Origin of the sequence: Pseudomonas karstica, assembly GCF_009707515.1 — a bacterium.
GTDB lineage: Bacteria > Pseudomonadota > Gammaproteobacteria > Pseudomonadales > Pseudomonadaceae > Aquipseudomonas > Aquipseudomonas karstica.
In genome coordinates this window covers 57,313-114,983 of sequence record NZ_WLYI01000001.1, presented here as the reverse complement: position 1 = coordinate 114,983, position 57,671 = coordinate 57,313, and the positions used below count along the sequence as shown (strand labels likewise).

The window sequence follows — 57,671 nt, the reverse complement described above, 5'->3', positions numbered from 1 at the left end:
TGATAACCCTGTAGGAGCGAGCTTGCTCGCGAAAAACGCAAGGTCGCCGCGTTCATCCTGGCTTCCCGCGTTATCGTTAACGACCTTCGCGAGCAAGCTTGCGCCTACAGAAGAATGATGTAACCGCTGGCCCAATGACCGGCGGCTCACTGAAACGAATTGGTAGCACAGGGAGCATCCCATGCAACATGAAACCCATTCCCACGGCATCAACATGTCAGCCCTGGGTCGCGACAAGCAGAGCCTGAGCCTGGCCCAGGAAACTGTGGCGATCGAAGTCCCGGGCCTGAGCCTGTACTACGGTGACAAGCAGGCGCTGTTCGACGTCAGCATGAATATCCCCAAACAGCGTGTGACCGCCTTTATTGGCCCGTCCGGCTGCGGTAAATCCACACTGCTGCGTACCTTCAACCGGATGAATGATCTGGTGGACGGTTGCCGTGTTGAAGGTGCGATCAACCTCTATGGCACCAACATTTACCGCAAGGGCGAAGACGTCGCCGAGTTGCGTCGCCGCGTGGGCATGGTGTTCCAGAAGCCCAACCCGTTCCCCAAGACCATCTACGAAAACGTGGTCTACGGCTTGCGTATCCAGGGTATCAACAAGAAACGCATCCTCGATGAGGCTGTGGAGTGGGCCCTCAAGGGCGCGGCGCTGTGGGATGAAGTCAAGGACCGCCTGCACGAGTCGGCTCTGGGCTTGTCCGGTGGTCAACAGCAACGTCTGGTGATCGCCCGCACCATCGCAGTAGAGCCGGAAGTATTACTGCTCGACGAACCGTGCTCGGCACTCGACCCGATCTCCACCCTGAAAGTCGAAGAGCTGATCTACGAGCTCAAGTCCAAGTTCACCATCGTCATCGTGACTCACAATATGCAACAGGCCGCTCGGGTATCGGACTACACCGCGTTCATGTACATGGGCAAGCTGGTGGAGTTTGGCGACACCGACACGCTGTTCACCAATCCGGCGAAGAAACAGACCGAAGACTACATCACCGGTCGTTATGGCTAGTGGGGCAGCTACAAGCCGCACCTTTCAAGCGGCAAGTAAAAGCAGTTTGATCAACAACACACATCAGCTTGCAGCTTGTAGCTTGCGGCTTACAGCTTTTGCGGAGCAAAACCATGATTTCGAAGGAAGGCTTAACCCACCACATCTCCGCGCAATTCAACGCCGAGCTTGAGGAAGTGCGCAGCCACCTCCTGGCCATGGGCGGGCTGGTGGAGAAGCAAGTCAATGACGCAGTCACCGCGCTGATCGAGGCCGACTCCGGCCTGGCCCAGCAAGTGCGCGAGATTGATGACCAGATCAACCAGATGGAACGCAACATCGACGAAGAGTGCCTGCGCATCCTGGCCCGTCGGCAGCCAGCGGCGTCCGACTTGCGCTTGATCATCAGCATCTCCAAGTCGGTGATCGATCTTGAGCGGATCGGTGACGAATCCACCAAGATTGCCCGCCGTGCGATTCAGCTGTGCGAAGAAGGTGAAGCCCCGCGCGGTTATGTCGAAGTGCGCCATATCGGCGACCAGGTGCGCAACATGGTTCGCGATGCCCTCGACGCCTTTGCCCGCTTCGATGCCGAACTGGCCTTGTCGGTGGCCCAGTACGACAAGATCATCGACCGTGAGTACAAGACCGCCCTGCGCGAGCTCGCCACCTACATGATGGAAGACCCGCGCTCGATCTCGCGGGTGTTGAGCATCATCTGGGTCCTGCGCTCCCTGGAGCGGATCGGCGACCATGCCCGCAATATCTCTGAGCTGGTTATCTACCTGGTGCGCGGTACCGACGTGCGGCACATGGGCCTCAAGCGCATGAAAGCTGAAGTTGAAGGCACCGTTGATCAAATGCCTAATGTTCCGGGCCTTGCTGACGATAAGTAAGATTGCCCGAGAAATAAACGCCCGGCCTCAGGCCGGGCGTTTTCGTTTGTGGCGTGTGATTTCTACGCTGCGGGCGCCAGTAAAGTTCCGGCGTAGCTGTTTTTGTAGGAGCAAGGGGGGCACCTAGTTCCTACAGTGGTGAACAGCATTGCTGTTTTGGCGAAATGCCATCAGTGAGGCGTATGCTTGCCGGGGTTTTTAGAGGATGAGGGGTCAATGAGCAAAGTCAGTGTATTGGTGGTGGATGACGCCTCGTTTATTCGCGATCTGGTGAAGAAGTGCCTGCGCAACTACTTCCCGGGCATCAAGATCGACGATGCGGTGAACGGCAAAAAGGCCCAGGCCATCCTGATGCGCGAAACCTTCGATATGGTCCTGTGCGACTGGGAAATGCCGGAAATGTCCGGCCTGGAATTGTTGACCTGGTGCCGTGGGCAACCTCATCTCAAGGCCATGCCGTTTGTCATGGTTACCAGTCGTGGCGACAAGGAAAACGTGGTCCAGGCGATTCAGGCCGGGGTGTCCGGCTACGTCAGCAAACCCTTCACCAACGAACAGCTGTTGAACAAGGTCAAGCAGGCCCTGCACAAGATCGGTCGCCTGGATGCGCTGATCGCCAGCGCCCCGACCAAGATGAACTCGGCTTTCGGTAATGACTCCCTGAGCGCCCTCACCGGCGGCAAGCCGGAAGCGGTCAAGGCTGCCCCCGTCGCGGCCTCCAGCAAAGGCCTGCTTAACAGCCCGCCCGTGCAGGCGACGGTATCGCCGGCCAGCGGTCGTGGGCAGGGCCAACTGCGCCTGTCCAGCGGCACCCAGCAATGCGTGATCAAGGCGCTGAGCATCAAGGAAGCGCTGCTGGTGGTACGTCGGGGCGAAGTCCTGCCTCAGGTGCTGGAAAGTGCCGTACTCGACCTGGAGCAGGGTGAGCACGCCGAAACCGCTCGGCTCAATGGCTACCTGCACGCCATCGTCGCTTATGAACCCAAGCCCGATAGCGACTGGTTGCAACTGACTTTTCGTTTTATCGACCAGGATGCGCAGAAGCTCGACTACATCTCCCGGCTGATTGCCCGAGGGACGGCGCAGAAGCATTTTGTGCCGGGGGCGTGAGCGCCTGAATATCGCACGGGTGTCATTCCCTACGAGCTCAATCAGCCCGTAGGGGCGTTGCCCAACCTTGCATTGGGCAACTAACGCATCAGTCGAGCATCATCACCTTGGCCAGCACGATCTTCGGCCCTTTCATCTTCTTGATGATTATTCGCAGGCCTTCAACCTCCAGCACTTCTTCCTCTTCCGGTACCCGCTTCAGGGTGTCGTAGACCAGGCCGGCCAGGGTTTCGGCTTCAATGTGGTCCAGGTCGATGCCCAGCAGGCGTTCCACTTTGAACAACGGTGTATCACCGCGCACCAGCAGCTTGCCGGGCTGGTAGGCGAGGATGCCGCGCTCGGCCTTGCGGTGTTCGTCCTGGATATCGCCCACCAGCACTTCCAGCACGTCTTCCATGGTGAGGTAACCGATGATCTTGCCGTCGGCTTCCTCTACCAGGGCAAAGTGCGCGCCGCCCTTGCGAAATTGTTCCAGCAATTGCGACAGCGGCATGTGCCGGGACACGCGCTCCAGTGGACGGGTCAGTTCGGCCAGGTTGAATGACTCGGGGAGGTGGTCCAGGTCCGCCAGTTCCAGCAGCAGGTCCTTGATGTGCAGCAGGCCGACAAACTCGTTACGCACGGCGTCATACACCGGATAACGGCTGAATTTATGGCGCCGGAACAGCGCGAGGATTTCCTTGAGTGGGGCGTTGAAGTCCAGGGTGACCAGGTCTTCCCGGGAATTGGCCCAGTCCACCACTTCCAACTCGCCCATTTCCACCGCCGAGGCCAGCACGCGCATGCCCTGGTCGCTGGGGTCCTGGCCGCGGCTGGAATGCAGGATCAGTTTCAGTTCTTCACGGCTGTAATGGTGTTCATGATGCGGGCCAGGCTCGCCTTGGCCGGCAATACGCAAAATCGCGTTGGCGCTGGCGTTGAGCAGGTAGATCGCCGGGTACATCGCCCAATAGAACAGGTACAGCGGCACGGCGGTCCACAGCGACAGCAACTCGGGCTTGCGAATGGCCCAGGACTTGGGTGCCAGTTCACCGATCACGATGTGCAAATAGGAAATCACGAAGAAGGCGGCAAAGAACGACACGCCCTTGATCACTTCAGGCGATTCGACGCCGATGGCACCCAGCAACGGTTCCAGAATGTGTGCGAAGGCTGGCTCGCCGACCCAGCCCAGGCCCAGGGAGGCGAGGGTGATACCCAACTGGCAGGCCGATAGGTAGGCGTCGAGCTGGTTGTGCACGGTGCGCAGGATTTGCCCGCGCCAGCCGTTTTTGTGGGCGATGGACTCGACCCGGGTGGCGCGCAGCTTGACCATGGCGAATTCCGCCGCAACGAAAAAACCGTTGAGCAGTACCAGGATCAGTGCAAAAAGAATCATGCCGAAATCGGCGAAGAGTGTCGCGAGGGTGATGCCAGGGGAAGGGTCCATGATGGGGTTTTGCGGGTTCCGTGTATTCAAAAAGGAGTGACAGGTGGGCCTGGAAGACAGGCACAGGTCGGTCAATGTAGCGGCTGACGGGGTACTTGCCTAGTGCCTGCTGCCGGGCGGGGCAGGAAATGTACTCCCCGCAAGCCAACTCCCACATGGATCGTGGTTGTTTTCAGTTATTCACCGGTGTCGATTGCCCGCGAGCGTGTCACCTGTGCTGGCGGAAAATGGCAGGTAAAGGTGCTGCCATGGCCCAGCACACTGCTGATTTCCAAGCGTGCACGATGGCGCAGCAACACATGCTTGACGATTGCCAGGCCCAGGCCGGTGCCACCGGTGTTGGAGTTGCGGCTGGAGTCGACCCTGTAGAAACGTTCGGTCAGTCTTGGCAAGTGTTTGCTGTCGATACCGATTCCTGAGTCCTGGACGCTCAGATGCGCGCCCTGGTCGTCCGCCCACCAGCGGATGCGGACCGTGCCTTTGTCCTGGGTGTACTTAACGGCATTGAACACCAGGTTGGAAAAGGCACTGCGTAACTCGCCCTCGCTGCCCTTGAGCTGGATCGATGGGTCAGCCTCCAGGGAAATGCTCTGCTCACGTTGACCGGACAGCGCCTGGGCATCGCTCTTGATAGTCTGCAACAGGCCTTGCACCGGTACCGGATGGTTGTCCGAGGGGTAGTCGGTGGCTTCCAGCTTGGCCAGTAACAACAGGTCATTGAGCAGGGTTTGCATGCGTTCGCCTTGCTGCTGCATTTGCTGCAGAGCACGGCTCCAGCGTGGGTTCACCTCTTCGACGTTGTCCAGCAGCGTCTCCAGGTAGCCACAAATCACAGTCAACGGCGTGCGCAGTTCGTGGGAAACGTTGGCGACGAAATCCTTGCGCATCTGCTCCAACTGATGGAGGCGGGTGACATCACGCACCAACATCAAATGCTCGTTGTTGCCGTAGCGCGTCAGGTACAACTGAATGCGTACGCGATCATTGGTCGGTGACGGGATTTCCAGGGCTTCTTCATAGTTGTCCTGCTCGAAGTACTCCTTGAAACGCGGATGACGCACCAGGTTGGTCACCGGCTGGCCGCTGTCCTGGGGCGTCTTGAGGCCCAGCAGGGTTTCGGCGGCGCGGTTCCACCATTCCAGGTTGCCGTCGCTGTCGAGCATGATCACCGCGTCTTTGAGCGCGGCAGTGGACTCCTGGACCCGATCGATCACCGCTTGCAAGCGCCCTCGCACCCGTTGGTCGCGACGTTGCAGGTGGTAGATGCTGTCGAACACCTCGCCCCACAGGCCGTAGCCGTCGGGTGGAGCTTCGTCGGGTTTGTGCTGGCGCAGCCATTCATGCAGGCGCAGCAGTTGCTTGAGGGTCCAGCCCAGGTAGACGCCCAGGCCGATGGCCAGGCTCCAGCCGTAGTAACCGCTTATCAGGCCTATCAGCAGACAGCCGGTGATCAGCAAGAGCATGTGGCGGATCAGGGTGCCATGCCAGTTTTGGTTCACGAATGCGTCCTTCGGAGCAGTTGCAGGGCTGCAGTTGCAAGTTTCAAGCGGCGAGCGGTGAGCTGCAAGTCAGAGCTGATCGGCTTTTACTTGAAGCTTGTAGCTGACCGCTTGCAACTGGTTTTCAACCCTTGGTTGAAAACCGGTATCCAGTGCCGCGCACGGTTTGTACCAGATTCTCGTAGACATCGCCCAAGGCTTTGCGCAGGCGACGGATATGAACGTCAACGGTGCGCTCTTCGACGTACACGTTGCCGCCCCAGACCTGGTCGAGCAACTGGCCACGGGTGTAGGCCCGCTCCTGGTGGGTCATGAAAAATTGCAGCAGGCGGTATTCGGTGGGGCCCATCTCGGCAGGCTTGCCGTCGATGGTTACACGGTGGCTGATAGGGTCCAGCAGCAGGCCGCCGACTTCGATAGGCGCCTCGCCATCAGTGGGGCCGGCACGGCGCAGCACGGCTTTCAGGCGGGCTACCAGCTCCCGTGGGGAAAATGGCTTGGTGATGTAGTCATCGGCGCCAACTTCCAGGCCCTGGATCTTGTTGTCCTCTTCGCCCTTGGCGGTGAGCATGATGATCGGGATGTCTCCGGTCAGCTCATCGCGCTTGAGACGGCGGGCCAGTTCGATGCCGGAGGTGCCGGGCAGCATCCAGTCCAGCAGGATCAGGTCTGGCTTGCGGTCGACGATAATGGCATGGGCCTGTTGCGAGTTTTCTGCCTCCAGGCAGTCATAGCCGGCCATTTCCAATGCAACGGCGATCATTTCGCGAATAGGCGCTTCATCGTCAACGATCAGAATGCTCCTGCCAACCATGCTAAGTCCTCTTGTCATTTAACTGTCTTGCGCCGCATTAGATAACGGAATTATTGCAGTCGTGTGACAGTAATTTAGTCGCTTAGGCAATAGGTGTCGTCCTGAACTACGCTTTGGGTCCGAATCCTGACAACCACAAAAGGAAGGTTCCGATGACTTACAGTACTTTTTCCTGGAAAGCCTTGCTGGTAACGGCGGCGTTATCACTGCCGACGCTGGCATTCGCGGCGGATCCGGCGATGACTAAAGACGGGGTATTGGTGGACCACAACGGCATGACCCTCTACACCTTTGCCAAGGATGCTGGTGACAAGTCCATGTGCAACGACAAGTGTGCAGCCAACTGGCCACCGCTGATGGCGGCATCCACCGACAAATCCATGGGCAAGTGGACCGTGATCACCCGTGACGACCAAAAGGGTCAATGGGCCTACGACGGCAAGCCTCTCTATACCTTCGTCATGGACAAAAAGGCCGGCGATATGACCGGTGACGGCAAAATGGACGGGGCCTGGAAGGTCGCCAAGCCCTGATTCAGCAGGACAGTGGTGAGGGGAATCAGCCCCTCACCGAAACCCATAATCCGCCACGATCCCGACAAAAATCGCCAACCCTGCCCAGTGGTTGTGCAAAAACGCCTTGAAGCATTTAAGGCGGTCTTTGTCCCGGGTGTACCAGAACTCCCAGGCGAAGCACCCGGCTGCTGCCAGCAGCCCCAAGTGGAACCAGCCGCCCAGCTCAAACTGCGCGCCTGCCAGCAGCAGGCAAACCAGCGCCAGCCCCTGCAGGGTCAGAATGATTACCCGGTCGGCGTCACCAAACAGAATCGCGGTGGATTTCACCCCGATTTTCAGGTCGTCGTCACGATCGGTCATCGCATAGTAGGTGTCGTAGCCCACGGTCCACAGCATGTTGGCGATGTACAGCAGCCAGGCAGCGGCAGGCAGGCTGCCGGTCTCGGCGGTGAATGCCATGGGAATGCCCCAGGAAAATGCTGCTCCCAATACCACCTGCGGGTAGTAGGTGTAGCGCTTCATGAACGGGTAGCTGACCGCCAATGCCAGACCGCCCAGAGACAGCCAGATGGTCATGGAGTTGGTCAGCAGTACCAGCAGGAAGCTGATCAACATCAGTACTGCAAAGAACACCAGGGCCTCTTTTGAGCGGATCTTGCCGCTTGCCAAGGGACGTTGCGCGGTGCGCTTCACATACCCGTCGACCTTGCGGTCAGCCCAGTCATTAATGACGCAGCCGGCGGCACGGGTCAGGGTTACGCCCAAGACAAAAATCACGATGTTAGCCAGGGACGGCGAGCCTTTGCCAGCGATCCACAGCGCCCAAAGGGTCGGCCACAGCAGCAGGTAGATGCCGATGGGCTTGTCTATGCGGGTGAGTTGGATGAAGTCCCAGGCTCGGGGATTCAGATGATTCAGGGATTTGAGCAGGCGCTGATACATCAGCCATTCTCCGAATATTCGTGCACGGCCTGCCACAGGCTTGGCAGGAAAGCTTCGGCCACCAGTACGCTCAGCGGCCCACGATCAAAGCGTGAGCGGCGCGCCCACAGCTCATTGGCTTGATCAGCCGTTGGCAGCCACTCGCGAGGGTAACGGCAAACCTCGATGGCCCGGCGGGTAAATGCCTGGTCGCAGAACAGCAACTCTCCCAGCGAACGGCTGCCCAACTCATCCATGTGCAAGCCGTCACCCTGCAAGGCGCTGCGGGCCGCCACGCTACGGGCGAACACCCACGCCTGGCCGTGGCCCCGCAAATACACCTCGCGAACCCAGCCAATGCTGGCGGCGGGCAAATCCAGGGCGGCGCACTCATCGTTGCGCAGTGGCTGCCAACCCTCCATCAGCGGCGTCACGCTGAAGCCGCCGTTGGACAGGCGTGTCAGGCGTCGCGTCAGCGAACCTTCATCGAACAGCCAGTCGAGGGTCCGCGGCGCGGGCAGGGGGCTCAGAAGGCTCTGGGTCAGCCATCGACAAGCAACGGGAGAGGTGTTTGAGTGCGGCACAGTGGGTCATTATTGGCAGCAAAAGAGGCGGCGAGCTTAGCATGGCGACCTGCACTTTTGCCTGGGCGTGCCTGCTCCATGTGTCGATCATGCTTGCATCTGCGGGCCCCGATCAGTACAAAACGCCCTGAGCCGGACGGCAACGCTGGATTTATCGACTGTCGGCCAGTAAAGCCTGGACCCTGAGGAAACAAGTAATGAAGAAGTGGCAATGTGTAGTCTGCGGCCTGATCTATGACGAGAAAGACGGTTGGCCGGATGACGGAATCGCCCCAGGCACTTTGTGGCAGGACGTCCCCGAAGACTGGCTGTGCCCGGACTGCGGTGTTGGCAAAATGGATTTCGAGATGATCGAAATCGGTTAATTTTCGATTTTAAGACCTGTACTACAAGGAGAAAGGAATGAACGCACCTGTCGTGATCGTCGGCACCGGGTTGGCCGGTTACAACCTGGCTCGGGAGTTTCGCAAGCTCGATAGCGAAACCCCACTGTTGCTGATCACCGCAGATGATGGGCGCTCCTACTCCAAGCCCATGCTCTCCACCGGTTTTGGCAAGAACAAGCAAGCCGATGGCCTGAGCATGGCTGAGCCCGGCGCCATGGCCGAGCAGCTTAAGGCCGAAGTGCGTACCCACACGCGTATCAGCGGCATCGACCCTGGCCACAAGCGCCTGTGGATTGGCGAGGAAGCGGTGACCTATCGCGACCTGATCCTGGCCTGGGGTGCGGAAACCGTGCGTGTACCTGTGCAAGGTGACGCTGCTGAACTGATTTTCCCGATCAACGACCTTGAGGATTACGCGCGTTTTCGCGCGGCAGCGGTCGGCAAGCGCCGGGTCTTGCTGCTGGGCGCCGGCCTGATCGGCTGTGAATTTGCCAACGACCTGATCCTGGGCGGCTACGAAATTGACCTTGTAGCCCCTTGCGAGCAAGTCATGCCGACCCTGCTGCACCCGGCAGCGGCCGCAGCGGTCCAGACCGGGCTGGAAAGCCTCGGTGCGCGTTTCCACCTGGGGCCGGTGCTCAACCGCCTGCAACGCACTGCTGACGGCCTGGAAGCCCATCTGTCTGATGGCGAAGTGATCGAGTGTGATCTGGTGGTCTCGGCCATCGGCTTGCGCCCTCGTGTGGACCTGGCTGCCGCGGCTGGCTTGCAGACCAACCGCGGCATTATGGTTGATCGTCACCTCAAGACCTCCCACGCCAATATCTACGCCCTGGGCGACTGCGCCGAGGTCGATGGCCTGAGTTTGCTATACGTCATGCCCTTGATGAGTTGCGCCCGTGCCCTGGCCCAGACCCTGGCGGGCAACGCCACTGCGGTCAACTACGGGCCGATGCCAGTCACGGTGAAGACTCCGGTCTGCCCGCTGGTGGTTTCACCACCGCCACGGGGTGCCGAAGGGGTGTGGAGCGTCGAAGGGCAGGGCGCCGACATCAAGGCATTGTGCCGTGACGCCAGCGGGAGCCTGCTGGGTTATGCCCTGACCGGCACTGCCGTCATGGAAAAGCTGGCCCTGAACAAAGAGCTTCCGCCATTGCTGGCGTAAATACGGGCCGTTCTGTCGTAATAGCCACCGTATTGAGCGTAGAAAGGTCGCCGCCAGACTGGCGTAGCGTCCGAGGGCATGCCATCCTCAATCCCGTCTGCCGCAGAGTAGAGCCTGCGGCGCCTTGGGCGTTGCTCCAACGATGAGCAGCACGGACATAACAACAAAAAACCGTCAAAGAGGCTTCATTTTATGCGTAAACCAGAACTCGCAGCCGCCATCGCTGAAAAAGCAGACCTGACCAAAGAACAGGCTAACCGCGTACTCAATGCTGTTCTCGAAGAAATCACCGGCGCGCTGCACCGCAAGGACAGCGTCACCCTGGTTGGCTTCGGCACCTTCCTGCAACGCCACCGCGGCGCCCGCACCGGCAAAAACCCGCAAACCGGTGAGCCGGTGAAAATCAAGGCCAGCAACACCGTTGCGTTCAAGCCGGGCAAGTCGCTCAAAGACAGCGTCAACCCGTAAGTCATGTAGAACGCGCTTACGCACATGCAAGTGTGAGCGCGGGATGAAAAATGGGCACGCCGACTGGGTCGGGTGCCCATTTTTATGGGGAAATACAATTGAATGTCCGTTCTTACAGCAAGCATCCTGAGGGTCAGACCACCCTTTGCCTGACCCTATTTGTTCGTTATTCAGAAGCGGCAGGGGAGCTAGAGGCAAAACTCTTTGGTTTATTTCTTGCTGTTCATCACCGGATCCGCGAGGTTTTCATCACCATCATTCATTCGCTGCAAAAGCCTAACCGCACGCGAAAAGCCTTGAGCGGCAGAGCGTTCCAACCACTGCCTGGCTTGTTCAAAATCTTGCTCGACTATCCACCCATCAACGTACATTTTCGCCAAGTCAAATTGGCCGTGGGCATCACCGGATTCGGCTCTGGGGAAGTGAAACTCTACCGTTTTGGACGTTGTATCTAACTCCCAATAATCGCGTTTGTTTGCCAGGAACAGTCGAACGGTTTGATCGTTCACCCATTCAACAGCTCCTAGTAGTGACTCAAAAAGGCCCAGCGCGATGCCAATTCGCGTCGCTGTGAAAAATACTTCAGGAGTGCTTTTGGATCCCTGCACTAGAACGCCGATATTGATGTATTGATCGGTACGCCAGGCAGCCGTCGCTGTGAGCGTTTTGGACGGATTTTTTAGTGAGCGACCCGCGGTGCCTGAAAACTGATAGTTCCGTTTGATGATCTCGGCGTGGAGCTTATGTATCGGATCGGTATCCCAGCCTTTGAGCGCCGCCAGCGACAACAGGGCTTCATTAATGTCCTCAATTAACGCCTGGCGAATGGCGCCGTCCGGCGCGTCCGCAGCTAGGTTGTCGAGGTGCTTGAACGGATGAGAGTAGGTGTAGACATCGGTGAATGTTTGCTCTGCTTCGACTGGCGTTTGCTGAAGTATTATTTTGGCAATTCCGTCAGCAGGCAGCTTGCACTTGGTAGCAAGGAGATAAACATAGAGTACGGCCGCCTCTCGAATACTGTGAGCCTGGAGGCGCTCCGTAGGGGCGGCAATTTCGAGTGTCGATAAATATTTGCTCATCAGAATTTCTATCTCGTCGCGTTTGGCAGTGAGTTGCCCACTGGATTAATCCCAACTTTAGGAAACGAAGGCGTTTGACCAGCTCTCTGAGCGGCTACCGAGTAGCCATTGACTCTACCTTGTTCAACTTTCAGAGCCTTGGACCTTGTTACATTTTTCCTGATTATGGCGGACTCGTATTTATCAGAGCCTTTCCTATTGAGTGCGCGCACCTGAGATTGAGCTCGATAAGACTTGCCAGTTTTGGAAATTTTCCCACCGCTGATACCGTATTTGTGCACTTGGCCGGTCGTTTTGTTACGGATGACATAGACGTGATTCGGCTTGTTATTTTGTCTGGAGTTCCCGTTTGCAGCGCCGCAGGTTTTCCATCCCCATGGATCTACCCATGCAATCGGGTTAGGTGCGTATTGATAAAGATTGAGCTCTCCATCTAACCCGATCGGATCAGGTGTCGTAAATCGCCCCACATCCGGATCATAAAACCTGAACGTATTGAAATGCAGCCCCGTTTCCCGATCCAGATACTGTCCCTGAAACCGTAGGTTCTGCTCTTCAATGTAATACGGCTCGCGCACCTCTTCCTGCGTGTTGCCCCACACCTGATAAGTCGCACGCCAGACATTCTGCCCGTCTACTTCGGTGAGTTGTTCCGGTAGCCCGTTGAGGTCGTTATGGTAGTAGCGAATTTTTTGCAGTTGCCCAGTGCCGTCGATGCGGGCCAGGGGTTCGTAGCCTTCGCCTTCATACAGATAGAGACTGGTCTGGCTATGACGATGTTCCTGAAGCAGACGCAGACCATCCCAGACGAAACGGGTTTCTCCCAGTGCATAGCCGTTGCTGTCGTGTTCGGTCTTTTCGATACGCCGGCCCAGCGGGTCATAAGCCATTCTCACAATCGTTTCCCGCTCGCCTTTCTGGCTGCGTACTTCGATCAGACGATGTTCCGCATCGTAGGCAAAACGCTGAAAGCCACGCGCAGCGCTGCGCTTTTCAATCATTCGACCAAAAGCGTCGTATCGATAGCGTTTGTCTTGATAGGTTAGCAATCTGTTATGCCGCACCAGACCGCCTTGTGTTGGGCTGTCGAGCAGGTTGGCAGCGGCATCGTAGGCATAGGTCTCGCTCTGGCCCACCTGATGGCCGACGAGGATGCGTCCGGTAGCGTCGTAACCCAGATGCTCTTGACGGTCGTGCTGGCGGTCGATGCGACGACGTCCGATCAGGTTGTCGCTGGGGTCGTAGCTGTAGTCGGTCTCGACCAGTGGTGGCAACTGCCACGGTTGGTCGATGCTGCGACGCTGTCGTGAGCGGACCCTTCCACTTCGATCGTACGCGGTACTCGTCTTGAGTTGGCCCTGAGTACGCTGCACTTCGCGATGCACCCGGTCGCGCTCGAAGTCGCTGATGACCTGTCCGTCGAGGTTCAACTGATGGAGGTGACCGCTACCGTAGTAGAGCCTGTTCAACCATCGACCATCGGGCAAGCCGGTTTGGATCAGGTTTCCCAACTCGTCGTAACGATGCTGCACAGACCCCGCCGAGCTTTGCTCTTCAAGCAGTTGCCCCAGCGCGTCATAGCTGAAAGCCAGTGCTTGCTGGCGACCATCAAGGGCAGTGAAAGTGACACCGACCAGTTGGTCACTCAGATCATGCTCATAAACCGTAGTACCATCCGCTGTGACTTTACTGGCCAGGCGCCCGAGCGGGTCCCGTTGGAATTGGTGTGTCAGTGGAGCTACCGGTTCGCCTTCGGTACCCGGCAGAAAGTCCATGGCGACAATGTCATCCAATGAATCATAGGTATAGCGGCGCCGACTTTGGTCCAGGTCCTGCTGTTGCAACAGGCGGTCGGCGGCATCCCACTCAAAGCGATAGCTTTCGCCGTTCTCATTGGTCAGCTTGCGCAGTCGCCCATAGGCGTCGTGGTCAAACATAACAGTGCGGTTGTGCGCATCCCAGCGCTGCTTGACCAGACCACGCCCGTCATAGGCATAGCGGGAAGTGTTCCCGGCGGGGTCGACATAACCCGTCAGATAACCACTGGTGTTGCGTTGGAACTGCTCCAGGCGGCCATCCGGGAGTTGGCATTCCAGTAGCAGGCCCTCAGGGCTGTACTGATAACGCACCGATTCACCTTCAGCATTGGTCTGCACCACCAGATTGCCAAACGCGTCGTACTGATAACGGGTCGGGTAACCCGAGCAATCAACTTCCTCGACCAGTTGGCTCCATTCGTTCCAATGCAATTTCCGGGTTTTGTCTGTGGCATCGATGACCTGCACCGGCTGGCCGAAACCGTCATAGACATAGGCGGTGCGGTTTCCCAGTGGGTCGATCTCTTCAATGCAGTTGCCATGCTGGTCATAGCGGTAGTGCCAACTGTTCCCGGCCGCATCGGTTTCCACCTCGGGCAATGCCCAATGCGCCAGCCACTGTGTACCGCTGGTTCTGGCCAGTGGATCGGTCACCGCACTCAGGTTGCCGGATTCGTCATAACTGAATCGCCACTGGCCATTTTGTGGATCGATCGCCCCAAGCAACTGGCGATCTTCGTCCCATTCGAACTGCCAGGTATGGCCCACGTTATCGACGTAGCGAGTGATCTGGTACTGCGGGTTCCAATGGCGTGTGCTGACCCGCATCAGGCCATCGGTGACGCGCGTAATGCCAGCCTCCAGGTCATAGTCGAAGCTGTATTCATCACCGGCATCCGTCCAGTGACGGGCTACGCGCCATTCTTCGCCGTGAGGGCCCTGCACTGCGCTCCATTGGTAGAAGCAGCGCAAGCCACTCGGCAGTTGGTGTTCGACCATGCGCCGAGCACTGTCGTAGGCAAAGCGTCGTAGGGTTGTGCCTTGTGAGTCCACGACTTCAGCCAGGTCGCCGTTGGCGTCGTAGCGATAGCTGGCCAGCAGGTCGCTGCGTCCATCAAAATGTTCCTGGCGCAGGTAACGGCGCTCGATATGGCTCACGCGCCGTGGATGCTCGGCGGTATAACTCAGGTCGACATGCATCAGCTCATGGCTGTCGCGCAGGCGGCACAAACGTCCCTGGATGTCGTAATCCAAAAAGATCCGCCCTTCGTTACGGTCACCCAGCAGGTGCAGGCGCAGCCGCGAGTGGTTCAGAGGGTCGGGTTCGAAGAGCCGATACAGGCCGTCGATACTCTCGATCAGTATCACGCCATCGGCGCTACGCCTTACCGCAAGGCCATCGCCAGGGCTGAAGGCTCCGCCAGACAATGCTATGTAACCGATCTCTATGCGGCGGCCCTGCTCATCGATATAAGTCAGGTTTTCGTCTTGGTCTATTTCGACCGCTACCTCATAGGCAACGCTCCAGCCAGCACCGAAGAGGCTATCCTGGCGTGTGTCGAGGCTGCTGTAGAAACGCTGCCATTCGATGGGGAGCAGGCCCGACAGTACGAAGTCCAGCTCTTCGTCATCGCCGAGGATTTTGGCGCCGGTCGGGCTGTGGACTGGATTGGGCGAGCCGTTGATAGCTCCCTTGAGTGCCGAGGTGATCTTGCTGGTTCCATAAGCTACGGCTCCTCCCACCAGCGCACCACCGATCAGGCACGGCAGTTTGCTCCAGAAACATTTTACATTGCCCCGCAGCATCATCAGGACGGCGATCCCAAGGCCTACTCCCGGAGTCTTTCCGCTGCGAATCTCGCGCACCACGATGGTCTCGCCACCGATGCGTACATCCGGCGAGATCAGGCCCGGGGCTGTACCAATCTTGGCGTCGCACGTACTGCGATCGCCACTGCGCGCCGCAGGCTGGCCGTTGATGAACACCGAGCTGGAACCCTCCGCAATGAATTGCAGGGGCATGGGCGGGTGCTTGTTGCACGCCACGGTATCCAGCGGGCAAGGCTCGGTGCCTGGCGCGGGCGAGGCGACGGTCGGGCGCCACATTTGTGAGAAAAATTCCCCGGCCATGTCCAGGAAGCTGGGAGCCGGTGGCTCGCTGGGTGCTACCGGCACCGCCGTCATCTTTCCAGCCGCTCGAGCAGCCTTTTTTCCATTGACGAAAACGTTTTCCGAGCCGCTGGTGATAAAGGCGTCGATCACCGGCGGGAACACCCAGTTGGCGGCTGACTCGCACCAACTGGATATTTTCAGATCAGCCCCTGTGAGCCCCGCGGTAATGCCTACGACTGCACCCACGACCAACACCAGGGCAACGCCGCCGGTAGCGATAGTCGCACCGGTTGTTATGGCAACAGCCGCCGCCACCGCCAGGCAGCCCACAGTGGTGATCGCCGCATAGGCCGCCACTTCCAGCACACCGCCGAGAATATCGGCCATCACCGAGGTGTGCAGCAGCGCATCGCCTTCGCGGGCCGCCCAAAGATCTTCACTCATTGCTCAGACTCGGTTCAGGGCGTGGCGAAGAAGTTGAGCGTATCTTTAAGCGTTGCCCAGTGCGCCGCTTCAGCCGGCCCAAGGGGCTGGGTCTTGACGTAACTCAAGGCGATCAGGCGGCGTGTGCCCGGTATCTGCATTGCTAACTGGTATTGGTAAATGTTGTCGCTGCCTTTGTTGAAACGGTTCTGCACCTCAAAGGCGTCGATGTCCTGCGCCGGCCCCACCTTGACGGCTTGCGCCGGCGAATAACGAAGGTCCTTGACCTGCTGTTCGAGTTTTTTCAGTTGGCCTTCGAAGTTGCTCTGCAAGGTTTCACCGTCCGCCAGTGGGCTGCGGCTGACCACCAGCGTGGTGCCCAGCTTGGCGAACTTGAGAATATTAATCGAAGCGTCCTGCAGCCCCTCGTCGGGCAAGGTGAATTGGGCTTCGTTGATCAGATAATTCATTGCGGGAAATCTCGTTATTGATCGGCGTTGGGTTTGCCGGAAAATTTCGACTCGACGGCAGACTTGATCTTTTCTTGCACGCCCTGGGTACCAGGCGACGTGCCCTCGTCACTGCCCAGGTTGATATCCAACTTGCCCTTTGTCTGGATCTTGCTGCTGCCCGTGGAGAACAAATTGAACGAGCCGCAGGTGAGGTTCACCTCACCTCCGGCGAGGAGTTCAATCACGCTAGCGCCGCACACCAGGCGAATTTTCTCGCCAGCTTCAATGGTGTAGTGCGTGGCGGCACTGTCGGATTTCGCCCCGCCGACGAGCACGGTATCGTTGTCGCGAACCACCCGCAGACGATTGGCACCAATAGTCACCGTCTCGTTATGCCCAATACTTTTGTTACGGTCATGCCCCACCGAATGACTTTCATCCACCTCAACCACGATGTCCTGATTACGCTCGGCATGGATGTATAACTGCTCCAACCCCTTCTTGTCCTCCATGCGGATTTCATTGAAGTTGGCCGGCGTGCCGCCTTTGCTGGAGCGGCTTTTCATCCCGCTTTGGGTCGCGTTTTCCGGCAGGTCGTAAGGCACGGTCTGTTCGGCGTTGTACACCCTCCCGGTGATGATCGGGCGGTCGGGATCACCCTCGAGGAAGCTGACAATCACTTCCTGGCCGATCCGTGGAATCTGCATCGAGCCCCAGTTTTTCCCCGCCCAGGATTGCGACACACGAATCCAGCACGAGCTGTTTTCGTTGGACTGGTCGTGACGGTCCCAATAGAAATGCACCTTCACCCGGCCGTACTGGTCAGTCCAGATTTCCTCGCCCTTGGGGCCCACCACCAACGCAGTTTGGGGGCCTTTGACCACTGGCCGGTGGGTGTTGGCCAAGGTGCGGAAACTCTGTTGCGCCGGGATGCAGGTCAGGCTGCTTTCGAATTGTGCGGACGCCACACTGCCGCCACTTTCCAGGCTTTCCTGAGCGATGTAGTACCGCGCGCCGATGATCAGGTATTCGCGGTTCTGGTCCTGGCGGCTGAAGCCGGTGAGGCTGAACAGGTTGCCGGCGCCCAGGCCCCGTGCGTTGCCGCTGAACTCTACTTGTTCGTGCAGGGTTTGCAGGGCTTCGATGCGGGTGCGGGCATAGTGTTCACCGTCTTCGCTTTGTACGTAAGTGCCGGGGTAGTCGTACAGCGGATAGTCGCCGGCGGTGTGCGGGCGTGGCATCGCCGAGCGTACGTCGATGCTGGCGCTGGGGCGCTGGAAGTCGTAATCGTTGAGTTCCAGGGAGCCTGGCTGCACTTCCTGGGCGAGGTGCCAGTTGTGCATATGGTCCCGCTCACGTTGCTGCTCATCCTTGGGGTAGTAGGGCACGGAGCCGTAGCCGACCACACCGGCATGGGCGCCATAAGCATCGGCCAACACCAGTACATGGCGGTCCTGCTCATGGCGGAAGAAGTAGTAGATGCCTTCCTGCTCCATCAACCGGCTGACGAAATCAAAGCTGGTCTCGCGGTACTGCACGCAGTATTCCCACTCGCGGTATGGCCGGCTCAAGGCGTCTTCAAAATCGGAAAAACCCAGGTCGCGAAATACCTGCTTGATGATCTGTGGGATGCTCAGGTTCTGGAAAATTCGGCAATCAGAGGTGCGACTGAGCAGCCACAGCCATGGACGCAGCGTGACCTGGTAACTGGCGAACTGGCCTTGGTCGATGTTCTGGCTGCAACGGGCGACGATCCCGTGGAAATAACGCTCGCCACCATCCGCCAGTTGCAGGTTCAGGCACATCCGGCCCCAGGGGGCTGGTGATCTTGGCCAGGCGTGACGATTGGTTGAATAGCATTGTTTACGCCGCGTCGCTGAAGTCGTAGTGTAATTCGTTATCCCGCGTGCTGATTCGCACCCCGGCCAGCGCCTTGCCTTCCATCATCCGGGTGAGGAACTCGCGGCTCATGTCCGGCAGCAGGCTGTTGGTCAGGATGGTGTCGATCATCCGCCCGCCACTTTCGGTTTCGGTGCAGCGGGACACGATCAGGTCGACCACGTCGTCGTCGTAGTTGAAGTCGACCTTGTGGGTGTTCTCCACGCGCTTCTTGATGCGGTTGAGTTGCAGGCGAGTGATCGCCTTGAGCATCTCGTCGCTCAGCGGGTAGTAAGGAATTGTCACCAGGCGCCCAAGCAATGCCGGCGGGAAAATTTCCAGCAGCGGTTGACGCAGGGCCTTGGCGATTTCCTCGGGTTCCGGGATGTTCGCCGGGTCTTTGCAGACCCGGGAAATCAGCTCGGTACCGGCGTTGGTGGTCAGCAGGATCAAGGTGTTCTTGAAGTCGATCACCCGGCCTTCGCCGTCCTCCATCACGCCCTTGTCGAAGACCTGGAAGAAAATTTCGTGTACATCCGGATGGGCTTTTTCCACCTCGTCCAACAGCACCACGCTGTAGGGCTTGCGCCGCACCGCCTCGGTCAGTACGCCGCCTTCGCCGTAGCCGATATAACCCGGTGGCGCGCCCTTGAGGGTCGACACCGTGTGGGCTTCCTGGAACTCGCTCATGTTGATGGTGATGACGTTCTGCTCGCCGCCGTACATGGCTTCGGCCAGGGCCAGGGCGGTTTCGGTCTTGCCCACGCCGGAGGTGCCGGCCAGCATGAACACGCCGATGGGCTTGCTCGGGTTGTCGAGGCCGGCGCGGGACGTCTGGATGCGCTTGGCGATCATCTGCAAGGCGTGGTCCTGGCCGATGATGCGTTTCTTCAGGTGCTGGTCGAGGTTGAGCACCGTCTCCAGTTCGTTACGCGCCATGCGGCCCACCGGGATACCGGTCCAGTCGGCGACCACGGAGGCCACGGCCTGGTAATCCACGGTCGGCAGGATCAGCGGGGTTTCGCCTTGCAGGGCCGTCAGGCGCTGTTGCAGGTCAACCAGTTTTTCCCGCAGTGCATGGCTCTCGTCGGTACCTGCGTCGCTGTCCACCACGCCGGCTTTTTCCCGCAGTGTGGCGCGGGTTGCGAGCAGTTCGTCCACCAGGGTTTTTTCGTCGCGCCAACGGCTTTCCAGGGTCGCCAGGCGTTCACGCTCGGCAGTCAGCAACGCTTCGCTGTTGCTCTGGCGGGCGCCGATGGTGATACCGATGGCATGCTCGCGGGCGATGATTTGCAGCTCGGTTTCCAGCGCTTCGATACGGCGGCGACTGTCGTCCACTTCCGCGGGGACCGCGTGCAGGCTGATGGCGACGCGGGCGCAGGCGGTGTCCAGCAGGCTCACGGATTTGTCCGGCAACTGGCGCGCCGGGATGTAGCGGTGGGACAGCTTCACCGAGGCTTCCAGGGCTTCGTCGAGGATCTGCACCTGGTGGTGTTTTTCCATGGTCGAGGCCACGCCGCGCATCATCAGCAGCGCCTTGTCTTCCGACGGCTCGGCGACTTGCACCACCTGGAAGCGGCGGGTCAGGGCCGGGTCTTTTTCGATGTGCTTCTTGTACTCGGCCCAGGTGGTGGCGGCTACGGTACGCAAGGTGCCACGGGCCAGGGCCGGCTTGAGCAGGTTGGCCGCGTCACCGGTGCCGGCCGCACCGCCGGCACCCACCAGGGTGTGGGCTTCGTCGATAAACAAGATGATCGGCTTGGGTGAGGCCTGAACGTCTTCGATGACCTGGCGCAGGCGCTGTTCGAACTCGCCTTTCATGCTGGCGCCGGCTTGCAACAGGCCAACATCAAGGCTGCGCAGCTCCACATCTTTCAATGCCGGCGGCACGTCGCCGGCGACGATGCGCAGGGCAAAACCTTCGACCACAGCGGTTTTGCCGACGCCGGCTTCACCGGTGAGGATCGGGTTGTTCTGGCGGCGACGCATGAGGATGTCCACCAATTGGCGGATCTCTTCGTCACGGCCGACGATGGGGTCAAGCTTGCCGCTGCGGGCCTGTTCGGTCAGGTCGACGGTAAAACGCTTGAGGGCTTCCTGCTTGCCCATGGCACTCGGGGCCATGGCGCCGCTGGCTTCACCCGGCACGGCACCCGCATTGAAGCCGTCGCTGGCGGTGAGGGCGTTTTCTGGCGAGTCGCCGACGTACTCATCAAAGCGCTCGCTCAAGGCCTCGGGCTTGATTTTGTCGAACTCCGACGACAAGCCCAGCAGCGCATGGCGCAGGCTAGGGGTTTTGAGAATTCCCAGTACCAGGTAACCGGTGCGCACCTGGCTTTCGCCAAACATCAGGCTGCCGTAAACCCAGCCGCGCTCCACGGCTTCTTCCACATGGGACGACAGGTCAGTGATTGATGTCGAGCCACGGGGCAGGCGGTCGAGGGCTTCGGTCAGATCGCGGGCCAGGCGCGCCGGCTCAATGTTGAACTGACGGATGAGGCGGTGCAGGTCCGAGTCCTGCAGCTGCAACAATTGGTGAAACCAGTGGGCCAGTTCCACGTACGGATTGCCCCGCAGCTTGCAGAACACGGTGGCGGCTTCGATAGCCTTGTAGGCCACGCTGTTGAGTTTGCCGAACAGTGCGGCGCGACTGATTTCACCCATGCTCTGGATTCCTTGAGGTGTTGGCGAGCTCGGCGTAATGCCGGGCCAGGATTAGGTCGTTGGCGTCGTGCGCGGGTTGGCCGAGCCAGGTATTGAAGCCCAGGCGGAACTGGCCATTGAGCTGCAGCACCGGTACTTCAGGTTGTTGCAGAACCAGGTTGAGGTCCCAGTCCAATTCGTGGCCCAGGTACTCGGCCACCCAGGCCACCAGTTCGTTGAACGGCTGACTGCCAGGCAGCATGCCCATATAGTCATCGAGCTTGAGTGGGCCCAGGCGGATACGGAACTTATGCTGGCGGTCCCACACATGGCTGCCCAGGCAAAAGTCGACGCCGAGCTGGTTGGCGCTGACACTGACGCGGCTGCGTTCCGGCAGTTCCAGCCATTGGCCGACGTACTCTTCGATCTCCACCGGCAGGCCGAAGTACTCGCTGAGAATGGCCTTTAAGCCGTCCGGGTAGCGGGTCTGTGCCGACAGATGACCGCTGTAGTGCAGTTTCGCTGTGTCGGGAATCAGCCCTTGTTCCAGCAGGCTTGGCATGCCTCGGCCGCTCAATGCCGCCAGCCGCGCCGACCAGTAATCATCGTCCGGGCGATCATGGCTGACCGTTGGCCGCGCCTCGGCCCAAGCCCGGTAGAACAGGCTCAGCAGGCGATGGTGGAACACATCCAGGAAGCGCTTGCTGGTGCTGTCGGCATTGTTGCGCTGGCGCTCACGCACGTATTCGGTGATGTGCAGCGGCAGCGGGCCGTTGGGGCCGCCAAGGCCGAAAAAAAACTGTTCCAGCCGCGCAGGCTTGCCTTCGAAACCAGGGTCTACCGAGGCCAGGGTGGCCGGGGCGAAAGTGCAGTCGGCCTGTTGCCCGAGACGCAGCGGATCATCCGCCAGGCGCAGGGAGTGGCCCAGGCGCGGCAGGTCCGGCGATTCACACTCGATACGGCGCAGCGCCTGGAAGAAGTCATATTCCCAGGGCTCCTGATGCATCGCCGACAGCGTGTTCACAGGGTCGGACGGCGTCCGGGCTTGGCTTTCCATCGCATGATCTCGCCGCGTTCGGTGGTACAGATCACCGTCTCGGTAAAACTGTTGATCGACACATAACGTGCCAAGAAGCGTTCGAATACCGCGCCGAGCAGAAACACGCCGGTGCCGCGGAACGCGTTTTCGTCAAATTCCAGGGTAATTTCCAGGCCCCGTCCAAACACGATCGGGCCGGGCATCGGCAGGCGGCGGGTCACGGCCTTGCTGCTGACTTCCCGCAGGCCTTCGATCTGCAATTGCAGGGCTGCGTCGTTGCTGTCGCCATATAGGCGCAGCAATTCGCGCAGCGCGGCGGCGCCCTGGCCTTGTTCGCTGAGGGACAGGTAGTTGAGCGACAACTGGCTGATCAAGCGCCAGGCCTTGGCATCATGGGCGTGGCTGGCGCGCGGACGGCTGGGCCCGGCGACGCAGCGTACCGCCAGCACCGGGGCGCTATCGGCCAGGGTGAAATCGGTCTTGCCATTGCCCACGCTCATGAACAGCGGCAGGTCACGGTTGGTACACAGCGCCGTCACACCCAGTTGGCGCAGGTCGTGGCGGTAGGGCGCCTGCTGACTGTCCACCAGGCTGACAAAGGTTTCGCTGCCCACATAGGTAGAGCGTGGGCCATTACGACGTTGGTCGCTGGACAACACCCGAGGCTCACGACGCACAGTGTAGTAAGCCTGGTCACGGCCATAGCGCGACGGGTCGCGCACGGCATAGAACGGCAAGAACGGCTGCTCCGGCCCGGTGCCATGACCGGTAATACCGCTCAGGGAGTGAATCTCGAAATCCATTGGCCGGGTACGGTCGGCGATCACATGGTGTTCGTTGACCCGTTCGGACAAGTGAATGCGGTCTACCCGCTTGGGAAACAGGTTGATCGCCGGGGTACAGAACGGCACGAACTGCGCGGCGCCGACACTGCCTTCCAGGCTCGGGTCATGACGGTCGAACAGCACGATCAATTCCAGCTCCTGGCCATCGCAGCGTTTCACCGCACGGCTCAACTGCGCGAACTCAACGAACAAGAAACGATGGGGCAGGGCGAAGTATTCCTGCAGCAGCCGATAGCCCTGGAAGGCTCGAGGCACCACCGGCATCGCCGCATCGGCGTCGTCAAAACCCCGGGAGCGCAAGGCATCCTGTGGCAGGCGCTCGACCCAATCGCCACCCGGCTTGCGGGCGAACACCGCGCAGGCATTGCCCAGCAGTTGTTCGTAAAGGCGGAACGGTTGTTCATCGGCGCCACTGAGGTACAGCGGCAGGTTGTCCAGGGCCAGGCTGTTGAACGGCAGCTCGGCACCGGTGCGCAGGGTCAGGCGCAAACCGGCCTTGGCTTTGGGTTCACTGGCGGCCAGGCGTCCGAGCACGGCAGACGGGTTACCGAAGTACTCGGCGTGGCTGACTTGCAGCGGCCACAGCGTCACCGGGTGCGCGGTGCGGTACTCGCAGCAGGTCTGGGTTTCACGGCCCAGGGCTGAGCGCAAGACGGTGTCCCGCGGCAGTGGAAAACCGCTGGCCAGAGAACCTTCATCGGGGTCAGCCTGCAACTGCACCACGGTCATCGACGGCGTCGGTGCCAGGTAGTGCGGGTAGGCGATTTCCAGCAAGTTATGGGTGAAGGTCGGGTATTCGGCGTCGAGCTTGAGCTGCACTCGCGCGGTGAGGTAGGCGAAGCCTTCGAGCAAACGTTCTACATACGGGTCGGCGCAGTCCATGCCGGACAGGGTCAGCCGACTGGCAATCTTCGGGTATTCCTTGGCGAACTCCGCGGCGCTTTCGCGCACGTGGTGCAGTTCCTGGTTGTACAGTTCCAGCAGGCGCGGATTCATGGGCGTCTCCGCTGGTCGGCATTGACCACGCGCACATGGCCGGATTCCAGGTCCAGGTCGGTTTGCAGCAGCAGGCGCAACGGCACCGGCTGGGCCCACAAATCGCCCTCGATCTCGAAACTCAAGGCGTTGTGGTTCATCTCGCCGTGGGCCACACGCGCTTTGACCCGCAGGGTGTGACGCAGGATGCGCGGCTCAAAGGTGGCAATGGCCTGGTAGATCAAGGCTTCCAGGGCACTGATATCGACGCTGGACGCACTGTTGCCCGCCAATGCCGGGAGGCCGTAATTGACCACCGAGGTACCGGCCGGGGTATGCAACGTGGCATCGGCACTGAGCAAAGAGGTGGTGTTGAGCAGCCACGCCAGGTCACGCAGCACCGAGGCTTTCAGTTGGGTCAGGGACAGCACGCGTTTGTCGGCGCTTTCCTTGGGATTACTCGGGTCGTCGTCGGTCAACCGGTCCAGCAGGGACGGCTGCAAACGATCGCGGGTGGCGATTTCGGTTACCACCGAAAGAAGCCCGTGTACATTTTCTGATCCCACTGACCAGGGCCGCAGGAGGCGAACTGGTTCACATCCGAGACTTCCAGCGTTTCCTTGACCTGGCGTACCGCCTGGAGTTTGGTCAGGCAATCGCGGCTGGGTGCCGGCATATGTTCGCTGCGTTCAACCATAAAAATCGGGACTTGGTTAAAGGTCTCAACACGCAATTGCCGGTCCTGGCCAAGGCTGAACTGGCAAGGCCATTCCATGTCGAGCCTCAGGTGGCTCTTGTCGGGTTTTACGAGAGTGCAGCGACCTTGATCGTTGATCAGGTTCAAGGGTTGCCCGACAAAAACCGCTTGGGTTGGGGCTGTTGGCGTGGGTACTTCTTCTCCCGCGCACGCACTCAGACTGATAAGGCTTGCTGCCAGCGCCGTAAAAAGAAAAGGTCTGCGCATTACAAAAGCTCCCAGAACCAGATGGCCTGGGATCTTGAGAATAGATCACCGCTTCTGGTCAGGCCTCGGTTCCACAGGTCGATATGGTCGCCAGTGGGCGCGCCAGCCGTGTCGCTACTTTGCTGGTAGCAGTTCCTGAAAAAAATGATGCCCGTCTTGCTCATCAATACAGTGCGGTCGGCCACGCTATTGGTGTAAACCTTTGGTGGACCGAGCTGCTTTTTCTTCCACAGCCAGTTCGCCAGCGATTCCGCGCCTCGGGCGTGTCCGTGAGCGCATCGCGGGTCGAGAGTATAAGTCGACGAGTTGACCGGTAGCGTTCGTTCGCCGCACAGAGCGATGCTCATGCGAATGGCGCACTGGTTGACCCAGGGACCGTCGCAGGCGGGCACGGCAGACGGGTAGGGTGGATAGCTGTTCCACAAATTGATAAACGAAGGTTTGGCCATGACTCAGATACCGAAGAGAAAGAGGTCGAATTCGAGCAAGCACCAAACCCCCGGCGCGTGACGCCAGGGGTGTGTTGTATCAACGCTTGGTGTTGGAGCGGATATTCCAGCCAAACTTGATCGGGCCGCCGTCTTTGGTGCCGTCGGATTTCTGTGGCTGGTAGTCCACCAGCACCTGGGCGAAGTTCAGGGTGACGTTTTCAGTCAGGCGATCATCGCTGCCCGAGCCGCCGGTGCTCAGGGACGTGACCAGTACTTCTTCCAGGTTGATGATCATGTACTCGACCTGGCTTTCACCGCCGGCCTTGCGCACGGTCAGGGTGACCTTGTCGATGTGCTTGCCGCTGGCGCAGTGCATCATCAGGTTGGGCGGGGCCTTGTCGACGTACTTGGTCAGCGACAGGTCCTGGATATTCACTTTGCCCGCGCCGCCGCCGCCGCCGACGTGCATGTTGCCGGGCTGGGCCATGCCCCAGCTCCAGTTCAATACGTCGACTTCGTCTTTGTGGGACTTGTCCATGGACTCGCCCTTGATGTCGCCGATCTTGATGAAAATATCAACAGCCATGTTTTCTCCCAGTGTGGTCTCTGCCACAGAATTTGTTGGCGTCGCCGACCTTTGTAGGAGCGAGCTTGCTCGCGAAGGTCGTCAACGATGACGCTGGCATCCTGAATGAACGCGGCGCCTTCAAGTTTTTCGCGAGCAAGCTCGCTCCTACAGAGAGCGAGCCGGTCCCGACTTTTACGCGCTCTTCGCCGAAGGCAGTTTCGATACCAGGCGCAACGACACGGTCAGCCCTTCAAGCTGGTAGTGCGGGCGCAGGTAGAACTTGGAGTTGTAGTACCCAGGATTGCCTTCTACGTCTTCCACGATCACTTCGGCAGCCGCCAGTGGGTGCTGGGCCTTGGTGGTTTCGGTGGAGTGTGCCGGGTCGCCGTCGACATAGTTGAGGATCCAGTCCTGCAACCAGCGCTGCATTTCGTCCTTCTCTTTGAAGGAGCCGATCTTGTCGCGCACGATGCACTTCAAGTAGTGGGCGAAGCGGCAGGTGGCGAACAGGTACGGCAGGCGCGCGGCCAGGTTGGCGTTGGCGGTGGCGTCCGGGTCATCGTATTCAGCGGGCTTCTGCAGCGACTGGGCGCCGATGAACGCGGCGAAGTCGGTGTTTTTCTTGTGCAGCAGCGGCATGAAACCGTTCTTCGCCAGTTCCGCTTCGCGGCGGTCGCTGATGGCGATTTCGGTCGGGCACTTCATGTCCACACCGCCATCGTCGGTGGGGAAGGTGTGGGCAGGCAGGTTTTCCACTTCGCCGCCGGACTCCACGCCGCGGATGCGCGAGCACCAGCCATAGTGTTTGAACGAACGATTGATATTCACGGCCATCGCGTACGCGGCGTTGGCCCAGGTGTACTTGGAGCTGTCGGCACCGTCGGTGTTTTCTTCGAAGGCAAAAGCTTCCACCGGGTCGGTCTTGGCGCCATACGGCAGGCGTGCCAGAAAGCGTGGCATGGTCAGGCCGATGTAGCGCGCGTCTTCCGATTCACGCAATGAGCGCCAGCCGGCGTATTCCGGGGTGGTGAAGATCTTGGTCAAGTCGCGCGGGTTCGACAGTTCCTGCCACGAGCCCATGCCCATCACTGTCGGAGAGGCGGCGGCGATGAACGGCGAATGCATGGCCGCGCAGACTTTCGACAGCTCGCCCAGCAGCTCGACGTCAGGCGGCGACTGATCGAAGTAATAATCGCCTACCAGGCAACCGTAAGGTTCGCCGCCGAACTGGCCGTATTCTTCTTCGTACATCTTCTTGAAGATCGGGCTCTGGTCCCACGCGGTACCTTTGAATTTCTTCAGGGTCTTGTGCAGGTCGGGCTTGGAGATGTTGAGCACGCGAATCTTCAGTTGCTCATCGCTCTCAGTGTTGCTGACCAGGTAGTGCAAGCCACGCCAGGCGCTTTCCAGTTGCTGGAAATCGGGGTGGTGGATGACCTGGTTGACCTGGGCGGTGAGCTTGGCATCGATGGCGGCGATGATCGATTCGATCGACTTGATGGCGTCGTTGGACACCAGGTCGGTCTGCGCCAGGGCCTGCTCGGCCAGGGTGCGCACGGCAGTTTCCACCGCTTCGCGGGCACGCTCGGTCTTGGGTTTGAATTCTTGCAGCAGCAGCGATGCGAACTCGCTGGTTTCTTCGGTGGCGCCGAGGTTCTGGGCGCCTTCGCGGACTGTATCGGTCATGATTATTGGTCCTGTGCTGGCTTCGGCGCGCTTGCGAGGGCCTGCAGCAATGCCGGGTCCTTGATCGCCTTCATGATGATTTCCTCAGCGCCCGTCTTGCCGTCCATGTAGGTCAGCAGGTTGGCTAGCTGGGTGCGGGCTTCGAGCAGTTTGTTCAGCGAGTCGACCTTGCGGGCCACAGCAGCGGGGCTGAAGTCGTCCATGCTTTCAAAGGTGATGTCCAGGCTCAGGTTGCCTTCGCCGGTCAGTTCATTGGGCACATGGAACGCGACACGTGGCTGCATGGCCTTGAGGCGGGAGTCGAAATTGTCCACATCCACTTCAAGGAACTTGCGTTCGGCCACAGGCGCCAGCGGCTCGGCGGGCTTGCCGGCGAGATCGGCCATGACACCCATGACGAAGGGCAGTTGGACCTTTTTCTCGGCGCCGTAGAGCTCGACGTCGTACTCGATCTGCACGCGAGGCGCTCGGTTGCGCGCGATGAATTTCTGAGAACTTTGCTTCGCCACGTTGCTGCTCCTGGTCGCTTGAGCGACGGTGTTGTTACTGCGAGGTCCAGATGCTTAATCGCCGTCCGGTCCACGCAGGTTTTCAAATTGAGTCATGCCGTCGGGTATCAGGTTGCGCACGATGGCCGCGAAGTCGGCGTGCACCAGATTTTTCGCTCGATTCAACAGCACCGGCAGTGGGCTGGAAGGTTCAAAGCGAGTGTAGTACGCGAGGATTCGGTCCAGGCTGCGCAGCACTTCATCGCGGCTGGCGATTTCGCCGTTGTTGCGCGGCACGGCGGGGGCAGTAGCGTATTCAACCGGGGTGGCGCTGTCGTCACTGACGGCGTCGGGATCGCTGCTGTCTTCGCTGTGGGGTGCCAATTGTGCAAGGATCTGCAAGGCTTGCTTGAGGGGCTGCTTCAACGGGCCAAGGTCCACGCCCTGGGCGGAACCGACTTGGCTGCTGACCTGTTGCTCGATAGCTTCGCAGGCCGCGCGAGCTTCGTTCAGGGCGGCACGGGTGGCGTCCAACTGCTCGGCATCACTGTCGAGGAAGGCACCGGCCAACTGTTCGGCGCCGAGATTTTCACCGGGGAAACTTTGCAGGCCGCTGGCGTTGAGGGCTGCACGCAGACTGACAGGGCCGAAGGTTCGTGAGCGAGTAAGGATACTTTCACGCAGCAGACGAATGGTGGTATCGGACGTCAGGCCGGCGAGGGCATTGAGGCGCACGGTGGGATCGTTGTCATCATCGGCATCCAGGTGTGGATGCAACTCGGCCCAATACTGCCTGAGCAACTGGTTGATCAACGTCAGGACCGTGGTCAGTCCGACAACGCCTTGCATGGCGAGGGAACTTTGCAGGAGAAAATGGGTGATGCGCAGGTCTTTGCTGCGTTGCAGCAGGTCGAGGCTTTGCTGCTGGATGCTGCGCCATTGTGGCGGCTCGGCGGGCAGGATCGAATCGCCCATGCTGCGCTCGGGCTGGCCTTGAGCATCACGCTCAAGTTGCAGGTAAATCGCGTCATATTCCAAGTCTTCGCCACAGGGCGAAGTTGCGGAAACGGCGGCGAGCAGCAAAGGCACATCCACTGAATTCGATCTCCATATCGGCCCGCTTACGTGGCGGACAGTTCATGCATTATTAGTTGCGCGAGAGGCGACTCACGGTTATAGGCATGTTTTCTTGCTCATCCAAGCAGGCTCATATTGAACTGTAATATCAATGAGCCATTACTTGCGTTTAAGAAGTTCTGCATTTTTGGTGTAGTACTTATGCCTTGTCAAGGTAAGCTATTCACCCTGTGTGACAGATGTGCGGTGCTTAACAACCCGTACGTTCGCAAGGCCAGCGCAGGTGCGGGCACAGGATTTTTGCCACAAGAACCGGGTAAAGTCAGCGATCATGCTGATAAAACAGGCTTTTAGAGGTTGTTTGCGCAATCAGTCGGAAAACCCGAGGGATCCTTTTTCTCTTGAGTTGGCCGCGTGCGAAGTAGTTAGCAAGGAGGCGCGATGTCGCTGTGTTTGACTATCACTAGTTATCACAAGATTACCCCTGGCCAATGCCCTGAAAAGTCCATGGATCAGGGCGTGATGGCAATTGGCCGCAACCCTGAAAATGACTGGGTATTGCCTGATCCTGAGCGGCTGGTTTCCGCGCAACATTGCCTTATTCAATACAAAGAGGGTCGTTATTACTTGACCGATAACAGCACCAATGGTGTGGAGTTGGTCAAGGCGGGCATTCGTTTGCGCCGGGGTAATAGCGAACCGCTGCAAGATGGCGAACTGATCCGAATCGGTGATTACGAAATCCAGGCGCGCATCGATTTCAATATGCACGTCGCCGAAAGCCAACCCTTTGCCGGTGATTCGTCCAACAGTTTCGAAGCCCTGATGGGGCGTCAGGGTGGCGGTGTGGTTAGCCCGACACCCGTCCCGCTGACCACCCCGGTGATCGCGCCGCAATTTCAGGGTGCGTCTTCGATGGACACCTTGCCGGACCTGTTCGATTTCCTTGCCCCCACCACGGTTCCCCCCGCCACCCAGCCCGACCATGTTCCGGCTGAGCAACATGACTTTCGCCCGCCAACGCCACTGCCGGTGGTAGAGCCGCCTGCAACTGTCGTCCCGGATTCGGTGATTCCCGAGGACTGGGACCTGTTTGGCGATGCACCTGCCCCGGTGATCAGCACACCTGCCCCGGTATCGCCCCCGCCGGTCATTGAGCCGCCCGTGGCCGAGCGCCCGCTGGCGGTGGCCGACAGTCTCCAGCCCGACCTGCTGCAAGCCTTCCTGCGCGGTGCAGGCATTGATCAACTGCGCTTGGACAAGGCTCAGGCCGAGGCGCAGATGGAAAGTATCGGGCGCAGCTACCGGCTGATGGTCGAGGGCCTGATCGATGTGTTGCGTGCCCGCAGCAGCCTCAAGGGCGAGTTCCGCATGCAGCAGACGACGATTCAACCGGTCGAAAACAATCCGTTGAAATTCGCCCCCGATGCCAATGAAGCGTTACTGCTGTTGCTACGTCATGGCAACCAAGCGTTTATGGCGCCGGACCTGGCGGTGCGCGACAGTTTCGATGACTTGCGCGCCCACCAATTGGCGGTGATGGCGGGTGTCGAAGCAGCCATCAAGCACTTGCTCACGCGTTTTGAACCGGCGCAGTTGGAAGAACGCATGGGCAAGCCCGGCGGGCTGTCGAGTATTTTCAACGGTTCGCGCCAAGCGCAGTACTGGCAACAGTTCACCGAGCTCTACAGCAATATTTCCCGTGAGGCCCAGGAGGATTTCCAGGACCTGTTCGGACGTGAATTCAGCCGTGCCTACGAAGAGCACAGCGCACGACAGCGTCGCCCTTGAGCGACGCTATCGAATAACAAGAAATGGAACAACGGACAGCTAAACAGTCATTGAGGACGCAGGATGATTTCCAGGTTTTTACTCGCCGCCACCACCGCGCTGCTGCTGACAGCATGTGCCAAGGATGCCGCCAAACCCGACGCTGCCGAGGCAGGGGCGGATACCGCGGCCATCGAGTTGCATTTTCATGCAATTGCCGGTCTCAATCCCGGCGCCAACGGCCAGCCGGCCCCGGTGCGGGTGCGGTTTTTCGAGCTGAAAAACGCCGCCACCTTCAGCCGCTCCGATTACTTCGCCCTGGCTGACCGTGCCCAGTCGACCCTCGGCCTGGACCTGCTCGACCAGGATGAAATAATGGTTCAGCCCGGACAACAACTGACTATCCAGCGTGACCTGGATCCGGCCACACGCCAGGTCGGTCTGCTGGTGGGTTATCGCGAACTGGATCGCGCCCAATGGCGCGCGGTGCTCAGTGTCGCACCACGCCAATACACCGAATACCAGATCAGCCTTGATGTTCGTGCCGTGAGCGCTGACGTCGTGGCTCCCTCATCCAGCCCTGCCCAATAAGCAATCGGAGCCCCCATGTCCTGGAACAATCGAGTGGTCTGGTCGGAAGGCATGTTCATCGGAACGCAGCACTTCCAGCAGCATGACCGTTACCTGGAAAATCTGATTGACGCCCGCAGCCGCCCGTTATCTGCCGGTGCCTGGGGTTTTTCCGAGCTACTGATCGACCAGGGCCTGCTGGCTCAGGGCAAGCTGGCCATTGTTTCGGCACGTGGCCTGTTGCCGGATGGCACACCGTTCAATATCCCCCAGGACGACCTGGCACCGAGCCCGCTGAACATCGATGACAGTCTGCGTGATGGCCTGATTTACCTGGCATTGCCCCTCAAGCGCGCCGGAGCCCGCGACACTGTCGATGAAGACGAAGCCCTTGGTGCGGCACGTTACGTCAGCCAGGTGCGGGAAGTGCGGGACGACAACGCACCCTTCGAAAACCGTGCGCCCGTAGCCGTGGGCTCCCGTGCCTTGCGTTTGCTGACGGCCCAGGACGGCGTCAGCGACTATGCCGCCATCGGCCTGGTACGCATCAAGGAAAAGCGCGCCGACCGCGCCTTGGTACTCGACGACAGCTACATCCCGCCAGTATTGGATGTGGGCGCCAGCAAGCCGCTGACAGCGTTTCGCAGTGAACTGCTGGGCCTGCTGCACCAGCGTGGCGAAGCCCTCTGCGGGCGGGTAGTGGCCTCGGGTGCCGGCGGGGCTTCGGAGATTGCCGATTTCATGCTGCTGCAATTGGTCAACCGCGCCCAGCCGCTGATCCAGCACCTGAGTCAACTGAGCCCGCTGCACCCCGAGCGCTTTTTCAGCGAACTGGTGAGCCTGGCCGGGGAGTTCTCTACGTTCTCCAATTCCGGGCGCCGTCCCCAGGAATACCCGCAGTACCAGCACGACGACCTGGCCGCCAGCTTCGCCCCGGTGATGCTGGCCTTGCGTGAAGCCCTGTCGATGCTGATCGACAGCAAGGCCACGCCGATCCCGATTGTCGAGAAAGCCTACGGCGTGCACGTGGCGATGCTGGCCGACAAGACCCTGATCGACACCGCCAGTTTCATCCTGGTGGTACGCGCCGATGTGCCGGGAGAGACCCTGCGCGGACGTTTCGCCCAACAGAGCAAAGTCGGGTCAGTGGAACACATCCGCGACCTGGTCAATCTGCAATTGCCAGGTATCGGCCTGCTGCCGCTGCCGGTGGCGCCACGACAGATTCCGTATCACGCAGGCTCCACTTATTACGAACTGGACCGGGGCAGCGAGCACTGGCAGCAGTTGAGCAATTCCGGTGGTTTTGCCTTTCACATTGCCGGTCAGTTCCCGGGGTTGAACCTGGCGTTCTGGGCTATCCGAGGATAATCCGCGATGCATCCCAATGATGATGACCGCACCCAGTTTATGCCGCGCCCAGGGGGCCGTGCGTCAGAGCCGAACCGCGTGGAGCCCGTGGCAGCACCTCTTTCGATGCCCACCACGCCGGTCCTGACGGGCAAGGCTTGCGGCTTGAACCCATTGGAGAGCGCCGCCGGCCCGCTGTTGGCGCTGCTGACCCGCCTGCGCAACACCATTGCCCATCCCGCGCCGTCGACCTTGCGGGCGCAACTTCTGGCCTATCTGCGCCAGTTCGAAGAACGCGCCGAGGCTGCCGGCATCGTCCGCAACGAAGTGCTGCTGGCCCGTTACGCGCTGTGTACGGCCCTCGATGAGGCGGTGCTGAGTACGCCATGGGGCAGCGCCAGTGACTGGGGCAAGCAAAGCCTGTTGATTACTGTGCACAACGAAGCCTGGGGTGGCGAGAAGGTCTTCCAGTTGCTGGATCACTGTCTGCAAAGCCCACGGGAGCGCCTGTACCTGCTGGAGCTGCTGTACCTGTGCATGTGCCTGGGTTTCGAAGGCCGTTACCGGGTAATGAACGACGGTCGCAGCCAGTTGGAAGCGTTGCGCGAGCGCACTGCCGCAGCGATCCGCAGTGCGCGTGGCGAACACGAGCGCGAATTGTCGCCCCACTGGCGCGGCGTCACCGTGATGCGTGACCGCCTGGCGCAATTCATGCCGCCATGGATTGCCGTGGCCATCGGCGTGGCGCTGTTGTTGGCGTTGCTGCTGGGCTTGCGGATGAAGCTGGCGTCGGATGCCGAACCGGTATTCAAGAATATTCATGCCTTGGGTGAGATCCCGGTGCAGGCCATCGACCGGCCGGTGGTGCAGCCGAAGATCATTGAGCGGCCACGCCTGGCGGGCTTCCTGGTGGAAGACATCAAGGCCGGACGGGTGGCGGTGGAAGATGCCGTCGACCGTTCGGTGGTGACCATCCGTGGCGATGAGCTGTTCGCCTCGGCCAGCTCCAGCATCGTCGACGATTTCCAGCCGCTGATGCTGCGTATTGCCGATGCCATCCGCAAGGTCAAGGGCCAGGTTCGGGTGACTGGGCACAGCGACAACCGCCCGATTGCCACTTTGCGTTTCCCGTCCAACTGGGCGTTGTCCGAAGCGCGGGCCAAGTCAGTGTTGCAGATTCTCGCAGCCAAGACTGGCCAGTCGGACCGCTTCAGTGCCGAGGGCCGCAGCGACACCGAGCCGGTGGCGACCAACGCTACAGCCGAAGGCCGTGCCCGCAATCGCCGGGTTGAAATCACCGTATTGGCGGAGGGCGTCGAGTGAAGGCGTTTTTCAGTTTCATGATTCGCTGGGTGATCCCGGTACTGGGCCTGATCGCCCTGAGCCTGATCATCTGGTTTGTCGGGCCGTTGCTCGAATGGCTGGTGCCGGAAGGTCGGCGCTGGGCATTGATCATTCTGGTATTTGCGGTGTGGATCGTTTATCGGGTGCTGCGGATTATCCAGGCTCGCCGCCAGGCCGACGAAGTCATGCGCAGCCTGGCGGCGCAAACCCCGCCGGATCCGGCCAGTGTCGCCACTGCCGAAGAACTGGCGGCCTTGCGCCAACGTATGGACGAAGCCCTGGCCTTGCTGAAAAAGGCCAAGCTGGGTGGTGACGAGCGTCGCAACCTTTATGAGCTGCCGTGGTACGTGATCATCGGTCCGCCGGGTTCGGGCAAAACCACCGCGCTAGTCAATTCCGGGCTACATTTTCCGTTGGCTGCGCAGCTCGGTGCCGGTGCCGTTCGCGGTGTGGGCGGGACGCGTAACTGCGATTGGTGGTTTACCGATCAAGCAGTGTTGCTCGACACGGCGGGTCGCTATACGACCCAGGACAGCAACTCCACGGTAGATAAAGCCGCCTGGTTGGGTTTTCTCGACCTGCTGAAAAAACAGCGCTCCCGTCGCCCGATTGACGGCGCGTTCATCGCTATCAGCCTTTCGGACCTGTTGCTGGGCAGCGACGCGGAACGCGATGCCCACGCGGCTGCCATTCGCCTGCGCATCCAGGAGCTGTACACCCAGTTGGGCGTGCGTTTCCCGATCTACCTGATGCTGACCAAGCTCGACCTGGTGCCGGGGTTCATGGAGTTTTTCGACAACCTGAGCAAGGAAGATCGGGCCCAGGTGTGGGGCATGACCTTTGCCCTGGACGAGGGCAAAAGCAACGACAACCCGTTGGCCCACCTGCAAAGCGAATTTGCCGGCCTGGAGCAGCGCTTGAACGAGCGCCTGGTGGAACGGCTGCAACAGGAGCGCGACCCTGCACGACGCGACTTGATCTACGGTTTCCCGCAACAGTTCGGCGCCTTGAAGGATTGCCTGCAAAGCTTCCTTGAGGGCGTGTTCAAGCCCAATGCCTTTGAAGAACGCGTATTGCTACGCGGCGTGTATTTTACCAGTGGTACCCAGGAAGGTAGCCCGATTGACCGCCTGATCGGCGCCATGGCCCAGAGCATGAACCTGGACCGCCAGCACCTGGCGCGCCAGAGCGGCACCGGGCGCAGTTATTTCATCGAAAAACTGTTCACCGCCGTGGCCTTCGCCGAGCGTGGCCTGGTGGGGGTCAATCCGAAGGTCGAACGTCGGCGCAAGTGGGTCGCACGCGGTGTATTGGCCGCGACCGTGGTGCTGGTACTGGTGGTGAGCAGCTTGTGGTGGGTGAGTTATCGCGCCAATCAAGCCTACATCGCCCAGGTGGATCAGAAGGTCGCGCCCCTGGGCCAGACGGTACAAAGCCTTAGCCCGGCGCAACGGGATGTACTTGCCGTGTTGCCGCTGCTCAACGCCGTGAAAAACCTCGCCGGCGAGTCCCCGGGTTGGGCCGAAGGCCTGGGTCTCTACCAGGGCGACATGCTCGAAGCCGAGTCCGGCAGCGTCTACCGCAAGCTGCTGATCGCAGTGTTCGCGCCACGGCTGGTGACACGCATCGAGGAACAGCTGCGTGGCGGCGGTAATTCCGACTTTCTCTACGAGGGTTTGAAGGGCTACCTGATGCTCGCCGATAACGAGCATTACGACCCGGACTTCATCAAGGCCTGGATTACCCTGGACTGGGACCACAACTTGCCTCGCGACTTGTCGTCCGACCAGCGCCAAGCATTGATCGGGCACTTGCAGGCTCTGTTCGAACGCCATCCACCGAGTGCACGCCTTGATCCGCGGCTGATCGACGACCTGCGTCGGCAATTGCAACAATTGCCGGTGGCCCAACGAGTGTACGACCGGGTCAAACGCCAGAAGCTGCCCGACGGTATCCCGGACTTCCGTATCAACGAGGCTGCTGGCCGCGACGCCGCACTGGTGTTCAGCCGCAAGAGTGGCAAGCCGCTGGGTGAGCCGTTGAGCGGGTTCTTTACTGCCAAGGGCTATCGCCAGGCCTTCCTGCTCAGCAGCCTGAACCAGACCGGCACCCTGGCCGAAGAGCAATGGGTGCTGGGCCATGAGCAGGCCGATCAACAGAACGTCGTGAGCCTCGCCGCCGACGTGCGTCGCCTGTACTTCCAGGACTATCAGCGCCAGTGGGATGCCCTGTTGGCGGATATAGACTTTGTGCCGATCACCAGCGTGGCCCAGGCGGCCGATGTGCTGCGGGTGATCTCCGGACCCTCGTCGCCGTTGAAAAAGCTGCTGGTAGCAGTGGCCAGGGAAACCGACCTGCAACAGGAAGAACGCCTGCTGGCCGCCAAGGGCGAGCCGGTGGAGGGCGGCGTCGACAAGCTCAAGGAGCGCCTGGGCAACCTGCTCGGCCAGGAGCCACAACCCAGCTCCAGTGCGCCGGCTGCCAGCGATGATCCGGTGACCGAGCATTTTGCCGAACTCAACAGCATCATTGCCAAGAACGAAGGTGAGCCAGCGGCCATCGATGGGCTGCTGGCGGACATGAATGCGCTGTATGTACAGGTCAGCGCCATGGTGGGTGCCAGTGGCGACGCCTTGCTGGGTGAAGCCAAGAACCAGGCGGCTGCTGCGGCAACCCGTGTCAGCTTGAATGCCGAGCGCCAGCCACCGCTGGTGCAGGGTTTGGTCAAGTCGGTGGTCAACTCCACCACCAACAGCATGATGGGTGGAGTGCGCAATCAACTGAACGCGGCCTGGGTCAGTGAAGTGGTGAACGTCTACCGCCAGTCTCTGGCTGGGCGTTACCCCATGTCTCCCGGCAGTGCACGGGACGCGACCCTGGATGACTTCGGTCAGTTCTTCGGCGTGGGCGGGGTGATGGACAACTACTTCCGCAAATACCTGCAGCCTTACGTCGACACCTCGGCGCAAACCTGGCGCTGGCAGCCGGGGGCGGCACAGAAGCTGGGTATTGCCCCGGGCGTGCTGAATACCTTCCAGCGCGCGGCGACCATTCGTGATGCGTTTTTCCGCGCCGGGGGTACCCAACCAGTGGTGCGCTTTGAACTCAAGCCGGTGGCGATGGATACGACCATCACTCAGTTCCTGCTGGATCTGGACGGCCAGCAACTGAGCTACGACCACGGCCCGAGTCGCCCAGTGGCGATGCAGTGGCCCAACCCAGGCAGCATCGGTGTGGTGCGGATGTCCATCATGCCGCCAGCGGCCAGCGGGCGCTCTGGCGTGACCCTGGACGGGCCATGGGCCTGGTTCCGCCTGCTGGCGCAGTCGGACTTGACGGCCGGCAACTCGCCGGACCGCTTCAACCTGCGACTGCGGGTCGATGGCGCGAGCATCTCCTATGAGCTGCGAGCCAATAGCGCTTTCAACCCGTTCAAGAGCCGTGTGCTCAGCGGTTTCAGCCTGCCGGAGCGGTTATGACGACGCCTGGGTTCTACGGCAAGTTGGCCGATCGCGGGGACTTTGTCAGTCGCGGTCTGCCGCAAAGTTTTATCGGGCCTTGGGACAGTTGGCTGGCGTCGGGCTTGCTTGCCAGTCAAAGCAGCCTCGGTGCCGAGTGGTTGAACGTGTATCTGGTCAGTCCGCTATGGCGCTTTGTGCTGGCACCGGGCGTGTGCGGGCCGGATGCCGTGGCAGGTGTGGTGATGCCGAGTATCGATCGGGTCGGGCGTTATTTCCCGCTGACCGTCGCCGCGCTGCTGGATCACGACACCGATCCGGCCTCGGTCATCGGCGGTCCGGACGCCTGGTTTGAACAGGTGGAAGAATTGCTGTTGGGCACCCTGGATGCCGGCGCCAGCTTCGAAGGTTTTGGCGACGGTCTCCAAGCCCTTGGCGTACCAGAAGGCCAGCCACGGACTCTGGGCAGTCGTTTCGACAGCTTGCAATGCTTTACCGCCATCGATCCGAAAGCGCGCATGAAAGTGCTGGCGGAACAGGCCTGCGAAGGCGCAAGCCTGTGGTGGGGCCGCGGTTCGCAACGGATTTCTCCTGGTTTATTGCGGTGTCAGGGCCTGCCTGCCGCCGGCGATTTTGCGCAATTTTTGCTCGGACAAGAAGGTGTTGTGTAGATGCGTTTCACCCAAGGCGTCACCTTTAAATCCGCAAGCAAGAGCCATGTCGGCATGGTCCGCCAGGTCAACGAAGACGCCTGCCTGGAGCTGCCGGAAAACGGCCTGTGGGCAGTGGCCGACGGCATGGGCGGGCATGCGGCGGGCGACTACGTCAGCAGCCTGATCGTCGACAGCCTGCGTAACCTTCCCGTGGGTCGCTCCCTGGATGAATACAGCGCGGCCCTGCGCTCTGACCTGATCCGGGTCAACGGCGCGGTACGCGAAGAGACCGCCAACCGTGGCGTGACCATGATGGGCAGCACGGTGGTCCTGTTGGCCGCCCGTGGCCTGCGCGGCGTGTGCTTATGGGCGGGGGACAGTCGCCTGTATCGTCTGCGCGATGGTTTGTTGGAAAGCATTTCCCGCGACCACAGCTACGTACAGGACCTGCAAGACAGCGGCCTGCTCAGCGAAGCCGATGCGCGTGTGCATCCACGGGCCAATATCGTCACCCGCGCCATTGGTGTGGAAGCGCAGCTGGAATTGTCGATGGTCGACCTGCTGATCGCCCCCGGCGACAGCTACCTGCTGTGCAGCGATGGCCTGAACAAGACCGTCGAGGACCATGAGATCCACGAAGTGCTCAGTCATGACGAGCCTGATGAAATCGTCCGCAGCCTGGTACACCTGGGGCTTAATCGCGGTGCGCCGGACAACATCACAGCCATCGTCGTGAAGGTGTCGCCATGACCCATGCTTCCCTGATAGTCATTCCCGGTTATGACATCGAGGGTGAGATCGGCGAAGGTGCCATGGCCAACGTTTACCTGGCGACCCAGCGTTCCCTGGAGCGCAAGGTGGCTTTGAAAGTCATGGCCGCGGCGCTGGCCGCTGACCCCAGTTTCTGTGAGCGCTTCCTGCGCGAGGGCAAGACCCTGGCGCGGCTGTCTCATCCGCACACTGTGACCATCCATGACATCGGTAACGTCGGTGAGCTGTATTACATGGCCATGGAGTACCTGCCTAACGGCACCCTCAAGGAGCGCATCGCCGCTGGCCTGACACCGGAGCAGGGGGTGGTCTACATTCGCCAGATCGCCTCGGCGCTGGGCTATGCCCATGCCCTGGGGCTGGTGCACCGTGACGTCAAACCGGCCAACATCCTTTTTCGCGCCGACGGCACCGCGGTGTTATCGGACTTCGGCATCGCCAAGTCCCTGGACGACCGCACCCAGTTCACCCAGGCCGGCTTTGCCGTGGGCACACCGAGCTACATGAGCCCGGAACAAGCGCGGGGCCAGGAAATCGATGGCCGTGCCGACCTCTACGCGTTGGGCGTAGTGCTTTACGAAATACTGGTCGGCAAGCTGCCGTACAGCGGGACTGACGCGCTTTCCACCGCGTTGGCGCACCTTACTGAACCGTTGCCGGAACTGCCGCTGCACCATGGCCGCTACCAGGAGGTGTTGCGCAAGTTGTTGGCCAAGGACCCGGCGGAACGTTTCCCGGATGCGGCGGCACTGCTGCAAGCGTTGGATCACCTGCCGGCGAATTCGCTGGAAGCCACATTGATTCGGCCGTTGCCGTTGCCGATTCCGGTCAGCGTTGATTTGGCCGGATTGACACCGGTCTCCATCGACATACCGACGGACAAGCCCCAGCCGCAACCGCTGCGTCAGCCGGTGGTGACACAGACGCAACATCATGGCGGCTCCGAGCAACGCCGTGGGCCGGTGCTGGCGCTGGCGGCCGTTGCCGTGGCGGTCGCCTTGGTCATCGGCGGTGCGAGTTATTGGTGGTTGAGCGGCGACGCACCTGCCACACCGCTCGCCGCGTCAGCACCCAAGGTGCCTCCCGTCAACACGCCGCCTGCCGTGGCCCAGCCAGTGGTTGCCGACGTGGATGGCGGCCAGCGTCCGTTGCTGATGGCGGGCAAGAAGACTTTGTTCCAGCGGATCCTCAGCAAGCCCGGCGCCAAGCTTTACAACGAAGCCGGTGGTACGGCGGGTGAGGCCTTGCCCGCGTTTTCCGTGCTCTACGTTTACCAACGCAAGAACGTCGACGGCAGCCCGTGGCTACGAATTGGTGCCGCCACCGACGGGCGCAGCGACGGCTGGTTGCCTGCCTCACAGGTCAGCGACTGGAAGCAGAGCCTGGTGCTCAAGTTCACCGAGCGCTCGGGCCGGGCGCCGGTGATGTTCCTGCGCGAGTCCGGTGAAGTGGAAAGGCTCTTGGCTGACCCCGCCGCCGCGAAAAGTCTGTTGCTCAACGTGCAGAAAAACAGCGAAGACAATCAGCAAGTGCTGGCCCTGGAACCTGCCGCCAGCGCCGTGCCGCAAAACCAGTTCTACCTGTTGCCGATCTTCGATTCCCAAGAAAGCTTTGACGAAAACGGCCAGCCGGTGCAGTTGCTCAACGTTGCTTCCATCGACCCTGGCACCACGCCGTACACCGTCGCCCAGGCGACGACGCCAGTGATCAGCGCCAACGCCGATGCCTTCCGCACCGCCGTGGTATTGGTGGTGGACACCACAGTGTCGATGCAGCCGTACATCGACCAGGTGCGCGACGTGGTGCACGAGTTGCAAACCCGCATCGCCGAGCGGGGCGAGTTGGACAGCGTGAGTTTCGGCCTGGTGGGCTTTCGCAGCAGTATCAAGAAAACCCCGGGCCTGGAATACGTGGCCAAAACCCTGATCACCCTCGACCAGGGGCGCGAGCCGCAACGCTTCCTCGACATGGCGCGGCAGGTCAAGGCCTCCACGGTCTCCAGTCACTCGTTCAACGAAGATGCGTTTGCCGGAGTGATGCAGGCGGTTGAAGGCATGGATTGGTCCGGCTACGGCGGACGCCTGATTCTGCTGGTGACCGACGCCGGCGCCCTGCGCAAGAACGACCCGTTCGCCAGCACCCAGATGAATGAAGCTGAAGTGCGCCAGGCGGCACTGGGCAAGCAGATCAAGATCTATGCCCTGCACTTGCGCACCGACGCCGGCAAAAAAACCCACGCCGGTGCCGAAAGCCAGTACCGCGTGTTGACCGCCGACGCCAACCCGCAGATCGGCGATCTTTATACGCCGGTGCCAGGTGGCGATGTGCGCAAGTTGGGCGAGCGGGTCGACGAAATCGGTAGCGTGTTCGCCAACCTCGTGCATCAGGTGCGCAGCAACACGCCACAGCCAGTGCCGCTGCTGGGGGCCGCTCCAAGCCTGGCAGACAAATCGGCGGCCGTCGGCTACGCCATGCACATGGATTTCCTCGGCCACAAAACCGCGAGCCAGGCACCGCAATTGGTCAGCGCCTGGACCGCCGACCGCGACCTGACCAACCCGGCGCTGCCCGCGTTCCAGGTGTGTGTGATGCTGACCAAGTTGCAGCTCAACGATTTGCAACAATCGCTGAAATTGATCGTCGATGCTGCGCGCAAGACCCAGACTTCACCGAAGGATTTCTTCCAGGAAATCGCCAGCGCCTCGGCTTATATGAGCCGCGACCCATCGGCCTTGCGTAAGGGCGGCAACCTGGCCGACGGTGGCATTCTCGGCGAATACCTGGAAGGCCTGCCGTATCGCAGTAAATCGCTGAACATGACCTCGGATTTGTGGTTGTCCTTGAGCGTGGCTGAACAGGAAGACTTTATCGACGAGTTGGATTCGAAAATCCGCCTCTATGAAACTTTCCACAACGATGTGGCCAACTGGGTCCGTTTCGGCGATGCCGAACCGGGCGATGCGCTGTACCGCGTGCCGCTGTCGACGTTACCGTAATGCTGAACCTGAGCGCGGTGCACAAGAGCCGGGGCGTCGGTGGCCAGCGCTATAGCCTGGTGATTCCGGCGTTGCGCCTCCAGGTCGGTGAGCAACTGGCGATTGTGGGTCCCAGTGGCTGTGGCAAAAGCACATTGCTCGATCTACTGGCGCTGGTCTTGGCGCCGGATCAGGTGGAGCTGTTCGACTTCAACAACGTCGACATCGCTGGCCTGTGGCGTACCGACCAACAGAGTGCCCTGGCGGATTTGCGCAGCCGATACTTGGGCTATGTGCTGCAAACCGGCGGGTTGCTGGGTTTTCTGGATGTGCGCAGCAACATTGCCTTGTCTCGGCAATTGCTGGGTATGAAGGATGACGGCAGCGTGGCGCGCTTGGCTGAGCAGTTGGAGATCGTCGATCAATTGGCCAAGAAACCAGTAACTTTGTCCGTCGGCCAACGCCAGCGGGTGAGCTGCGCGCGGGCGTTGGCCCATGGGCCGCAGCTGTTGTTGGCCGATGAGCCCACCGCTGCCCTCGATCCGTTGAGTGCCGGGCGGGTGATGCAAGCGTTATTGACCCAGGCCCGGGAAAACGCGGCCTGTTGCGTGATCGCCACCCATGACGAACCGTTGGCCCGGGCCAGCGGTTTGTCGGTGCGGCGCATCAGTTGCCGACGTGACGCCGACGGCGGCGTCACAGCCACCCTTGGGGAGGTTTGCTGATGCGCGGCGCGCTGGTGGCTTCCCTGGCCTGGCAGGATTATCGTAACGATGCCTGGCTGTCGGCCTGTTCGGTGCTGGCGTTGGTGGCCGTGATCGCGCCGTTGCTGGTGTTATTTGGTTTGAAATTTGGACTGGTTAGCAGCTTGACCGAACGTTTAGAAAGCGATCCAGCTACTCGGGAAATTATCCCGCTGGGCGGTGGTCGATTCAGCCATGCATTTATCGAGCAGCTCGCTCAGCGTAGTGATGTGGCGTTTGCCTTGCCGCGCACACGGCAGATCGCTGCGACAGCGCAGTTGGGCGCGGTGACGCTGGAGATGCTGCCGACCGCGGCCAACGATCCGCTGCTGGCGGATCTGCCCGTGCCCCAGGGGTTGGATCAGATTGTCTTGAGCCATACCGCTGCCGAGAAGCTGGGAGCGAAGGCGGGGGACTGGCTGGAGGCGAGTTTCGGCCGCCAGGTGGCGGGGCGGGTCGAGGCTCGGCGCACTCGGGTTCAGGTGCTGGCGATACTGCCGATGGAAGCCTTCGCCCGCGATGGTCTGTTCGCCACCTTGGGGTTGCTGGAAGCGGCGGAAGATTACCGCGATGGCCGGGCTGTGCCGGCATTGGGTTGGGACGGTGATGCGGTTGGCGCCAGCGAACAACGGGTGTACCCGGCGTTTCGCCTGTATGCCCGACGTCTCACGGATGTGGAGCCACTACGAGCGTATTTCGCCGGGCAGCAGCACCTGTTGGTGTCGACCCAGGCGCAGACCATTGCCCAGGTGCAGTCGTTGAGTCGCAACCTGTCGATCGTGTTCTGGATTATCGTCGGGTTGGCCCTGGCGGGCGCGTTTGCCGCGACCTTCGCGGGGGCGTTGGCGGCAGTGGCACGCAAGCGTCGGGAATTGTCGGTGCTGCGGTTGTTGGGTTTTTCCACCGTCGGGTTATTGCTGTTTGTCATGTTGCAGGCACTTTACAGCGCCGGTTTTGCGACCGTGATCAGCATGGCGCTGTACGGCCTGGCCGAGTCGAGCCTGAACCACTTATTCGTGCAGGTACCGGGCGAATACGCCAGCCACCTGCTGGCGCGTCATTACGGCCTGGCCCTGGCGGCTGTCCTTGGCGTCAGCGCTGTGGCGGCTGCCTGTGGCGGTTGGCGAGTAGCGCGTATCCAGGCTTCTGAAGGAATCCGAGATGTTTAAGTTATTGAGCGCCGCCGTGGCGCTGAGCCTGGCCTCGGTAGCCTGGGCAGACGACGCCAGCGACAAACTGGACAATCCAAAACCGTTGGCGGATGACGTCAGCCTGCCACTGCCTTGCGAAGGCAGCATGGTGTTTCGTTACGTCTACATCCTGGCCCAGGGCACCCTGGATGACCGTGAGATCAGCCTTGGCTACCCGTTCAGCGAAGGCGAGGCGGGCTATCAGCAATCGTTCATTTCCGGCTATCGCCGTGACTTTATCAATGGCCAGTTTACCGTCAAGGACCTGCCCAAGGAGTGGAACAAGGTCATCGCACCGCTGATGCCCAAGACCGATGCCAAGACCCCGCTCAAGCCGATGCTGTACTTCATCGGCAAATACGAAGTTACCGCCCGCCAATACGCCCAGGTTATGTCCCAGGCGCAATCCCTGGCCAGCGGCGAACCGCCCCCGGGCTGCGATGCACCCAGCGGCATGGCTGGGCGTTTGCCCAAGGTCAAGTTGTCGCGTTTTGAGGCCGAGCGTTTCTCGGCGGTGTACAGCGCCTGGCTGATGAAGTATCACCGCGATCTGCTGCCGGTCAGCGGCCGTGGTGCATCGGCGGACGACGGCGGCCTGGGCTTTGTGCGTTTGCCGACCGAAGTAGAGTGGGAGTTCGCGGCTCGCGGCGGTCAAGCGGTCAGTCGTCAGGACCTTGAAGGTCGGTTGTTCCCCAGGCGTGTCGAAAGCAGTGAAAGCGACGGCCCGCTGGCAGGCTGGGCGGTGTTCAATCAGGTCGCCGGCGGTACCGGCCAGGCGGCGCGGCTGATGCCCATTGGCACCAAGTTGCCCAACCCGATTGGTTTGTTCGATGTGATCGGCAACGCCGCCGAGATGGTTCAGGAGTCTTTCCAGCTGGTCCACGCCGGACGTCGTCAGGGTACCTACGGCGGCTTTGTGGTCAAGGGCGGCAACTACCTGGAAGGTGAGGGTACGTTGTTCACCGGCATGCGCCGCGAGTATCCGTTGTTCGCCGCCGATGGTACCGAGCAAAGCAACGAGACTACCGGTTTTCGTGTGGCAATTGGCGCGCTGTCGGCGCCCCGTTCGCGTTACAAGGAGCTGTTTGCCCAGTGGCAGAAAGAAGGTCGGCTAGCTTCGCTGACCGATGCCATCGATGACTCCCAGGATCCGACCAAACGCCTGGACAGCATCATCGCTGCCAGCGTCGACCCGCGCCTGCAGGCCGAACTGGGCCTGGTCAACGAAGAGCTTAAGCGCAACGTCTCGCTGATCGCCCAGCAACGCGAGGAAGCCGCCGGCAACTTGATTCAGTCCTCGGCCCTGGTGGCCGAGACCATCAACAACTACAACATCCGCCTGACCAACCTGCAGACGAGTCGCCAGCAAGCTGTGGACGCCAAGGACGAAGCCAGCGCGCAGCTGTTTGCCACGGCCATCCGGAATGGGCGCAGTGCACTGGACGGCGCAGTGGCGATCTATATCGACAACCTGGCCACCGGCACGCGCTACACCGATGCAGTGATTCAGGCGCAGTTTCAGCGGATCAAGGAGGAGTTGGATCGCAAGCCAGTGCTGGGTAAGAGCTTGGTGAGGCGTGCAACATTATTCGTTCGTCATGTCGGTCATTATCGCAAACAACAGCGTGCCGACCCGGCGGCGATATTGAAGGAATTGCTCGCAGCGAGCGGTCAGCGGTCTTGACCGTTGGTTGTACAGCGAGCTTGGAAGGGACTCAGGCGGCGATGGGCCGTGCTGGGCTGGTCAAACTTAAAAGAGTACACAACTATGCTTTTCTCTCGTAAAGCTTCTGCTTCGGTTTCCAAGCGTCACCTGCTGCTGATCGCTGCTGGCTTCAGCACTGTGCTGACTGGATGTGCCACTTCCCCGGCCTCCAAGGTCGCCTCGACCACCAAGGTCGAGTACTACCCCAACTGCTACGAGCCGGTGCAGCACTTGCGCGCCACCGATTCGAACATGACCAAGTCAGTTGTGACCGGTGCGGCCCTTGGCGCTGCGGGTGGCGCACTGTTGGGCGCCTTGACCGGCGATTCCGATAACCGTGGCCGCAACGCTGCTATCGGTGCCGCGGGCGGCGCCCTGGCTGGCGGTGCAGCGGGTTACTACACCGAGCGCCAGAAGCAGATCAGCGATGACAACCAGCGCATTGCCTCCTACGCCACCGATTTCAACAAAAGTGCCTCGGATATCGACCGCAGCACTGCGTACGCCAAGGCGTCCCAGCAGTGCTACCAGAGTGCGTTCACCAAGCTGGTGGCTGACCGCAAGGCCAAGACCGTCAACGACACCGAAGGCCGCAAGCGCCTGGCGGAAATCGTTTCCGGCCTGAAAGAGTCCAACGACCTGATTGTCGCGGTCAACGGCAAGGCCAGTGAAGACCTGAACAACTACACCCAGGCTTACGAGCAGGACCTGCAACAAGTAGGTGTGCAACGCGCTGACGTGGTCACCGTGGCCACCGCCGCAACGCCATCCAAAGGCAAAAAAGCGGTCAAGCCGGCGAAAAAGGCCGCGCTGCCTAGCGTGCCGAAAGAGGCGGTGAGCACCGAGAAAACCATCCAGACTGCCCAGGCCAAGCAAGCTGAAAGCAAGCAGGTTGCCAGCGCCGGTACCACGCAGGTCAACAGCATGTGCAAAAACCCTGACTTGGGCGACTGGGCACCGGTTCCTTGCCCTAACGTCTAAGAAAGTTGTTGCTATAAGCGGTAAACGCCAGCCGATCTTCTGCTAATGCGCAAGATCGGTGGCGTTCTGTTTGCAAATCGTTAAACTGCCACGGCCACTCAATAATTACACCGAGGCCGCTGCATGAAATTTCGTCTTCTCCTCTGGGTACTTGGCCTGATGATGGGCAAAGCCAGCCGCACCAACCCTGCGTTCCAGCAACAGCTGGGTGACAAGGACCTGGCGTTCCAGCTGCAGACCCTCGACGGTAAGATTGCTCGTCACTTCATCGTCAAAGACCAGCGTATTACCAGCCGCTCGGGTGAACATCCGGCGCCTGCGTTTGCCATCGCTTTTAAAGACGCCGCCTACGGTTTCGCCACGATGCAGGCGAAGAACAAGCAACTGGCGTTCATGACGGGAATTCAGGACAAATCGATCCAGATCAAGGGCAACCCGGCACTGGTGATGTGGTTCCAGGGGTTGACCAAGTATTTGAAACCGAAGAAAAGACCAAAGACTTGACGCGGTCTCTGTAGCCGCTGGCTGCGCCAGCGGCTACAAGGTCAAGTCTGGCTGAACTGCGCCGCCAATTCCCGCAGCAACACTTCGGCATCCAATACCTTGCTGACCACATCCTCGGCTTTGTCCCGCGTCAGGCCCAGGCGTTCCAGCAGTTCGTCCGGGATCTCTGTATCAGGCCCGGAGCCGATGCCACGGCTGCGCAACAAGCGCACGGCCAGGCACACCAGGTTCGGGTATTCGGCGTATTCGCCGTCGTAGTCCGGGTCGTGCTGGAAACGCAGGGCGGTGGACAGTTCTTCCGGCATGTCCCAATAGCGCATCAACCAGGCACCGATCTGCTCGCGGCTGATGCCCAGCAGGTGCTGCTCGATATAGCTGTGACACAGGTGCGGGTTGACCTCCAGGTGCCGACAGATCAACGAGAAATGCGGCGGGAAGACGTGGGCCAGCAACAGGTAGCCGAAGTTGTGCAGCAGGCCGGCCAGGTAGGTCAAGCCGGCTTCCGGGCGCTGGGCCCGAGGCATGGCGCGGGTCAGGCCTTCGATCACCGCAGCGCTGTAGATTGACTGTTGCCAGTACGGCGTGGCCTGTTGCGGGCGGTCTTTGGGCAGGCTCAAGGTTTTGCCCAGGGCCAGGCCCAGCGCCAGGTTGATTACCAAATCAAAGCCCAGTACACGAACAATGGCATCTTCCACCGAGCGGATCTTGCCGGGCGAGGCGTAATAAGGCGAGGCTGCCCAGCTCACCACTTGTGCGGCCAGGGCGGGGTCGGTTTCCACCACGCTGGTGATGTCGTCAATCGTGGCGTTGGGGTCGACCCGCAGTTTAATGATCTTCTGTGCGGTGTCGGCCAGGGGTGGAATCTCGATGGTTGCTTCCAGGCGCTGCTGGATGCGCCGGGCGGTAAACGCCTGCACCGCCTGGGTAATTTCCTTGCGGTCATCATTGGGGCGATCGAAGTTGGGCTGGATGCTGCTCAGGGCTTCGCCGAAGTTGGCGGCGCTGGCCTTGGCCAGCATGCTTTTGAAGTCTTCTCTGGCAATCTCCAACAGCACCTCTGCTTCGCCCGAGTGGAGCAACAGGGTCGGCTCGTGCAGCAGGCTTTGTTCATACAGGCAAGGTGCACTGGCCAGTGCTGGCAGGCCGGGCAACAGGCTCAGGCAGTGTTTGCCGAGCATGCGCTCCAGGCGTTCTGGAGACACGGCCTTGAGTTGGCGACCGGTAAGCTCGGTGAGGCGATTGAGGTCCAGCAACTGGCTCTGGGGAAACAGCACCATGAGCGCGCCCGCCGTGTCGTCCAGCAGCACCGCTTGCACCTTCCGCGCAGCGTTCAGCCCAGGCCGCTCGGCGACTTCCGTGTAACTGATGGCAAGCTTTTCGAGCAGTACCCGAATGACCGAAGGAGCGGTCAGGGGGGCCGTGGCGAGAGCAACTTCTGTCATGGCTGGATCCAATTTCCTACATTCATTGGAGTATAACCAGCTTGATAAAGTTGAGGGTCGACTAAGTGCGGTGGGTGATGCCCCAGGCTGTCAGGGGCCCCTGTAGGAGCGAGCTTGCTCGCGAAAAACCCCAAGACACCTCGTTTAGCCAAGTACCCCGCGTCATCGTTGACACCCATCGCGAGCAAGCCCGCTCCTACAGGGCGTCAGCCGTCACACTTGGCCGTATTGCTGCCCATGGCGCAGCCAGCGATCGAGCAACGGGCTGACGTGGTCCGGCCAGCGTTCGAGCAGGGCTTGCGCCGCATCGCGCACGGCTGGCAGCAAGTCGGCGTCGCGCATCAGGTCAGCGACCTTGAATTGCAGCAGGCCAGTCTGGCGAGTGCCGAGCATCTCGCCAGGACCACGCAGTTCGAGGTCTTTTTCGGCGATCACGAAACCATCGTTGGTTTCACGCATGATCCCCAGGCGCTGGCGACCGATCTGCGATAACGGCGGGTGATACAGCAACACACAATGACTGGCGGCGCTGCCCCGGCCGACACGACCACGCAATTGGTGCAACTGTGCCAGGCCCAGGCGTTCGGGGTTCTCGATGATCATCAAGCTGGCGTTGGGCACGTCGACGCCGACCTCGATCACGGTGGTGGCGACCAACAGTTGCAAGTTGCCAGCCTTGAATTCGGCCATCACTGCGGCTTTTTCAGCGGACTTCATGCGGCCGTGGATCAGCCCGACCTTGAGTTCTCCCAATGCACTGGTGAGGTCTTCATAGGTGGTTTCGGCGGCTTGGCAGGTCAGTTCTTCCGACTCCTCGATCAGCGTGCACACCCAATAGGCTTGGCGCCCCTCGGCGCAGGCTCCGCGCACTCTTTCGATCACCTCGACACGTCGGGTGTCGGTGACCAGTACGGTGTTGACCGGGGTTCGGCCGGGTGGCAGTTCGTCGAGAATCGAGGTGTCGAGGTCGGCATAGGCGCTCATGGCCAAAGTGCGCGGGATCGGCGTGGCGGTCATGATCAACTGGTGTGGGTTCATCCGTCCGCCCACGCCTTTTTGGCGCAGGGCCAGGCGTTGTTGCACACCGAAGCGGTGTTGCTCGTCAATGATCACCAGCGCGAGGTTCTTGAACTGCACTTCGTCCTGGAACAGTGCGTGGGTGCCCACCACCATCGGGGCGCCGCCAGCAATCTGTTCCAGGGCTGCCGCGCGGTTCTTGCCCTTGAGCTTGCCGGCCAGCCATGCCACTTCCAGGCCCAACGGTTCGAGCCAGCGCTTGAAGGTGATGAAGTGTTGCTCGGCGAGAATCTCGGTGGGCGCCATCAGCGCCACTTGGTAACCGGCCTCCAGGGCCTGCAAGGCGGCGAGGGCGGCGACCACGGTTTTACCCGCGCCGACGTCACCCTGGATCAGCCGCAGCATCGGCTCTTTCTGACTGAGGTCGTAGGCGATTTCATTGCCGACCCGTTGCTGGGCGCCTGTAGGCGCAAAGCCCAGGTTGGCCAGGTATTGCGCGGGCAGGCGCTTGGCCTTGGGCATCGCGGGGGCACGCAGGGAGCGCATGCTTTCCCGCAGGCGCTGTTGCGACAACTGGTGGGTCAGCAGTTCTTCAAAGGCCAGGCGATGTTGGGCCCAGTGGTGACCGAGGGCCAACTCATCCACGTCGGCGTCGGCCGGAGGGTGGTGCAGGTAGCGAATCGCATCGTCCAAGGGTGCCAATTGATAGTCCCGGGCCAGCTCCTGGGGTAGCCAGTCAGGCAGGCTTTTCGGGCCGAGCAGCGTCAGGGTTTGTTGGCATAGTTGGCGCAGACGTTGTTGGGTCAGACCTTCGGTCAGCGGGTAGATCGGCGTAAGCGTTGTGTCCACCGGGGGCGGTTCATCGCCGCTAATGGCGCGGTATTCCGGGTGGTAGATTTCCAGCCCTGATGCGCCGGGACGGGCTTCGCCGTAGCAGCGCACGCGGGTGCCGCGCTTGAGGCCTTCCTTTTGTGCGTTGCTGAAATGGTAGAAGCGCAGGCTCAGGCCGCCGGTGCCGTCCTGCAGGCGAACCACCAGGCTGCGGCGTTTGCCCATGACCACGTCGGCACCGCTGACGGTGCCTTCGACCACTGCATCCTGCCCAGGGTGCAATTGGCCAATGGGCACTACGCGGGTGCGATCCTGATAGCGCAGGGGCAGGTGGAACAGCACATCCTGGAGATTCTCCAGGCCGACCTTGGCCAATTTCTCGGCCATGGCTTCTCCCACACCCTTGAGTACCGTCACCGACACTTGCGACAACTCGGTCATTCGGTTACTTAGCTCGCAGTAGACGGTTTGGCCACCGAGCACAGGCGGACCGAATCGGCGAGAATCTCAATGGCTTTCGGGCGTGGGAAGCTGGCACGCCAGGCAATCGCCACGGTGCGGAACGGCACCGGTGGCGTCAGTGGGCGCACGGCGATCACGCCTGGAGCATAGTGATGGCTGTCCACCGCCGACAGCGGCAGGATCGAAATGCCCAGGCCGGACGCCACCATATGGCGGATGGTTTCCAGGGAGCTGGATTCCACAGTGGTGTGCTTGGCGCCGTCGTTGCCCTTGGTCAGGGTCGGGCAGGCTTCCAGCACTTGGTCGCGGAAGCAGTGACCCTCGCCGAGCAGCAGCAGGCTCTTGTCGTTGAGCAAGGCGGCGTCGATGGTGTCTTTTTGCGTCCAAGGGTGGGACGCCGGCATCAGCACGTAGAACGGCTCGTCGTAGAGCGGCAGGGTCAGCACGTCCGCCTCGTTGAACGGCAGGGCGATGATGATCGCGTCCAACTCGCCGTTGCGCAGTTTGTCGCGCAGCACGTGGGTGAAGTTTTCTTCTATATACAGCGGCATCTGCGGTGCGACGCGATGCAGTTGCGGAATCAGGTGCGGGAACAGGTACGGGCCGACGGTGTAGATCGCGCCGACTTTCAGCGGGGCGGTCAGCTGGTTTTTGCCGGCCTGGGCCAATTCGCGAATGCTTTGGGCTTGTTCCAGGACCTTCTGGGCCTGGGCAACGATACCTTCGCCCACCGGAGTCAGGCGCACGGCGCTTTTGCTGCGCTCGAATATCAGCACACCGAGTTCGTCTTCAAGCTTCTTCACGCCCACCGACAAAGTCGGTTGGCTGACGTGGCAACGCTCGGCCGCGTGGCCGAAGTGCTGCTCTTGGGCGAGGGTAACGATGTAGCGTAATTCTGTAAGAGTCATAGCGGGCGTCCATGAGGTTGCGGGCCAAGCATACCGGCTGCAATCGATAGACGCACGTTATGTAGGCGCGAGCTTGTTTGCGAAGAACTCAATGACACCACGGGGCCTCAGATGCCCCGCGTTATCGTTGACGTTTTTCTTCGGAACGCCGCCCGGAGCAAGCTCGCTCCTACAGGTGTTACCGGCGACGTTTCTCGATGTTGTAGACAAACGGCGCAACGATCTCGATGCTGCCACCCTTCAATAGGTGCGCGGGCGGCTTGGGCAGCGGCTGGGCACGACGAATCATGTCTAGGGTCGCGCGGTCCAGGTCGGCGTTGCCGGAGCGGCCCGCCAGTTCGTAGGACAGCACATTACCTTCAGCGTCGACCACGAAGCGCAAGCGGTTCAGGCCTTCCTTGCCACGCGCTTGCGCGCCTGGCGGGTACTTTTTGTACTTCTGCAAGTGCGCTAGCAAAGCACCTTCCCAGGACGCCTTGGCCGCTACCTGTTGCGGCGATGGGCCAGGCGTTGGCTGGGCCGACTTTTCCGAAGGCGCGTTGTTCTGCGGGGTTTCGCTCGGCGGGTCCTCGGAAGGCTTTTCCTTGGGTGGCTCGGGCTTTTTCTCCACAGGCTTGGGCGGCTTCGGTTTTGGTTTGGGCTTGACCGGCTTGGGCACCTGAATGGTTGGTTTCGGGGCTTCGGCCAGTTTCGGCAATGGCAACTCTTCCACCGGTGCGGGCGGTTGCGGTGGCGTCACTACCTTCGGTGGAGCAGGAGGCGGTGGTGCCGGCATCGGTGCCAAGTCGATGACCATGGCCGCCGGTGGCAACTGAACCGCCTGTGGCGCCGACCACTGGAGCGCGATGATGATCGCGACGGCGTGGACGCCCAGTACGACGGCGAGGCTGGTGCCATAACGCGTCAGTTTGTGGCGCGTCGTGATCATTTTTTGGCTGCCGTCTCAAGTCCGACCAGGCCTACCTTGAGGTAGCCGGCTGACCGCAGGGCGTCCATCACGCTCATCAGGTCGCCGTAGTCCACACCCTTGTCGGCTTGGAAAAAGATTGTCGTGTCTTTCTTGCCCTGGGTCTTGGTGTCGAGTACCGCCCCCAGGGTTTCGGCTTTGACTTCTTCTTCGCCGAGGAACAGGCGTTGGTCTGCCTTGACGCTGAGAAACACCGGTTTTTCTGGCCGCGGCGCAGGTTTTGCGCTGGAGGCGGGCAGGTCGACCTTGATGTCCACGGTGGCCAAGGGGGCTGCGACCATGAAGATGATCAGCAGCACCAGCATCACGTCGATAAACGGCGTGACGTTGATTTCGTGGTTCTCGACGAGCTCGTCGTCGCTTTGATTCAAATGCAGGCCCATGGCCGATTACCCCACTTTCACCATGTGCGGTTGCGAGCTGCGCTCGGAAGGCAGGTGATCGAGGTCACGGCTGACCAGCAACAGGACTTCTGCCGAGGCATCCGATACCTGGGCTTTGTAGCCGGCGATCGAACGGGCGAAGACGTTGTAGATCACCACCGCAGGAATTGCGGCCACCAGGCCCAGGGCGGTTGCCAGCAGGGCTTCGGCAATGCCGGGAGCGACGACGGCGAGGTTGGTGGTCTGGGTTTTGGCGATGCCGATGAAGCTGTTCATGATGCCCCACACGGTACCGAACAGGCCGACGAAAGGCGCGGTGGAACCGATGGTGGCGAGGACGCCGGTACCGTTGCTCATGTTACGGCCACAGGCTGCAACCAGGCGCTCGAGACGGAAGCTGACACGCTCCTTGATGCCTTCTTTTTCACGGCTGTTGGCCGACAGGCGCATTTCTTCCAGGGCGTCGTGAACCAACAGGTGCGCCAGGGTGCCCTTCTTCGCCGCGCTTTCGCTGGCTTCTTTCAGGGTGGTGGCTTTTTTCAGGTTGGTGATTTCAGTGCGCAAGCGACGTTTGGCGCCCAGCAGCTCGAAGCCTTTGGCGATCCAGATGGTCCAGGTGATGATCGAAGCGATGGCCAGGCCGATCATTACGATTTTCACGATGATGTCGGCGTTCTGGTACATGCCCCACGGCGACAGGTCGTGGGCCATGCCCAAGGTGTTGTCTTCTTCCAGCACGACACCAGTCTCGTCGGCGGGCGCTGCGTCTACGGTTTGGGCCGGGTCGGTGGCGACCGGCGCGGTAGCTGGCACGGCAGCGTTTTGCTCAGGGGCTGGCGTTGCCGCCGGAGCTGGAGCAGTGGCGGCGGGTTGCGTGGCGGGCGCCGTGTTATCGGCGAGCGCAGCGGTCGGTGCCAGCAGAACGCTGAACAGCAACGCAGCAATCGCACGCCAGACGCGGGATGGGCTGTGAGGCTTGGTTGGCGAAGCGGGGAGTTTATTGCGTGTCATGCTGGCCGGACCTGAGAGGAAAAAATAGGGGCTTGTCCTTCCAGACCGCATTGGGTCGAGGACAAATGGGCCGTTATTATTGCAAGTAATTCTTGTTAACAGAAGTAATACAGTAACTTTATTTGTCGATTTCCTGGCCGTCGGTCACCTGTGAGGGCTAATCTTGACCTTTAAGAACGGAGTTTTGTGATGTCTGTGCCTTCTGTTGTGATTGCCGGTTGTGGCGATGTCGGTAGCCGTCTGGCCTGCCAATTACTGGCTTCTGGCTGGGAGGTTCATGGCCTGCGGCGTGATGTTTCGCGTCTGCCTGAAGGGGTGATCGGCATTGCCGGTGACCTGTTCAAAAAAGATTGTCCTGAAACGTGGCCGATCGGCGGTGTGGACTATTTGGTGTACTGCGCGGCCGCAACTGACCACGACGAGCCGGGCTACCGCAAGGCATATGTTGAGGGCTTGCAGCATGTGCTCGAATGGCTGAACGATTATGGTCAGGAGCCCAAGCATCTTCTGTTTGTGTCCAGTAGCAGTGTTTACGGGCAGCAAAATGGCGAATGGGTCGATGAAACCTCGCCAACCCAGGCTGGCGGCTATTCCGGGCAAGTGATGCTGGAAGCCGAACAAGTGGCGGTTAACAGCGGTATCCCGGCAACGGCGGTGCGTTTGACCGGTATTTACGGTCCTGGCCGCGAATGGTTGCTGAGCCAGGTGCGCCAGGGCTATCGCGTGGCAGTCGAGCCGCCGTTGTATGGCAACCGTATCCATGTCGATGATGCCGCTGGGCTCTTGGCCTTTTTGTTGCGACATGTGGAGCAGGGCGGCTCGCTGGAGAAATGTTACATCGGCGTCGACGATGCACCAGCGCCGTTGGCCGACGTCGTGGGTTGGTTGCGTGAGTATCTTGGCGTCACTGAGTGGGCCGAAGACGCCAGTGTACGGCGGGCCGGCAGCAAGCAGTGCAGTAACGCCCGGGCCAAGGCGCTGGGTTGGGCACCGACTTATCCGAGTTACCGGGAAGGGTATGCGGCGATTCTGAACGGCTAAAAAATGCGTTCAAGGATGTAAGAGCAATTTGTCTTGGCGGTTTTCTGTGGCCGCTGTCGAGGCGCGAGGCTGCGATAAGGGCCGCAGGACCTTCGATAATTTCAAGATCCAGGCGACTGCTGCGCAGCCGATCGCAGGCTGCGCCAGCGGCTACAAGTGATCCCTGTAGCCGCTGTCGAGGTACGAGGCTGCGATAAGGGCCGAAGGACCTTCAGCAATTTCAAGAGCTAGACGACTGTTACTGCTTTTCCAGCAACCATTGCCGTGGCCCTGGGGTAAACGAAGGGACTTCGTCGGCCTGGGAGGTGTTGATCGCCTGGAAGATTTCCAGTTGTTTGCCTTTGCGGGCAAAGATCCATGGATTGCCCTGGCCGCCTTGCTGCAGCCAGATGCTGTCGTAGCCACCGCTCATGGAGGCGCAGTCGCCAGCCAGGCACAGCGAGTACTGATCGGCGCCCGGCAGGCCGGAGACTTGGCCGTTGGCCTGGAACTGCACGGTGGCACCTTCGCCGTTGCCGCTGATGATTTTCCAGCTGCCGCCCATATAGGCCGAGTACAGGGCCCGTTCGAAGTTGGCACCCAATGGTGCGCCTTGGGGCGCTGGGGCTTGGGGGCGGTCAAAGAACTGTTCCGGCTCGTTGTCGTTGGCGACCTGCAGCAGTTGCTTGCCATCGCGCTTGAGTTCGGTGGTCGAGCTGCCGTAGAAGTCCACGCTCCAGGAGTCGGATTTTTCACCCTGCAGCTTACCTTCGGGGCGCTCAAAACCGTTGAAGTAGCGCGCTTGGCTAGCCTTGGTATTGACCTCCCATTCGAGGTTCGGACCATAGGCCTGCAGCGCTTCACGCAAAGGGCCACCCTGGGATGCTGCATCAATGGCCACCTGGTTGATCCAGGTGCCGCTGACGTCACGGTCGGCGGGGTTGCTGGCACAGCCGCCGAGCAACAGGGCAAGCAACGAAGAAGCAACGAGCGCTTTGCGCATTACGAAATCCTTTTAAAGCGAAGTCGGCGCAGCCTGTTTGAAGAGAAAGCAAGCTGCGCCGGGTGTTTTACTCGATGACCAGAATCGCGTCCATCTCAACTTGCGAGCCCTTCGGCAGGGCTGCTACGCCGATGGCGGCGCGGGCTGGGTATGGTTGTTCGAAGTACTTGCCCATGATCTCGTTGACCTTGGCGAAGTGGCTCAGGTCGGTGAGGAAGATGTTCAGCTTGACGATGTCCTTGAACGAGCCGCCGGCGGCTTCGGCGACGGACTTGAGGTTCTCGAAAACCTGCACGGTTTGTGCTTCAAAGCCTTCAACCAATTCCATGGTCTTTGGGTCCAGTGGAATCTGGCCGGACATGTAGACGGTATTGCCCGCCTTGATCGCCTGGGAGTAAGTACCGATTGCTGCAGGTGCCTTGTCGCTGGTGATAACGGTCTTGGTCATGAATGACTCCTTGTAATGGATGGGCTAGGAGCGCATGCGGGTGATGCGGATGACCCCGGTCAATGCGCGCAGTTTCTTGATCACGCGGGCCAGGTGCACACGGTCATGCACGCTGACGACCAGTTGGACCACGCTGATACGACCATCGCGTTCGTCCATGCTGATTTTCTCGATATTGCCGTCGGCGGCGTTGACACTGCTGGCCAGCAAGGCTATCAGGCCGCGCTGATGCTCCAGCTCCACCCGCAGCTCGACGTTGAATTCACCCGTGACATCCTTGGCCCAGGACAGTTGGATGCACTTTTCCGGGTTGTGGCGGACCTCGCTGATATTGCGGCAGTTGTCCAGGTGCACCACCATGCCTTTGCCGGCGGACAGGTGGCCGACAATCGGGTCCCCTGGAATCGGCGTGCAGCACTTGGCGTAGCTGAGCACCAGGCCTTCGGTGCCGCGGATCGCCAGCGGGCCTTCCGGGCTTGGCAGTTGTTCGCCTTCGCCCAGCAAGCGGCGGGCAACTACATAGGCCATGCGGTTGCCCAGGCCGATGTCTTCGAGCAAGTCTTCGATGGTTTCCTGGCGGTACTCGTGGAGCATCGCTTGCACGCGCTCGGCCGGGATCTTGTCCAGGGCACTGTCGAAACCGTTGAGTACCTTGTTCAGCAGGCGCTCGCCGAGGTTGATGGATTCGGAGCGACGCTGCAGTTTCAGGGCATGACGAATATGGGTGCGGGCCTTGCCGGTGACCACGAAGTTCAGCCAGGCCGGGTTCGGGCGAGCACCCGGTGCGCTGACGATCTCCACGGTGGAGCCGCTTTGCAGTGGTTCCGACAGTGGGGCCAGGCGGCGATTGATCCGGCAGGCAATGCAGCTGTTGCCGACGTCGGTGTGCACGGCGTAAGCGAAGTCG

Annotated in this window: 49 protein-coding genes and 1 pseudogene (2 of these 50 only partly in view); 22 read left to right on the top strand and 28 right to left on the bottom strand. The window is 60.5% G+C overall.

Translation table 11 applies throughout. The features are described from left to right. The 4 genes from pstA to GIR22_RS00490 all read left to right on the top strand — a co-directional run. Positions 1-3 carry the 3' end of a phosphate ABC transporter permease PstA gene (gene pstA, locus GIR22_RS00505; RefSeq protein WP_178122007.1) on the top strand. 1,668 nt of this gene lie to the left of the window's left edge, so 3 of the gene's 1,671 nt are visible here — the last part of the coding sequence; the start codon falls outside the window, past its left edge; it ends in the stop codon at positions 1-3. Between the two features lie 178 nt (positions 4-181). After that, positions 182-1,015, top strand: a complete 834-nt coding sequence (pstB, locus tag GIR22_RS00500) for a phosphate ABC transporter ATP-binding protein PstB (protein ID WP_065883786.1) — start codon at positions 182-184, stop codon at positions 1,013-1,015. 113 nt (positions 1,016-1,128) lie between these two features. Next, a complete protein-coding gene (phoU, locus tag GIR22_RS00495; RefSeq protein ID WP_154741396.1) occupies positions 1,129-1,890 on the top strand; it encodes a phosphate signaling complex protein PhoU in 762 nt (253 codons plus the stop codon). Positions 1,891-2,106: 216 nt separating this feature from the next. After that, positions 2,107-3,000, top strand: a complete 894-nt coding sequence (locus tag GIR22_RS00490; protein ID WP_154741395.1) for a response regulator — start codon at positions 2,107-2,109, stop codon at positions 2,998-3,000. Positions 3,001-3,088: 88 nt separating this feature from the next. On the opposite strand, the gene GIR22_RS00485 is transcribed toward GIR22_RS00490, so the two are convergent. From GIR22_RS00485 to phoB, 3 genes are all read right to left on the bottom strand, one after another. After that, complete coding sequence (locus tag GIR22_RS00485) at positions 3,089-4,429, bottom strand: hemolysin family protein (protein WP_154741394.1); 1,341 nt, start codon at positions 4,427-4,429, stop codon at positions 3,089-3,091. Between the two features lie 176 nt (positions 4,430-4,605). Further along, positions 4,606-5,892, bottom strand: coding sequence for a phosphate regulon sensor histidine kinase PhoR (phoR, locus tag GIR22_RS00480; RefSeq protein ID WP_154741565.1), 1,287 nt, complete (start codon positions 5,890-5,892; stop codon positions 4,606-4,608). A 160-nt stretch (positions 5,893-6,052) separates the two neighbouring features. After that, positions 6,053-6,742 carry a phosphate regulon transcriptional regulator PhoB gene (phoB, locus tag GIR22_RS00475; RefSeq protein WP_154741393.1) on the bottom strand — a complete coding sequence of 230 codons (690 nt, stop codon included), beginning with the start codon at positions 6,740-6,742 and terminating at the stop codon, positions 6,053-6,055. 152 nt (positions 6,743-6,894) lie between these two features. Here phoB and GIR22_RS00470 point away from each other — a divergent pair, with 152 nt between their 5' ends. After that, positions 6,895-7,275: a COG4315 family predicted lipoprotein gene (locus GIR22_RS00470; protein WP_154741392.1), complete on the top strand. Its 381-nt coding sequence runs from the start codon at positions 6,895-6,897 to the stop codon at positions 7,273-7,275. Positions 7,276-7,308: 33 nt separating this feature from the next. Here GIR22_RS00470 and ubiA read toward each other — a convergent pair whose 3' ends face one another. Further along, entirely contained in the window at positions 7,309-8,199 is an 891-nt protein-coding gene (gene ubiA / locus GIR22_RS00465) for a 4-hydroxybenzoate octaprenyltransferase (protein WP_154741391.1), read from the bottom strand. Then, positions 8,199-8,762 (bottom strand): chorismate lyase, encoded by a 564-nt coding sequence (locus tag GIR22_RS00460; RefSeq protein WP_178122005.1) that lies wholly within the window; start codon positions 8,760-8,762, stop codon positions 8,199-8,201. Before GIR22_RS00460 ends, ubiA begins: the two co-directional genes overlap by 1 nt. Positions 8,763-8,959: 197 nt before the next feature. Between GIR22_RS00460 and GIR22_RS00455 the strand changes: the two genes are divergently transcribed. The 3 genes from GIR22_RS00455 to GIR22_RS00445 all read left to right on the top strand — a co-directional run bounded on the left by GIR22_RS00455 (position 8,960) and on the right by GIR22_RS00445 (position 10,781). After that, a complete protein-coding gene (locus tag GIR22_RS00455) occupies positions 8,960-9,127 on the top strand; it encodes a rubredoxin (RefSeq protein WP_003213373.1) in 168 nt (55 codons plus the stop codon). 37 nt (positions 9,128-9,164) lie between these two features. After that, entirely contained in the window at positions 9,165-10,313 is a 1,149-nt protein-coding gene (locus tag GIR22_RS00450; protein WP_154741390.1) for an NAD(P)/FAD-dependent oxidoreductase, read from the top strand. Between the two features lie 192 nt (positions 10,314-10,505). Then, a complete protein-coding gene (locus GIR22_RS00445) occupies positions 10,506-10,781 on the top strand; it encodes an HU family DNA-binding protein (RefSeq protein WP_003213368.1) in 276 nt (91 codons plus the stop codon). 209 nt (positions 10,782-10,990) lie between these two features. On the opposite strand, the gene GIR22_RS00440 is transcribed toward GIR22_RS00445, so the two are convergent. The 14 genes and pseudogenes from GIR22_RS00440 to tssA all read right to left on the bottom strand — a co-directional run bounded on the left by GIR22_RS00440 (position 10,991) and on the right by tssA (position 29,276). Continuing rightward, positions 10,991-11,860, bottom strand: a complete 870-nt coding sequence (locus GIR22_RS00440; protein WP_154741389.1) for a tetratricopeptide repeat protein — start codon at positions 11,858-11,860, stop codon at positions 10,991-10,993. A gap of 8 nt (positions 11,861-11,868) precedes the next feature. Further along, positions 11,869-16,233 (bottom strand): RHS repeat-associated core domain-containing protein, encoded by a 4,365-nt coding sequence (locus tag GIR22_RS00435; protein WP_154741388.1) that lies wholly within the window; start codon positions 16,231-16,233, stop codon positions 11,869-11,871. A 14-nt stretch (positions 16,234-16,247) separates the two neighbouring features. Next, the gene (locus GIR22_RS00430; RefSeq protein ID WP_154741387.1) at positions 16,248-16,682 is read right to left on the bottom strand and encodes a DcrB-related protein; all 435 of its coding nucleotides are present in this window, start codon (positions 16,680-16,682) and stop codon (positions 16,248-16,250) included. Positions 16,683-16,696: 14 nt separating this feature from the next. Beyond that, positions 16,697-18,524, bottom strand: a pseudogene (locus GIR22_RS00425) (type VI secretion system Vgr family protein). 3 nt (positions 18,525-18,527) lie between these two features. Then, the gene (gene tssH, locus GIR22_RS00420) at positions 18,528-21,206 is read right to left on the bottom strand and encodes a type VI secretion system ATPase TssH (RefSeq protein ID WP_154741386.1); all 2,679 of its coding nucleotides are present in this window, start codon (positions 21,204-21,206) and stop codon (positions 18,528-18,530) included. Then, on the bottom strand, positions 21,199-22,242 hold the full coding sequence (gene tssG, locus GIR22_RS00415; RefSeq protein ID WP_154741385.1) for a type VI secretion system baseplate subunit TssG: 1,044 nt from the start codon (positions 22,240-22,242) through the stop codon (positions 21,199-21,201). Before tssG ends, tssH begins: the two co-directional genes overlap by 8 nt. Beyond that, positions 22,206-24,065, bottom strand: a complete 1,860-nt coding sequence (gene tssF, locus GIR22_RS00410) for a type VI secretion system baseplate subunit TssF (RefSeq protein WP_154741384.1) — start codon at positions 24,063-24,065, stop codon at positions 22,206-22,208. The genes tssG and tssF overlap by 37 nt, the downstream gene beginning before the upstream one ends. Then, positions 24,062-24,577, bottom strand: coding sequence for a type VI secretion system baseplate subunit TssE (tssE, locus tag GIR22_RS00405; RefSeq protein ID WP_178122004.1), 516 nt, complete (start codon positions 24,575-24,577; stop codon positions 24,062-24,064). The genes tssF and tssE overlap by 4 nt, the downstream gene beginning before the upstream one ends. Next, entirely contained in the window at positions 24,571-24,819 is a 249-nt protein-coding gene (locus tag GIR22_RS26170) for a hypothetical protein (RefSeq protein ID WP_246207725.1), read from the bottom strand. Before GIR22_RS26170 ends, tssE begins: the two co-directional genes overlap by 7 nt. A gap of 188 nt (positions 24,820-25,007) precedes the next feature. Next, positions 25,008-25,457, bottom strand: coding sequence for a type VI secretion system amidase effector protein Tae4 (locus GIR22_RS00395; protein WP_154741382.1), 450 nt, complete (start codon positions 25,455-25,457; stop codon positions 25,008-25,010). A 79-nt stretch (positions 25,458-25,536) separates the two neighbouring features. Then, positions 25,537-26,025 carry an Hcp family type VI secretion system effector gene (locus tag GIR22_RS00390; protein WP_154741381.1) on the bottom strand — a complete coding sequence of 163 codons (489 nt, stop codon included), beginning with the start codon at positions 26,023-26,025 and terminating at the stop codon, positions 25,537-25,539. 174 nt (positions 26,026-26,199) lie between these two features. Continuing rightward, positions 26,200-27,693, bottom strand: coding sequence for a type VI secretion system contractile sheath large subunit (gene tssC, locus GIR22_RS00385; RefSeq protein ID WP_154741380.1), 1,494 nt, complete (start codon positions 27,691-27,693; stop codon positions 26,200-26,202). 2 nt (positions 27,694-27,695) lie between these two features. Further along, positions 27,696-28,202, bottom strand: a complete 507-nt coding sequence (tssB, locus tag GIR22_RS00380; RefSeq protein WP_178122003.1) for a type VI secretion system contractile sheath small subunit — start codon at positions 28,200-28,202, stop codon at positions 27,696-27,698. A 54-nt stretch (positions 28,203-28,256) separates the two neighbouring features. Further along, a complete protein-coding gene (tssA, locus tag GIR22_RS00375) occupies positions 28,257-29,276 on the bottom strand; it encodes a type VI secretion system protein TssA (protein ID WP_178122002.1) in 1,020 nt (339 codons plus the stop codon). A gap of 423 nt (positions 29,277-29,699) precedes the next feature. Between tssA and tagH the strand changes: the two genes are divergently transcribed. From tagH to GIR22_RS00310, 13 genes are all read left to right on the top strand, one after another. Continuing rightward, a complete protein-coding gene (gene tagH / locus GIR22_RS00370; RefSeq protein WP_154741379.1) occupies positions 29,700-31,049 on the top strand; it encodes a type VI secretion system-associated FHA domain protein TagH in 1,350 nt (449 codons plus the stop codon). A 63-nt stretch (positions 31,050-31,112) separates the two neighbouring features. Then, entirely contained in the window at positions 31,113-31,619 is a 507-nt protein-coding gene (gene tssJ / locus GIR22_RS00365; RefSeq protein WP_154741378.1) for a type VI secretion system lipoprotein TssJ, read from the top strand. A gap of 15 nt (positions 31,620-31,634) precedes the next feature. Then, positions 31,635-32,969: a type VI secretion system baseplate subunit TssK gene (gene tssK / locus GIR22_RS00360; RefSeq protein ID WP_154741377.1), complete on the top strand. Its 1,335-nt coding sequence runs from the start codon at positions 31,635-31,637 to the stop codon at positions 32,967-32,969. 6 nt (positions 32,970-32,975) lie between these two features. Next, complete coding sequence (locus tag GIR22_RS00355; RefSeq protein WP_154741376.1) at positions 32,976-34,271, top strand: DotU family type VI secretion system protein; 1,296 nt, start codon at positions 32,976-32,978, stop codon at positions 34,269-34,271. Then, positions 34,268-37,771 carry a type VI secretion system membrane subunit TssM gene (gene tssM, locus GIR22_RS00350; RefSeq protein ID WP_178122001.1) on the top strand — a complete coding sequence of 1,168 codons (3,504 nt, stop codon included), beginning with the start codon at positions 34,268-34,270 and terminating at the stop codon, positions 37,769-37,771. Before GIR22_RS00355 ends, tssM begins: the two co-directional genes overlap by 4 nt. Next, entirely contained in the window at positions 37,768-38,421 is a 654-nt protein-coding gene (tagF, locus tag GIR22_RS00345; RefSeq protein WP_154741375.1) for a type VI secretion system-associated protein TagF, read from the top strand. Before tssM ends, tagF begins: the two co-directional genes overlap by 4 nt. Further along, positions 38,422-39,153: a PP2C family protein-serine/threonine phosphatase gene (locus tag GIR22_RS00340; protein WP_154741374.1), complete on the top strand. Its 732-nt coding sequence runs from the start codon at positions 38,422-38,424 to the stop codon at positions 39,151-39,153. Continuing rightward, positions 39,150-42,170 carry a serine/threonine-protein kinase gene (locus GIR22_RS00335; protein ID WP_154741373.1) on the top strand — a complete coding sequence of 1,007 codons (3,021 nt, stop codon included), beginning with the start codon at positions 39,150-39,152 and terminating at the stop codon, positions 42,168-42,170. Before GIR22_RS00340 ends, GIR22_RS00335 begins: the two co-directional genes overlap by 4 nt. Then, positions 42,170-42,874 carry an ABC transporter ATP-binding protein gene (locus GIR22_RS00330; RefSeq protein WP_154741372.1) on the top strand — a complete coding sequence of 235 codons (705 nt, stop codon included), beginning with the start codon at positions 42,170-42,172 and terminating at the stop codon, positions 42,872-42,874. The genes GIR22_RS00335 and GIR22_RS00330 overlap by 1 nt, the downstream gene beginning before the upstream one ends. After that, positions 42,874-44,061 carry an ABC transporter permease gene (locus tag GIR22_RS00325; RefSeq protein WP_154741371.1) on the top strand — a complete coding sequence of 396 codons (1,188 nt, stop codon included), beginning with the start codon at positions 42,874-42,876 and terminating at the stop codon, positions 44,059-44,061. Before GIR22_RS00330 ends, GIR22_RS00325 begins: the two co-directional genes overlap by 1 nt. Further along, positions 44,054-45,766, top strand: a complete 1,713-nt coding sequence (locus GIR22_RS00320; RefSeq protein WP_154741370.1) for a formylglycine-generating enzyme family protein — start codon at positions 44,054-44,056, stop codon at positions 45,764-45,766. Before GIR22_RS00325 ends, GIR22_RS00320 begins: the two co-directional genes overlap by 8 nt. An 84-nt stretch (positions 45,767-45,850) precedes the next feature. Further along, positions 45,851-46,768, top strand: a complete 918-nt coding sequence (tagQ, locus tag GIR22_RS00315) for a type VI secretion system-associated lipoprotein TagQ (protein WP_154741369.1) — start codon at positions 45,851-45,853, stop codon at positions 46,766-46,768. A 123-nt stretch (positions 46,769-46,891) separates the two neighbouring features. Then, on the top strand, positions 46,892-47,272 hold the full coding sequence (locus GIR22_RS00310) for a helicase (protein ID WP_154741368.1): 381 nt from the start codon (positions 46,892-46,894) through the stop codon (positions 47,270-47,272). 41 nt (positions 47,273-47,313) lie between these two features. On the opposite strand, the gene GIR22_RS00305 is transcribed toward GIR22_RS00310, so the two are convergent. The 6 genes from GIR22_RS00305 to exbB form a co-directional block, all read right to left on the bottom strand. Continuing rightward, positions 47,314-48,714 carry an aminoacyl-tRNA deacylase and HDOD domain-containing protein gene (locus GIR22_RS00305; RefSeq protein ID WP_154741367.1) on the bottom strand — a complete coding sequence of 467 codons (1,401 nt, stop codon included), beginning with the start codon at positions 48,712-48,714 and terminating at the stop codon, positions 47,314-47,316. 213 nt (positions 48,715-48,927) lie between these two features. Then, positions 48,928-51,003: an ATP-dependent DNA helicase RecG gene (gene recG / locus GIR22_RS00300; RefSeq protein WP_154741366.1), complete on the bottom strand. Its 2,076-nt coding sequence runs from the start codon at positions 51,001-51,003 to the stop codon at positions 48,928-48,930. An 8-nt stretch (positions 51,004-51,011) separates the two neighbouring features. After that, positions 51,012-51,932 (bottom strand): hydrogen peroxide-inducible genes activator, encoded by a 921-nt coding sequence (locus GIR22_RS00295; RefSeq protein ID WP_154741365.1) that lies wholly within the window; start codon positions 51,930-51,932, stop codon positions 51,012-51,014. Positions 51,933-52,110: 178 nt separating this feature from the next. Beyond that, positions 52,111-52,860, bottom strand: coding sequence for a TonB family protein (locus GIR22_RS00290; protein WP_154741364.1), 750 nt, complete (start codon positions 52,858-52,860; stop codon positions 52,111-52,113). Next, a complete protein-coding gene (gene exbD, locus GIR22_RS00285) occupies positions 52,857-53,282 on the bottom strand; it encodes a TonB system transport protein ExbD (RefSeq protein WP_154741363.1) in 426 nt (141 codons plus the stop codon). Before exbD ends, GIR22_RS00290 begins: the two co-directional genes overlap by 4 nt. 6 nt (positions 53,283-53,288) lie before the next feature. Then, a complete protein-coding gene (gene exbB / locus GIR22_RS00280; RefSeq protein ID WP_154741362.1) occupies positions 53,289-54,293 on the bottom strand; it encodes a tonB-system energizer ExbB in 1,005 nt (334 codons plus the stop codon). 189 nt (positions 54,294-54,482) lie between these two features. On the opposite strand from exbB, the gene GIR22_RS00275 reads away from it, so the two are divergent. Further along, positions 54,483-55,334, top strand: coding sequence for an SDR family oxidoreductase (locus GIR22_RS00275; protein ID WP_154741361.1), 852 nt, complete (start codon positions 54,483-54,485; stop codon positions 55,332-55,334). 238 nt (positions 55,335-55,572) lie between these two features. Here GIR22_RS00275 and GIR22_RS00270 read toward each other — a convergent pair whose 3' ends face one another. From GIR22_RS00270 to spoT, 3 genes are all read right to left on the bottom strand, one after another. Next, a complete protein-coding gene (locus GIR22_RS00270; RefSeq protein WP_154741360.1) occupies positions 55,573-56,316 on the bottom strand; it encodes a hypothetical protein in 744 nt (247 codons plus the stop codon). Positions 56,317-56,383: 67 nt separating this feature from the next. Next, the gene (locus GIR22_RS00265) at positions 56,384-56,764 is read right to left on the bottom strand and encodes a RidA family protein (RefSeq protein WP_025130815.1); all 381 of its coding nucleotides are present in this window, start codon (positions 56,762-56,764) and stop codon (positions 56,384-56,386) included. A 24-nt stretch (positions 56,765-56,788) separates the two neighbouring features. Then, positions 56,789-57,671 carry the 3' portion of a bifunctional GTP diphosphokinase/guanosine-3',5'-bis pyrophosphate 3'-pyrophosphohydrolase gene (gene spoT, locus GIR22_RS00260; protein ID WP_154741359.1) on the bottom strand. 1,223 nt of this gene lie beyond the right edge of the window, so only the last 883 of its 2,106 coding nucleotides appear in the window; its start codon lies off the right edge, out of view — the gene reads right to left on this strand; its stop codon occupies positions 56,789-56,791.

Coding starts and splice junctions, on each gene's coding strand:
- GIR22_RS00440 (WP_154741389.1), bottom strand. CDS start 11,860: ATGAGCAAATATTTATCGACACTCGAAATTGCCGCCCCTACGGAGCGC.
- ubiA (WP_154741391.1), bottom strand. CDS start 8,199: ATGTATCAGCGCCTGCTCAAATCCCTGAATCATCTGAATCCCCGAGCC.
- GIR22_RS00295 (WP_154741365.1), bottom strand. CDS start 51,932: ATGACTCTTACAGAATTACGCTACATCGTTACCCTCGCCCAAGAGCAG.
- GIR22_RS00455 (WP_003213373.1), top strand. CDS start 8,960: ATGAAGAAGTGGCAATGTGTAGTCTGCGGCCTGATCTATGACGAGAAA.
- tssF (WP_154741384.1), bottom strand. CDS start 24,065: ATGAATCCGCGCCTGCTGGAACTGTACAACCAGGAACTGCACCACGTG.
- exbB (WP_154741362.1), bottom strand. CDS start 54,293: ATGACACGCAATAAACTCCCCGCTTCGCCAACCAAGCCTCACAGCCCA.
- GIR22_RS00355 (WP_154741376.1), top strand. CDS start 32,976: ATGCATCCCAATGATGATGACCGCACCCAGTTTATGCCGCGCCCAGGG.
- GIR22_RS00395 (WP_154741382.1), bottom strand. CDS start 25,457: ATGGCCAAACCTTCGTTTATCAATTTGTGGAACAGCTATCCACCCTAC.
- GIR22_RS00305 (WP_154741367.1), bottom strand. CDS start 48,714: ATGACAGAAGTTGCTCTCGCCACGGCCCCCCTGACCGCTCCTTCGGTC.
- GIR22_RS00445 (WP_003213368.1), top strand. CDS start 10,506: ATGCGTAAACCAGAACTCGCAGCCGCCATCGCTGAAAAAGCAGACCTG.
- tssG (WP_154741385.1), bottom strand. CDS start 22,242: ATGGAAAGCCAAGCCCGGACGCCGTCCGACCCTGTGAACACGCTGTCG.
- GIR22_RS26170 (WP_246207725.1), bottom strand. CDS start 24,819: ATGGAATGGCCTTGCCAGTTCAGCCTTGGCCAGGACCGGCAATTGCGT.
- tagH (WP_154741379.1), top strand. CDS start 29,700: ATGTCGCTGTGTTTGACTATCACTAGTTATCACAAGATTACCCCTGGC.
- recG (WP_154741366.1), bottom strand. CDS start 51,003: ATGACCGAGTTGTCGCAAGTGTCGGTGACGGTACTCAAGGGTGTGGGA.
- GIR22_RS00325 (WP_154741371.1), top strand. CDS start 42,874: ATGCGCGGCGCGCTGGTGGCTTCCCTGGCCTGGCAGGATTATCGTAAC.
- pstB (WP_065883786.1), top strand. CDS start 182: ATGCAACATGAAACCCATTCCCACGGCATCAACATGTCAGCCCTGGGT.
- GIR22_RS00290 (WP_154741364.1), bottom strand. CDS start 52,860: ATGATCACGACGCGCCACAAACTGACGCGTTATGGCACCAGCCTCGCC.
- GIR22_RS00450 (WP_154741390.1), top strand. CDS start 9,165: ATGAACGCACCTGTCGTGATCGTCGGCACCGGGTTGGCCGGTTACAAC.
- GIR22_RS00330 (WP_154741372.1), top strand. CDS start 42,170: ATGCTGAACCTGAGCGCGGTGCACAAGAGCCGGGGCGTCGGTGGCCAG.
- tssC (WP_154741380.1), bottom strand. CDS start 27,693: ATGACCGATACAGTCCGCGAAGGCGCCCAGAACCTCGGCGCCACCGAA.
- phoB (WP_154741393.1), bottom strand. CDS start 6,742: ATGGTTGGCAGGAGCATTCTGATCGTTGACGATGAAGCGCCTATTCGC.
- GIR22_RS00490 (WP_154741395.1), top strand. CDS start 2,107: ATGAGCAAAGTCAGTGTATTGGTGGTGGATGACGCCTCGTTTATTCGC.
- GIR22_RS00390 (WP_154741381.1), bottom strand. CDS start 26,025: ATGGCTGTTGATATTTTCATCAAGATCGGCGACATCAAGGGCGAGTCC.
- phoR (WP_154741565.1), bottom strand. CDS start 5,892: ATGCTCTTGCTGATCACCGGCTGTCTGCTGATAGGCCTGATAAGCGGT.
- tssH (WP_154741386.1), bottom strand. CDS start 21,206: ATGGGTGAAATCAGTCGCGCCGCACTGTTCGGCAAACTCAACAGCGTG.
- GIR22_RS00340 (WP_154741374.1), top strand. CDS start 38,422: ATGCGTTTCACCCAAGGCGTCACCTTTAAATCCGCAAGCAAGAGCCAT.
- tagQ (WP_154741369.1), top strand. CDS start 45,851: ATGCTTTTCTCTCGTAAAGCTTCTGCTTCGGTTTCCAAGCGTCACCTG.
- exbD (WP_154741363.1), bottom strand. CDS start 53,282: ATGGGCCTGCATTTGAATCAAAGCGACGACGAGCTCGTCGAGAACCAC.
- phoU (WP_154741396.1), top strand. CDS start 1,129: ATGATTTCGAAGGAAGGCTTAACCCACCACATCTCCGCGCAATTCAAC.
- GIR22_RS00430 (WP_154741387.1), bottom strand. CDS start 16,682: ATGAATTATCTGATCAACGAAGCCCAATTCACCTTGCCCGACGAGGGG.
- GIR22_RS00270 (WP_154741360.1), bottom strand. CDS start 56,316: ATGCGCAAAGCGCTCGTTGCTTCTTCGTTGCTTGCCCTGTTGCTCGGC.
- GIR22_RS00335 (WP_154741373.1), top strand. CDS start 39,150: ATGACCCATGCTTCCCTGATAGTCATTCCCGGTTATGACATCGAGGGT.
- GIR22_RS00310 (WP_154741368.1), top strand. CDS start 46,892: ATGAAATTTCGTCTTCTCCTCTGGGTACTTGGCCTGATGATGGGCAAA.
- GIR22_RS00435 (WP_154741388.1), bottom strand. CDS start 16,233: ATGAGTGAAGATCTTTGGGCGGCCCGCGAAGGCGATGCGCTGCTGCAC.
- GIR22_RS00470 (WP_154741392.1), top strand. CDS start 6,895: ATGACTTACAGTACTTTTTCCTGGAAAGCCTTGCTGGTAACGGCGGCG.
- GIR22_RS00275 (WP_154741361.1), top strand. CDS start 54,483: ATGTCTGTGCCTTCTGTTGTGATTGCCGGTTGTGGCGATGTCGGTAGC.
- GIR22_RS00320 (WP_154741370.1), top strand. CDS start 44,054: ATGTTTAAGTTATTGAGCGCCGCCGTGGCGCTGAGCCTGGCCTCGGTA.
- tssJ (WP_154741378.1), top strand. CDS start 31,113: ATGATTTCCAGGTTTTTACTCGCCGCCACCACCGCGCTGCTGCTGACA.
- tssK (WP_154741377.1), top strand. CDS start 31,635: ATGTCCTGGAACAATCGAGTGGTCTGGTCGGAAGGCATGTTCATCGGA.
- tagF (WP_154741375.1), top strand. CDS start 37,768: ATGACGACGCCTGGGTTCTACGGCAAGTTGGCCGATCGCGGGGACTTT.
- GIR22_RS00485 (WP_154741394.1), bottom strand. CDS start 4,429: ATGGACCCTTCCCCTGGCATCACCCTCGCGACACTCTTCGCCGATTTC.
- GIR22_RS00265 (WP_025130815.1), bottom strand. CDS start 56,764: ATGACCAAGACCGTTATCACCAGCGACAAGGCACCTGCAGCAATCGGT.